52 protein-coding genes and 1 pseudogene (2 of these 53 only partly in view) are annotated in these 57,123 nt (G+C 62.7%); 31 read left to right on the top strand and 22 right to left on the bottom strand.

The window, feature by feature from the left end; genetic code table 11:
• Positions 1-419, top strand: partial view of an FAD-dependent oxidoreductase gene (locus MRBLMA1_RS10020; protein ID WP_363736510.1) — the final stretch only. It extends 1,312 nt beyond the left edge of the window; 419 of the gene's 1,731 nt are visible here — the last part of the coding sequence; the start codon falls outside the window, past its left edge; its stop codon occupies positions 417-419.
• Complete coding sequence (locus MRBLMA1_RS10015) at positions 409-2,223, top strand: FAD-binding protein (protein ID WP_363736508.1); 1,815 nt, start codon at positions 409-411, stop codon at positions 2,221-2,223. The genes MRBLMA1_RS10020 and MRBLMA1_RS10015 overlap by 11 nt, the downstream gene beginning before the upstream one ends.
• Positions 2,224-2,365: 142 nt before the next feature.
• Here MRBLMA1_RS10015 and MRBLMA1_RS10010 read toward each other — a convergent pair whose 3' ends face one another.
• The 5 genes from MRBLMA1_RS10010 to MRBLMA1_RS09990 form a co-directional block, all read right to left on the bottom strand.
• The gene (locus tag MRBLMA1_RS10010; RefSeq protein ID WP_133651476.1) at positions 2,366-2,677 is read right to left on the bottom strand and encodes a hypothetical protein; all 312 of its coding nucleotides are present in this window, start codon (positions 2,675-2,677) and stop codon (positions 2,366-2,368) included.
• A 93-nt stretch (positions 2,678-2,770) separates the two neighbouring features.
• On the bottom strand, positions 2,771-3,736 hold the full coding sequence (locus tag MRBLMA1_RS10005) for an acyl-CoA dehydrogenase family protein (RefSeq protein WP_363736507.1): 966 nt from the start codon (positions 3,734-3,736) through the stop codon (positions 2,771-2,773).
• Positions 3,733-4,878, bottom strand: coding sequence for an acyl-CoA dehydrogenase family protein (locus MRBLMA1_RS10000; protein ID WP_363736505.1), 1,146 nt, complete (start codon positions 4,876-4,878; stop codon positions 3,733-3,735). Before MRBLMA1_RS10000 ends, MRBLMA1_RS10005 begins: the two co-directional genes overlap by 4 nt.
• Before the next feature lie 3 nt (positions 4,879-4,881).
• Complete coding sequence (locus MRBLMA1_RS09995; protein WP_363736503.1) at positions 4,882-5,808, bottom strand: acyl-CoA dehydrogenase family protein; 927 nt, start codon at positions 5,806-5,808, stop codon at positions 4,882-4,884.
• Between the two features lie 4 nt (positions 5,809-5,812).
• On the bottom strand, positions 5,813-6,949 hold the full coding sequence (locus tag MRBLMA1_RS09990; RefSeq protein ID WP_133651472.1) for an acyl-CoA dehydrogenase family protein: 1,137 nt from the start codon (positions 6,947-6,949) through the stop codon (positions 5,813-5,815).
• 219 nt (positions 6,950-7,168) lie between these two features.
• On the opposite strand from MRBLMA1_RS09990, the gene MRBLMA1_RS09985 reads away from it, so the two are divergent.
• Positions 7,169-7,996 carry an enoyl-CoA hydratase/isomerase family protein gene (locus MRBLMA1_RS09985; protein ID WP_363736501.1) on the top strand — a complete coding sequence of 276 codons (828 nt, stop codon included), beginning with the start codon at positions 7,169-7,171 and terminating at the stop codon, positions 7,994-7,996.
• A 26-nt stretch (positions 7,997-8,022) separates the two neighbouring features.
• On the opposite strand, the gene MRBLMA1_RS09980 is transcribed toward MRBLMA1_RS09985, so the two are convergent.
• Entirely contained in the window at positions 8,023-8,352 is a 330-nt protein-coding gene (locus tag MRBLMA1_RS09980) for a hypothetical protein (protein ID WP_363736499.1), read from the bottom strand.
• Between MRBLMA1_RS09980 and MRBLMA1_RS09975 the strand changes: the two genes are divergently transcribed.
• The 5 genes from MRBLMA1_RS09975 to MRBLMA1_RS09955 all read left to right on the top strand — a co-directional run bounded on the left by MRBLMA1_RS09975 (position 8,351) and on the right by MRBLMA1_RS09955 (position 15,025).
• On the top strand, positions 8,351-10,903 hold the full coding sequence (locus MRBLMA1_RS09975) for a TonB-dependent receptor (protein ID WP_363736498.1): 2,553 nt from the start codon (positions 8,351-8,353) through the stop codon (positions 10,901-10,903). The two genes, MRBLMA1_RS09980 and MRBLMA1_RS09975, sit on opposite strands and share 2 nt — an antisense overlap.
• A gap of 216 nt (positions 10,904-11,119) precedes the next feature.
• A complete protein-coding gene (locus tag MRBLMA1_RS09970) occupies positions 11,120-12,043 on the top strand; it encodes an SDR family NAD(P)-dependent oxidoreductase (RefSeq protein WP_363736496.1) in 924 nt (307 codons plus the stop codon).
• 109 nt (positions 12,044-12,152) lie between these two features.
• The gene (locus MRBLMA1_RS09965; RefSeq protein ID WP_363736494.1) at positions 12,153-12,488 is read left to right on the top strand and encodes an EthD domain-containing protein; all 336 of its coding nucleotides are present in this window, start codon (positions 12,153-12,155) and stop codon (positions 12,486-12,488) included.
• Positions 12,489-12,555: 67 nt separating this feature from the next.
• Complete coding sequence (locus MRBLMA1_RS09960; protein ID WP_363736492.1) at positions 12,556-13,737, top strand: NADH:flavin oxidoreductase; 1,182 nt, start codon at positions 12,556-12,558, stop codon at positions 13,735-13,737.
• A 67-nt stretch (positions 13,738-13,804) separates the two neighbouring features.
• The gene (locus tag MRBLMA1_RS09955; RefSeq protein ID WP_363736491.1) at positions 13,805-15,025 is read left to right on the top strand and encodes a cytochrome P450; all 1,221 of its coding nucleotides are present in this window, start codon (positions 13,805-13,807) and stop codon (positions 15,023-15,025) included.
• Positions 15,026-15,073: 48 nt separating this feature from the next.
• On the opposite strand, the gene MRBLMA1_RS09950 is transcribed toward MRBLMA1_RS09955, so the two are convergent.
• Entirely contained in the window at positions 15,074-15,631 is a 558-nt protein-coding gene (locus tag MRBLMA1_RS09950; protein ID WP_363736490.1) for a VOC family protein, read from the bottom strand.
• Between the two features lie 68 nt (positions 15,632-15,699).
• Entirely contained in the window at positions 15,700-16,233 is a 534-nt protein-coding gene (locus MRBLMA1_RS09945) for a nuclear transport factor 2 family protein (RefSeq protein WP_363736489.1), read from the bottom strand.
• Positions 16,234-16,429: 196 nt separating this feature from the next.
• Between MRBLMA1_RS09945 and MRBLMA1_RS09940 the strand changes: the two genes are divergently transcribed.
• Positions 16,430-17,320, top strand: a complete 891-nt coding sequence (locus MRBLMA1_RS09940; RefSeq protein ID WP_363736487.1) for a hypothetical protein — start codon at positions 16,430-16,432, stop codon at positions 17,318-17,320.
• Between the two features lie 76 nt (positions 17,321-17,396).
• Complete coding sequence (locus MRBLMA1_RS09935; RefSeq protein WP_363736486.1) at positions 17,397-18,644, top strand: cytochrome P450; 1,248 nt, start codon at positions 17,397-17,399, stop codon at positions 18,642-18,644.
• A gap of 73 nt (positions 18,645-18,717) precedes the next feature.
• Here the strand turns inward: MRBLMA1_RS09935 and MRBLMA1_RS09930 are convergent, their stop codons facing one another.
• Complete coding sequence (locus MRBLMA1_RS09930) at positions 18,718-21,117, bottom strand: membrane-bound PQQ-dependent dehydrogenase, glucose/quinate/shikimate family (protein WP_363736485.1); 2,400 nt, start codon at positions 21,115-21,117, stop codon at positions 18,718-18,720.
• Between the two features lie 131 nt (positions 21,118-21,248).
• Between MRBLMA1_RS09930 and MRBLMA1_RS09925 the strand changes: the two genes are divergently transcribed.
• Both MRBLMA1_RS09925 and MRBLMA1_RS09920 read left to right on the top strand, forming a co-directional pair.
• Entirely contained in the window at positions 21,249-21,734 is a 486-nt protein-coding gene (locus MRBLMA1_RS09925) for a nuclear transport factor 2 family protein (protein WP_363736484.1), read from the top strand.
• Between the two features lie 67 nt (positions 21,735-21,801).
• Positions 21,802-22,747, top strand: a pseudogene (locus MRBLMA1_RS09920) (IS630 family transposase).
• Positions 22,748-22,950: 203 nt separating this feature from the next.
• On the opposite strand, the gene MRBLMA1_RS09915 reads toward MRBLMA1_RS09920, so the two are convergent.
• The gene (locus MRBLMA1_RS09915) at positions 22,951-24,405 is read right to left on the bottom strand and encodes an NAD-dependent succinate-semialdehyde dehydrogenase (RefSeq protein WP_363736483.1); all 1,455 of its coding nucleotides are present in this window, start codon (positions 24,403-24,405) and stop codon (positions 22,951-22,953) included.
• A gap of 242 nt (positions 24,406-24,647) precedes the next feature.
• Here MRBLMA1_RS09915 and MRBLMA1_RS09910 point away from each other — a divergent pair, with 242 nt between their 5' ends.
• The 9 genes from MRBLMA1_RS09910 to MRBLMA1_RS09870 all read left to right on the top strand — a co-directional run bounded on the left by MRBLMA1_RS09910 (position 24,648) and on the right by MRBLMA1_RS09870 (position 33,087).
• Positions 24,648-24,974: a 2Fe-2S iron-sulfur cluster-binding protein gene (locus MRBLMA1_RS09910; protein WP_363736482.1), complete on the top strand. Its 327-nt coding sequence runs from the start codon at positions 24,648-24,650 to the stop codon at positions 24,972-24,974.
• Position 24,975: 1 nt separating this feature from the next.
• Positions 24,976-26,205 (top strand): NAD(P)/FAD-dependent oxidoreductase, encoded by a 1,230-nt coding sequence (locus MRBLMA1_RS09905; RefSeq protein WP_363736480.1) that lies wholly within the window; start codon positions 24,976-24,978, stop codon positions 26,203-26,205.
• 158 nt (positions 26,206-26,363) lie between these two features.
• Entirely contained in the window at positions 26,364-27,563 is a 1,200-nt protein-coding gene (fdhA, locus tag MRBLMA1_RS09900; RefSeq protein ID WP_363736478.1) for a formaldehyde dehydrogenase, glutathione-independent, read from the top strand.
• A 47-nt stretch (positions 27,564-27,610) separates the two neighbouring features.
• The gene (locus MRBLMA1_RS09895; protein WP_363736476.1) at positions 27,611-28,120 is read left to right on the top strand and encodes a flavin reductase family protein; all 510 of its coding nucleotides are present in this window, start codon (positions 27,611-27,613) and stop codon (positions 28,118-28,120) included.
• Complete coding sequence (locus tag MRBLMA1_RS09890) at positions 28,117-28,899, top strand: fumarylacetoacetate hydrolase family protein (protein ID WP_363736474.1); 783 nt, start codon at positions 28,117-28,119, stop codon at positions 28,897-28,899. The genes MRBLMA1_RS09895 and MRBLMA1_RS09890 overlap by 4 nt, the downstream gene beginning before the upstream one ends.
• 10 nt (positions 28,900-28,909) lie before the next feature.
• Complete coding sequence (locus MRBLMA1_RS09885) at positions 28,910-29,881, top strand: acetaldehyde dehydrogenase (acetylating) (RefSeq protein ID WP_363736892.1); 972 nt, start codon at positions 28,910-28,912, stop codon at positions 29,879-29,881.
• A gap of 3 nt (positions 29,882-29,884) precedes the next feature.
• Complete coding sequence (gene dmpG / locus MRBLMA1_RS09880) at positions 29,885-30,922, top strand: 4-hydroxy-2-oxovalerate aldolase (RefSeq protein ID WP_133651455.1); 1,038 nt, start codon at positions 29,885-29,887, stop codon at positions 30,920-30,922.
• A 64-nt stretch (positions 30,923-30,986) separates the two neighbouring features.
• A complete protein-coding gene (locus MRBLMA1_RS09875) occupies positions 30,987-32,642 on the top strand; it encodes a thiamine pyrophosphate-binding protein (RefSeq protein WP_363736472.1) in 1,656 nt (551 codons plus the stop codon).
• A gap of 70 nt (positions 32,643-32,712) precedes the next feature.
• On the top strand, positions 32,713-33,087 hold the full coding sequence (locus MRBLMA1_RS09870; protein ID WP_363736470.1) for a hypothetical protein: 375 nt from the start codon (positions 32,713-32,715) through the stop codon (positions 33,085-33,087).
• Positions 33,088-33,175: 88 nt separating this feature from the next.
• Here MRBLMA1_RS09870 and MRBLMA1_RS09865 read toward each other — a convergent pair whose 3' ends face one another.
• On the bottom strand, positions 33,176-33,886 hold the full coding sequence (locus MRBLMA1_RS09865; RefSeq protein WP_363736469.1) for an SDR family NAD(P)-dependent oxidoreductase: 711 nt from the start codon (positions 33,884-33,886) through the stop codon (positions 33,176-33,178).
• Complete coding sequence (locus MRBLMA1_RS09860) at positions 33,883-34,827, bottom strand: alpha/beta hydrolase (protein ID WP_363736467.1); 945 nt, start codon at positions 34,825-34,827, stop codon at positions 33,883-33,885. Before MRBLMA1_RS09860 ends, MRBLMA1_RS09865 begins: the two co-directional genes overlap by 4 nt.
• Before the next feature lie 199 nt (positions 34,828-35,026).
• On the opposite strand from MRBLMA1_RS09860, the gene hcaB reads away from it, so the two are divergent.
• The gene (gene hcaB / locus MRBLMA1_RS09855) at positions 35,027-35,860 is read left to right on the top strand and encodes a 3-(cis-5,6-dihydroxycyclohexa-1,3-dien-1-yl)propanoate dehydrogenase (RefSeq protein ID WP_363736466.1); all 834 of its coding nucleotides are present in this window, start codon (positions 35,027-35,029) and stop codon (positions 35,858-35,860) included.
• A gap of 29 nt (positions 35,861-35,889) precedes the next feature.
• Here hcaB and MRBLMA1_RS09850 read toward each other — a convergent pair whose 3' ends face one another.
• Positions 35,890-36,642, bottom strand: coding sequence for an SDR family NAD(P)-dependent oxidoreductase (locus MRBLMA1_RS09850; RefSeq protein ID WP_363736464.1), 753 nt, complete (start codon positions 36,640-36,642; stop codon positions 35,890-35,892).
• A gap of 68 nt (positions 36,643-36,710) precedes the next feature.
• Entirely contained in the window at positions 36,711-37,574 is an 864-nt protein-coding gene (locus tag MRBLMA1_RS09845) for an SDR family oxidoreductase (protein ID WP_363736463.1), read from the bottom strand.
• A 179-nt stretch (positions 37,575-37,753) separates the two neighbouring features.
• On the opposite strand from MRBLMA1_RS09845, the gene MRBLMA1_RS09840 reads away from it, so the two are divergent.
• Complete coding sequence (locus tag MRBLMA1_RS09840; protein WP_363736462.1) at positions 37,754-38,614, top strand: SDR family oxidoreductase; 861 nt, start codon at positions 37,754-37,756, stop codon at positions 38,612-38,614.
• 136 nt (positions 38,615-38,750) lie between these two features.
• Positions 38,751-39,581, top strand: a complete 831-nt coding sequence (locus MRBLMA1_RS09835; RefSeq protein WP_363736460.1) for an SDR family NAD(P)-dependent oxidoreductase — start codon at positions 38,751-38,753, stop codon at positions 39,579-39,581.
• A 12-nt stretch (positions 39,582-39,593) separates the two neighbouring features.
• Here the strand turns inward: MRBLMA1_RS09835 and MRBLMA1_RS09830 are convergent, their stop codons facing one another.
• The gene (locus MRBLMA1_RS09830) at positions 39,594-41,900 is read right to left on the bottom strand and encodes an arylsulfatase (protein ID WP_363736459.1); all 2,307 of its coding nucleotides are present in this window, start codon (positions 41,898-41,900) and stop codon (positions 39,594-39,596) included.
• Positions 41,901-42,407: 507 nt separating this feature from the next.
• Between MRBLMA1_RS09830 and MRBLMA1_RS09825 the strand changes: the two genes are divergently transcribed.
• Positions 42,408-43,223, top strand: coding sequence for an enoyl-CoA hydratase-related protein (locus tag MRBLMA1_RS09825; protein ID WP_363736457.1), 816 nt, complete (start codon positions 42,408-42,410; stop codon positions 43,221-43,223).
• Between the two features lie 25 nt (positions 43,224-43,248).
• Here MRBLMA1_RS09825 and MRBLMA1_RS09820 read toward each other — a convergent pair whose 3' ends face one another.
• The 5 genes from MRBLMA1_RS09820 to MRBLMA1_RS09800 all read right to left on the bottom strand — a co-directional run bounded on the left by MRBLMA1_RS09820 (position 43,249) and on the right by MRBLMA1_RS09800 (position 49,154).
• Positions 43,249-44,679: an acyl-CoA reductase gene (locus MRBLMA1_RS09820; RefSeq protein ID WP_363736456.1), complete on the bottom strand. Its 1,431-nt coding sequence runs from the start codon at positions 44,677-44,679 to the stop codon at positions 43,249-43,251.
• A gap of 4 nt (positions 44,680-44,683) precedes the next feature.
• Complete coding sequence (locus MRBLMA1_RS09815) at positions 44,684-46,105, bottom strand: hypothetical protein (RefSeq protein WP_363736454.1); 1,422 nt, start codon at positions 46,103-46,105, stop codon at positions 44,684-44,686.
• 85 nt (positions 46,106-46,190) lie between these two features.
• On the bottom strand, positions 46,191-47,441 hold the full coding sequence (locus MRBLMA1_RS09810; RefSeq protein ID WP_363736452.1) for a sulfotransferase family protein: 1,251 nt from the start codon (positions 47,439-47,441) through the stop codon (positions 46,191-46,193).
• A gap of 26 nt (positions 47,442-47,467) precedes the next feature.
• On the bottom strand, positions 47,468-48,220 hold the full coding sequence (locus MRBLMA1_RS09805; RefSeq protein ID WP_363736450.1) for an SDR family NAD(P)-dependent oxidoreductase: 753 nt from the start codon (positions 48,218-48,220) through the stop codon (positions 47,468-47,470).
• 58 nt (positions 48,221-48,278) lie between these two features.
• On the bottom strand, positions 48,279-49,154 hold the full coding sequence (locus MRBLMA1_RS09800; RefSeq protein ID WP_363736449.1) for an AraC family transcriptional regulator: 876 nt from the start codon (positions 49,152-49,154) through the stop codon (positions 48,279-48,281).
• A gap of 341 nt (positions 49,155-49,495) precedes the next feature.
• Between MRBLMA1_RS09800 and MRBLMA1_RS09795 the strand changes: the two genes are divergently transcribed.
• Both MRBLMA1_RS09795 and MRBLMA1_RS09790 read left to right on the top strand, forming a co-directional pair.
• Complete coding sequence (locus tag MRBLMA1_RS09795; RefSeq protein WP_363736448.1) at positions 49,496-50,731, top strand: hypothetical protein; 1,236 nt, start codon at positions 49,496-49,498, stop codon at positions 50,729-50,731.
• Between the two features lie 11 nt (positions 50,732-50,742).
• Positions 50,743-51,687, top strand: a complete 945-nt coding sequence (locus MRBLMA1_RS09790; RefSeq protein WP_363736446.1) for an alpha/beta hydrolase — start codon at positions 50,743-50,745, stop codon at positions 51,685-51,687.
• 169 nt (positions 51,688-51,856) lie between these two features.
• On the opposite strand, the gene MRBLMA1_RS09785 is transcribed toward MRBLMA1_RS09790, so the two are convergent.
• Complete coding sequence (locus tag MRBLMA1_RS09785) at positions 51,857-52,234, bottom strand: hypothetical protein (protein ID WP_363736445.1); 378 nt, start codon at positions 52,232-52,234, stop codon at positions 51,857-51,859.
• 69 nt (positions 52,235-52,303) lie between these two features.
• Here MRBLMA1_RS09785 and MRBLMA1_RS09780 point away from each other — a divergent pair, with 69 nt between their 5' ends.
• Complete coding sequence (locus tag MRBLMA1_RS09780; protein WP_363736444.1) at positions 52,304-52,927, top strand: TetR/AcrR family transcriptional regulator; 624 nt, start codon at positions 52,304-52,306, stop codon at positions 52,925-52,927.
• A 27-nt stretch (positions 52,928-52,954) separates the two neighbouring features.
• Here MRBLMA1_RS09780 and MRBLMA1_RS09775 read toward each other — a convergent pair whose 3' ends face one another.
• On the bottom strand, positions 52,955-53,716 hold the full coding sequence (locus MRBLMA1_RS09775; RefSeq protein ID WP_363736443.1) for a TetR/AcrR family transcriptional regulator: 762 nt from the start codon (positions 53,714-53,716) through the stop codon (positions 52,955-52,957).
• Positions 53,717-53,925: 209 nt separating this feature from the next.
• On the opposite strand from MRBLMA1_RS09775, the gene MRBLMA1_RS09770 reads away from it, so the two are divergent.
• The 3 genes from MRBLMA1_RS09770 to MRBLMA1_RS09760 all read left to right on the top strand — a co-directional run.
• Positions 53,926-55,719, top strand: a complete 1,794-nt coding sequence (locus MRBLMA1_RS09770) for a flavin-containing monooxygenase (protein WP_363736441.1) — start codon at positions 53,926-53,928, stop codon at positions 55,717-55,719.
• A gap of 92 nt (positions 55,720-55,811) precedes the next feature.
• Positions 55,812-56,837, top strand: coding sequence for a zinc-dependent alcohol dehydrogenase (locus tag MRBLMA1_RS09765; RefSeq protein WP_363736439.1), 1,026 nt, complete (start codon positions 55,812-55,814; stop codon positions 56,835-56,837).
• Positions 56,838-56,881: 44 nt separating this feature from the next.
• Positions 56,882-57,123: the beginning of an aromatic ring-hydroxylating oxygenase subunit alpha gene (locus tag MRBLMA1_RS09760; RefSeq protein ID WP_363736438.1), read on the top strand. 919 nt of this gene lie beyond the right edge of the window; the window shows 242 of its 1,161 coding nt (coding positions 1-242); the start codon lies at positions 56,882-56,884; its stop codon lies beyond the right edge, outside the window.

Here is a 57,123-nt window from a genome sequence, read left to right as displayed (position 1 = left end):
ATCCCGCAGTCCTGCAACGCAGCGTGGAGCGCATGAACGGCTTTGCCGAAAGAGGGGTGGACGAGGAGTTCCACCGCGGCGAAAATGCCTATGACATGGTCTTTGGCGATCCCCGCAACGCACCCAATCCCTGCCTCGGCAAGATCGAGAAGGCGCCCTTCTACGCGATCCCGGTCGACCTTGGCGACATCGGTACGAAGGGCGGGTTGCGCACGGACGAGAACGCCAATGTCCTTCGGCCGGACGGCACGCCCATCGAGGGGCTTTACGCGACCGGCAATGTGTCCGGCGCGGTCACCTATGATTCCTATCCGGGCGCGGGGGGCACGATCGGGCCGGCGATGGCCTTCGGCATGGTTGCCGCAGAACATATCGCGCAACGCAACAGCAACAGCATGGGAGCTCGGCATGGCGAGTGATGCGAACAGTGCGAGCGGCGCGCGCGAATTGGTGGACATGCGCGACGCATCCTCGTCCGTCGTGGACCTTCCGCTTGACGCCCGCGCGGCTGGGCCGGTCGACGCCGTCTATGATGCGATCGTCATCGGCTTTGGCCTTGCAGGCGCCAGCGCCGCGCTGGAGGCGGCCGAACAGGGACTGAAAATATTGTTGATCGACCGCTTTCAGGGCGGCGGCGCAAGCCAGATGAGCGGTGGCATCGTCTATGCGGGCGGCGGCACGCATGTCCAGAAATCCTGCGGTGTCGAGGATAGCCCGGCCGCCATGGCCGATTATCTGCGAAAGGAGGTTGGCGGCCTCGTTTCGGATGAAGCTGTTCAGCGCTTCTGCGATGACAGCCTGGAGACGCTGGGTTTCCTGGAAAGGCATGGCGTCAATTTCAGCGGTCCCAAGGCGCCCAAGAAAACATCCCACCCCACCGACCAATATTATCTCTATTTTTCCGACAATGGCACGGTGCCCGCCTATATGGGCCAGCACGCCCCGGCCGAGCGCGGCCATCGTACCAAAAATCCCGCCAAGGTCCCCGGTGCTCCGCCGCTGCCAGGAAAGAAGCCGCATGGCGGCTTTTCGGAAGGCGCCGACATGGGCTGGTATCTGATGGCCGCGATCAAGCAGGCGGTTGCGAAGAACCCGCTGATCACCGTGTTGCCGCAGGCCCGCGCCAGGCGGCTCATCGTAGAGAACGGCGTCGTGGTTGGCGTGCAGGTGGACGCCATTCCCCAGGGTGGCCTGAGCAGCCGGGTCCATCGTTGGGCCGAACGCCTTGCGAACAAGCTGACATTCCAGGTCATGCAGGTTCATCGTCCCTTCGCGTCCCTTTTCCGCTCGATCGAAAAGCTGTCCTCGCGCCCGCGCACATTCCGCGCGCGCCATGGCGTGGTCATTGCGGCGGGCGGTTACATCCGCAACCGGGCGATGATGGCCCGCTATGCCGCGCCCTATGTCCGGACGCTGCCGATCGGCTCTTTCGGTGACGATGGCGCGGGCATCCGCCTGGGTGCCTCCGCTGGCGGGGTCGGCGATCATCTCGACCGGATATCGGCATGGCGCTTCATCAACCCGCCCTATGACTGGACGAAGGGCGTCGTTATCGGCGCCTCGGGCGATCGACTGACGAATGAGGAGCAATATGGCGCACACCTGTCGCGCGCCATCTATGAGCAGTCCGACGGTCGGGCATGGCTGGTGGTGGACGACGCGATCTGGCGCGCGGCCTTGCAGGAGGTCAATTCGGGCGACCTGTTCGAATTCCAGAAATTCCCCGTGAAGCAGGCGCAGAAGGGCGCGAAGAAGGCCGGCAGCATTGCCGAGCTGGCGGGCAAGATCGGGGTGCCGGCTGAGGCGATGGAGGCCGCCATAAGGGCCTATGGCGATGCGGCGCGGTCTGGCGCGCCCGATCCCATGGGCAAAAGCGACGCCTGTCGCCAGGCCTTTGGCCCGGGCCCCTACTATGCCATCAATCTTCGCCACGAAATGCCGATCAGCCCGATCACGGCCCTCAGCACCGGCGGGCTGCGCGTCGATGAACATTCGGGCGGCGTCCTGGATGAAAGGGGCCAGACCGTGCCCGGACTCTATGCTGCGGGACGTTCGGCCATTGGCATTCCCTCGAACAACTATGTCAGCGGTCTGTCGCTGGCCGATTGCACCTGGTCCGGCCGCCGCGCCGCCAGCGCGATAGTCAAGCGGTCCCGAGCGGACGGGCAGGGCGAAGGCAGGGATTCAGCCTTGTCGCCCGGTGCTGCGGTGGAGGCGGGATAGGGCGATTTTCCAGCGATCGGACCCGATCGTTGAAAATAGCGGGAAACAAGGAATCCGGCGCGGGATTCGATCTCATTCAATCAGATCGAAACCCGCGCCGGAGGATCGGTCTGACCTTCGTCCCGCTGTTCGGTGAACCGATCTAGTCGGTTCCCGTCCTGTCTGGCGCGATCCTTTCGGCTGGCCCCATGCGTTCCTCCCCGGAAAACAGCCGGTCAAGGCGGGCGCGAACCTCCTGCCGATATCCTTTCCTGTCGACCGGGCGAGCGGCTCCGATGATGATCTCGTCCCCGATGGCGGCCTTGATCCGGTTCAACGCGTCTTCATCCAGGATCCCCGCCCCTCGAAGTTCCACGCAGAGCTGAACCAGCCCCGCCGCCGTCGCCTGCGCTCTCAGGCCGACATTGGTCAGATCATGGTGCAGTTTCTTCTGATTACCGGCGCCGATCGACATGGCGGTTCCCGTCCTTGCAAGAGGTCAACAGCAGACCGAATGATCCATCGGGGGCATTCGATCCTGTTCGTCGTCATCTTCGCCTGATCTGGATCATTTGTGCTGCATCAGTCTCCGGCGGCTTTCGCTCAGTCCTCCGCAGGCGGCGTCGAGCAGGCGAGCGGCCTTCAGATAGAGGTGGGCGTCGCATTCCGCGCTGAAACCCATGCCGCCGTGCACCTGAATATTCGTGCCCGCATTCTCGCGCGCCGCCCGCAGGGCGAGGTTGAGCGCCGCATCGGCCTCTCGTTCCGCCTCCGCATGCCCCTCTGTGAAGGCGAGCGCGGCGAAAGTCGTCAATTCCTTGGCCGCGTGCGCCATGATCGCCATGTTGGCGCAATGATGCTTGACTGCCTGGAACGCCCCGATCGGTTGACCGAATTGTTCACGCACTTTCGCATATTCGACGCCGCGCTCGCAGCATTCGGCGGCGATCCCGGCGAGCAGCGCCGCGATCACGAGCCTGCCGCGAACGGCTGTATCCCGGCTGGCGTCGAAAAGCAGCGGTTCTTCGACGGCAGTACGCAAAACGGGGCGTCCCCAATGCACGTCGTCATCGATCTCCAGCGTCCCGTTGGCGCGGATCTCGACGCCTTCGCGGGTCATCGCGACGAGGTGGGTCGCCCCCTCCGCGTCGATCGCCCGGCCGACGCCCTGTGCATGGCCATGCAGTGCAAAGGCCGCGCGGGCTTCCCCCGCCAGCAGCGCCCCAACGGTATCGCTGTCGCCTGCCTTGTGGAAGGCATGGGCCGCGATCACCGTGGCGGGATAGTTTGTGGAGATCAACTGCCGCCCAAAATCCTGCGCGGCCAGAACTTCCTCCAGGGCGGAGAGGCCGATGCCGCCCGCCTCCTCCGGCACGCTGATGCCGAGCCAGCCCAAGTCGACAATGGATTGCCAGCGGTTCGGTTCGCCATCCGGGTCGTCGCGCAGACGCGAGACGGGCAAGACCGTCCGAACTGGCCGCGTAAAGCTGTCGACCAGCTCATGCGTATCGCCCAGGCTACGGAATATCGTCATGATTTGCCCCTCGGCAGTCCGAGAACCCGCTCGCCGATGATGTTGCGTTGAATTTCTGCCGTGCCACCCGCGATCGTCTCGGAAAACGCATCCAGATATTCGAAGGCCCAGCCATGGTCGCCGGCGAGCGCTGGCGAACCGATGCCGTACAGGTCGATCGCCGCATCGGACGCGCGCTTGGCGAGTTCGGCGAAATAGAGGCGGATCAATGATCCTTCCGAACCGGGCGTGCCCGTTTCGCTGGCAAGGGCGAAGCTGTAGGACATGGCCCGCAGCGCCGCGGCATCCGCCAGCAGATCGGCCAGTCGGGGCGCGAGCATCGGGTCGGTGCAGTCCCGCGCCAGCCTTTCGATCTTGTCGACCAGCCCGATCTGAAGCGCGAGGGACGCGGTGCCCCGTTCGAAACCGAGCGTGGCCATCGCCGTTTTCCAGCCATTGTTCAGTCCGCCGACGACGGCCTGATCGATGGGCAGACGGACCTGATCGTAGAAGACCTCGCAGAATTTGGCCGGGCCCGCCATGGTTTCGATCGGACGGACGGTGATGCCCGGCAGGTTCATCGGGCAGATGACCCAGGTGATGCCCCGGTGCCGTTCCGACCCCGGTTCTGTTCGGATCAGCAGTTCCTGATAATCGGCAATGTCCGCATAGCTGCTCCAGATCTTCTGGCCGTCGATGATGATCTCGTCGCCCTCGACGCGTCCCTGCGTGCGCAGGCTGGCAAGGTCCGACCCTGAACCAGGCTCGGAAAAGCCCTGACACCAGATCGCCTCGCCCGACAGGATCCTGGGCAGGTGAAAGGCCTTTTGCGCGTCGCTGCCGCAGGCGATGATCGTCGGCCCTGCATGGTTCACGCCGACGAAGGACGCATTATGGGTGCTGGGCGCCCCGGCGCGGGCATATTCCTCAAACCAGATGATCTGCTGCGCGACGGGGAGGCTGCGGCCGCCAAATTCGCTCGGCCATGTCAGGCCGGCCCAGCCGCCGTCATACATTTTCCGCTGCCAGTCCAGGACATAGCGGCGGGATTCAGGACCATCCAGCGGCGCGGCATGGTCGGGGATATTCGCCTCAAGCCAGGCCCGGGCCCCGGCCCGGAACGCGGCCAGCGCGTCATCTTCGGTGTTGGATGTGGTCGCCATGGGTCAGGCCGCGTCCGCCCAGCTCAGCTCGGCGGCCGCCCGTGCCTGCCCGCCGCTGCCGCCCAGTTCCCCGAGAAGCGCCTTGAGGCGGTAGGTCCAGAGATGCAGCGGAAATTCCAGCGTCAGGCCCATGGCGCCGCAGAATTGATGAAGATCATATGTGAAGAGCGGAATGGCGTCCTGCGCATAGGTGGCCGCCATCGCGCAGATGGCTTCATCGTCCGACCATGCGGCGCGCAGGGCGAGCCATTTCGTGGCATTGGCGGTGGACGCCGCCGTCGCGAGGCGATGCTGCACCGCCTGGAACGAACCCAATGCGCGGCCGAACTGCTTGCGCGTCTTCACATGCTCAAGCACGGTGTCCAGTGCCGCCTGCATCAGTCCGGCCGCTTCGACCGCGATCGACAGTCGCCAGCGGCGCAACACGGGGGCGACCATGTCGCGGCCGAAGCGCTGCACTGCAAGTCCATCGACGCTCTCCAGCCTGCCATAGGGATAGGCGAACAGGCTTTCGACCGGAACGACCCTGTCCGGGGTGAGGGAGATCAGGCTGACATTTTCATCTTCGACGACGATCAGGGAACGCGCGTGCGGCAGGAACCGCGCAGAACCGAGCGGCGAACCGCGCAGCATGGCCAGGGGGCGCTGCAGCGCGTCGATGGGGAACAGGGGGCCGACCAGCGCGGACGTCGCCACTTCGGCGCACAGCGGCAGCCGGGCGATGCGTTCGACGATCAGAGCCGCGTCAAGCGGCGAGAAGCCGTCTTCCCTGGCGATGTCCAGAAAGCCCGACGCCGCCAGTTCGGCATCCAGCGTTTCGGAAAAGGCGACAAAGGTCGCATGTTTGGGCGGCTCGATCTTCTGGGTGGTGATGAGCTGTTCCAGCCCGTCCAGAATGGCGGCCTGATTGTCGTCTGGTTCAAAGTTCACGGCTTTACTCGCTGGGAAGATCGAGGAAACGGCGGGCGGCAAGGTTGAGCTGGATCTCCGCGGCGCCGGAGGCGATGCCTGCCGCGATGGCGCGCTGGTGATGGGCCTGCTGCATGGGATCGTCGCCCAGCATGCCTTCGGGCATATATTCCAGCATGAAATCGGACACTGCATGGTCCGCCTGGACCACGGAAAAACGGGCAAGATTGCCGAATGCCGACGGCGGTGCGCCCTTGGCGCGCTCATCGACCACGCGATAGACCATCATCCGCGCCGCTTCGCATTTCGCCAGCACGCGGCCCGCCCGGTCCTTGATGACGGGGTCATCGAACCGGCCGTCGGCCTTCAGCTTGGCAATCGCCCGGTCCAGAATGCGTCGCGCGAAGGCGTAACGCGGAATGCCGATGCGTTCGTTCTGAAGCGCGTAGTTGATGATTTCCCACGCCTGCCCCTCGGCGCCGAGCCTGTTTTCCTCCGGCACGAAAACGTCGTCGAAGAAGAGTTCGTGAATGTCGCCCTCCCCGATCAGCGCGTCGATTTCCTTGACCTGGATACCCTTGCTGGTCATCGGGACCAGAAGGATCACGATGCCGGCCTTGCCGGTCCCCGTGCGGGCAAGCAGGAAACAATGATCCGCCAGCCCGGCATAGGAGGTCCAGACCTTCGCGCCGTTGACGACATATCCGCCGTCCACCTTTTCGGCGCGGGTCTGGAGCGAGGCGAGGTCGGATCCGGCCGACGGTTCGGAAAAGCCCTGGCACCAGATCACATCGCCTGCGACGATATCGGGCAGATAGCGCTGCTGCTGCTCCGGCGTGGCATAGCGCATCATCACCGGGCCGATCCAGTTGACGTTCATATATTGGGGGCCTCTGGGTTCGCCCGCCGCCCAGATTTCTTCCCCCAGGATGAAATGGTCCCACGACTTTCCGTCTTCGCCGCCGAACGCGCTCGGCCAATGGGGGATCAGCATGCCTTCCCCGGCCAATGTCTTGCAGAAGGACTTGGAGAATTCCGTCTGCTGCCGCGACCCCGGACCGTGCACGGCGATCTCGTTCCAGTCGGATGGAAGGCTTTCGTCCAGAAGCTTTCGGACCCGGTCCCTGTAACGGACCTCGTCCTCATTCCATCCAAACTCCATTCCAACTCTCCAGTTTCTCGATCACGGGGAAAAAGCGGCACCTGGAGAAGCGGTTGGCACCGAAAGGTTCGGGGCACCACGTCTTATAGGACTATGACGGGTGGGCGGGCTGGTTTTACCGCTTGCTTCCGGACGTTCGCCTCGTGCCACGGGGTGCCGGCGCAACCCGCACCGCGGCGATCGACCACCTTGCCCCCGTCAGAACAAAAGGGACCGTTGATGTCCGCAGATCTTTCTTCCTATGCGCATTTCGAGGGGCTGGCCTTCGAACGTCCCGCCCCCCATGTGCTGCGGATCACGATAGACAATCCAGCGCAAATGAACGCGCTCAATCAGCCCCTGCTGAAATCCATTCACGGAGTCTGGGGCGTGCTGGACAGCGATCCGCTCACCCGCGTCGCAATCATCACCGGCGCGGGGCGATCATTTTGCGCGGGGGGCGCCTTTGATGCCATGCCCGATGGTGCGCAGGAAAAGGGCGTTCAGTTCAATCATGATTTCGCCGAGGCGCGTGTCCTCGTCAACAACATCGTCAATTGCCGCAAACCCGTCGTTTCGGCGATCAACGGCCCGGCTGTGGGCGCCGGCCTCGCCATCGCATTGCTGGCGGATATTTCGGTCGCTGGCAGCACCGCCAAGCTTTTCGACGGGCATCTGCGGATCGGCGTGGCGCCCGGCGACCATGCGCTGCTCATCTGGCCGCTGCTGTGCGGCCTTGCCAAGGCGAAATATCATCTGATGACCAACCGTCCGGTCACGGGGGAGATGGCAGAGGCCATGAACCTGGTGTCCCTTTCCGTTCCGGACGAAGAATTGCAACAGGCGGCGCTGGCCATTGCGGTGGACCTTGCCGCCACCGCGCCGACGGCGTTGCGCATGACCAAATATCTGCTGAATTCCTTCCTGCGCAAAAATCAGGATGTTTTCGATCTTTCGGCAGCGTTCGAGATGATCAATTTCGGCAGCGCCGAAAATCAGGAAGCGATGCGGGCCTATCGGAATCGTGTGGCGCCGGAGTTTGACGATCGGGGTAGCGGCTTCTGGTGAAGTCGTGGAGAAGAACTTTCCGATTTTCAGCATGCTCGCCCGCTGATGCGGGACATTTTTGCAACGGAGCGGGAAAAATTGCCGTAATGCCCGTGAGTACCCGCGAAGTAGTCCGATCGGACGAAAGAAGAATCAGAAAGAAAACTAATCGGCGCAGAATATCCAAGGAATTCCGTTTCCGTTTCAGGGCCATGCTGAAACGGCAGGGTGATGTTCGCCACGGAATTTCGAGGAAGTGGCAAGGCGACGGAACTTGTCGCTGAAATTTCAAATTCTAGGAGTTGGAATGTGAGGAAGGTCGTATTTTTATCGTCTACCGCGATTTTGTCCCTGGCGGCTTTCGCGAATCCGGCCATGGCGCAGGAGCCGGCTGCAGCCGCGTCCGCCCAGTCCGAAGCAGGCCAGAACGACACGAACCAGCTTGAATCGATTGTCGTTACGGCTCGCCGGGTCGAGGAAAACCAGCAGAAGGTGCCCGTGGCCGTCACCACGCTGACCGCCAGCGCGCTGCGCGAGCGGAATGTGAGTTCGGTCAGCGATCTGCAATATAACGTCCCCAATCTTCAGATCAAACCGAGCACGCTTTATCCCTCGCAGGTCGAGTTCATCCTACGCGGCCAGCGCCAGGTGCTGTACACGGATGAAAATGTGGTGACATATGTCAACGGCGTACCGCAGGGCACGCGCGGACTCATCCTCTACGATATGGAAAATGTCCAGTCGCTCAAGGGCCCGCAAGGCACCCTGTTCGGCAAGAATTCCATGGGCGGCGCCATGGTCTTCACCACGACAAAGCCGAAATATGATTTCGGCGCAGAGGGCACGTTCGATTACGGCAACTACAACCTGATGCGGTTCAATGGCGTCGTCAACGTGCCGTTGGTTGACAATGTCGCAGCGCTGCGTATCGCCGGCCAGGTCGAACGACGCGACGGCGTCTACAAGAACAGCTATCCGGGGATGCACGATCTGGGCGATCGTGACAATGACAGCCTTCGGGCCACCCTATTGCTGCAACCCAGTTCCCGGTTCGAGAATCTCCTGACCGTGGACTACCAGCGCCGGAACGAAATTCCCTATCCTGCCATCATCGAGGCCGCTCCGCTCAACGCGACCGGCTTTGCTGCGCTGGTCTCCAACCTCACGCAGCAGGTCGTCACCCAGCAGAGCGCGCTGGGCGGTGGCACGGCGCAGGTGCAGGGCAATCTGCTGGTGCGGACCGGAAGCCCGTTTAACGTCAACATGCTGACGGGCATCAATCGGGTCATTCCCGGAATCGGGCCGATTGCGCCTGGCGCCACGCCCATCACCCCCGTCAACGGTTTCGGATCGAAGGTGAGAACCTGGGGTGTTTCGAACAGTTCTACCTATGAACTGAGCGATGTCATCACGCTGAAGAACATCTTCGGATACCGTGAAGAGCGAGCAAGCGACCATTCCGATCCGGCCGGCATATCCGGTACGACAGTCGACACCTCGCTCTTCCTCAACTGCGTGTTCGATCCCACCGGCGCATGCAACGGCGGGGTGCCGTCGCCGTTCCCCGGTCAGTTTTCGAACAACAACACCAACATGTTCAATAACATAAAAACACTGACGGAAGAATTCCAGGTCATTGGCAAGACCGACAGTCTGAACTTCATCGCAGGTGGTTTTTACAGCCATAATAGTCTGCTTTATACCGTCAATTCCTACTTCTCGGTCGGCCCGCTTTCGCTTTATCCCTTGCAGACGCGCCATGCCACGGCGACGACCAAAAGCGATTCCTATGCCGTGTTCGCGCAGGGCACCTACGATTTCTCGAATTTGGGACTGGAGGGCGTTCGCCTGACCGCCGGCGCGCGCTACACCTGGGACAAGCGTGATTATTTCAGTGAAAATTTCTTCTCTGCAAGCAACGCGGCGCAACAGCAATTCGCTTCCTCCCCCGGCGCGATCTGTAATGAGCTGAACGGCAGCGCTGACGGTGTGACAGGGGTCAATGACGGCACGAATTGTTCGATTTCGGGCAATCGTACGTACAGGGCCCTCACATGGACCGCGTCTCTGGAATATCAGGTCACGCCGCAGACCCTGGTCTATTTCGCCAACCGCCGCGGGTTCAAGGCCGGCAGCCCCAATCCGACGACCCGCTCTCCGCAATTCGCCTTCTTCAATCCGGAGCGGATCACGGATTACGAACTGGGCTTCAAGCATCAGGGGCGCCTGGGTTCCGTTCCCTATAGGCTCAATGTCGCGGGCTTCATCGGCAAGTATAAGGATATCCAGACCCAGAATATCCTGACTTTCTGCAGCGACAGCATCAATTGTAGCTCCGCTCAGGGCACCTATACCGATCTCATCGTGTTCAATGTCGGGCAGGCGACGATCAAGGGCGTGGAAGTGGAAGCGTCGGTCAAGCCCTTCCCCGACCTTACCCTGGATGTCGGTTATTCCTATCAGGTGGGGCGTTACGGGAAAGGCTCCATCCTGCCGCAGCCCACCGACGCCACGAAGCCGATCTTCAACGGCAACCCGATCGACTATACCGGTGGCACCGATCTCAACGGTCGGGAATTTGCCGGCGTGCCGCGCACGACTTTAAACGTGGCGGCGACCTATCATGCCAGCTTCATCCCGGAGAGCTTCGCGAAAGTCTCGCTGAGCGGCAATTACTCCTATCGCGGCAATACCAAGGGGTTGAGCGTCCAGGGCATCTACCAGACGCCCGCCTTCGGTATTTTCGGCGGCCGACTGTCGTTCAACGAATTGTTCGAAACGCCGATGTCGCTGTCCTTCTGGGCGCAGAATCTGACGAACAAGGACCACAAGCTGTACTGCGCCGACAACCTCTACAGCATCGGCTATGCCTCCTGCCGTTGGGGTGAGCCCCGGACCTATGGCGCCACGCTCGGCTTCAAGTTCTGATCGATTGGATCTCCGCCCGGCATGGTTTCGGGCGGAGATCTTCCCTTATGGGACATAGCCCGTAGCGGCTTGTGAAGCAGAGCTGCCCTCTAGAGCGATTTCCAGCGATCGGAACCGATCGCTGATCGAAACCCGCTCTAGTCTGCCCGGACGAAGGGATGATGTCGGGTCAGGGATAGTCTGTGTCGCCAGAGGATAGGATGGCTGGGAACGGACATGGCGCTGCCAGGTGATATCGATCGGTTCATTCGCGATTATGTCCGCGCCTTCAACGCGCGCGATCTGGACAGCGTGGCATTGCTCTATGCGGAAGATGCGACCCTGGAGGACCCGGTCGGCAGCACGGTCGTGCGCGGCAGGTCGGCCATACGCGCCTTCTACGAGCAATATAAGGACCAGCCATCCTATCTCCATTATTCCGGTGATTGTCGTGTCGCGCAATCGGCCATCGCCTTCTCCTTCGTCGCCTGCATCGGCACTGGAGCCGACCTCCACGTCGTTCGGATCTTCGACAGTTTCCGGTTCGACGATGCGGGCAAGATCAACGAAATGCGCGCCTTCTGGGGTGAACCCGACCTCGGCGGCATTGTCGAGGACCAGGCGCCGGGCGCTCCCTTGCTGTTGCCGCTGGCCGGGCGTGTGGCACTGGTCGCGACTGGCGGCACATCGATCGGTCATGCCTGCGCGCGCCTTTTGGCGCTTGCCGGCGCACGCGTGGTCGTAAGCGGGGACTCCGAATCCGCCCGCGAACGCCTGGTTGAAGAGCTTCTTTCTGTCGGCGGACAGGCGATCGCGATCTCCGGTCCTGCGCAAGATGCACCGTCCCGCGCGATCGATCTGATGGGGCGGCTGGATCATGTGGTGAATGTCGCTACAGAAAAGGATGCGACTGTCCGGTGGAACGGCGCGTCGCAAATCGCCGCCAGTGGGCGATCAGGCGCTATCGTGGATATCATGTATTCGGACCCCGTGACGATCGCGCGGCGGCCGGCGGGCAACGGCATTAGGAGCAATGCCCTGATCGTCGATGGCGGACATGCAGTGTCGGAAGAGGCCGCGGCGCGCGTGGCGAATGCCGCCCTGATGCTGTTTCTCCCCCAGGCGGCAGCGATCGACGGCCAGACTCTGCGCGTCATCTGATCCAGGAACGGCGCCTCCGCGTCACCTGCCTTAGTCTCTACGGACCATGCAGCAAGGCGTCCCCAACTCTAACCAGTTCCGAAGACAAAAAGGCGAACGGGAGACGTTGATGCCGGTAAAGATGATGGCATTTCTGAAGGCCAGGGAAGGCATGTCGCGGGCAGCCTTCATTGCCCATTACGAAACTCGTCACGTGCCGCTGGTCCTCAGCATCATGCCCGGGATTGTCGATTACCGGCGCAACTTTCTTCCTGAGTCCGTGGGCGGCTTCGACGTGGTGACGGAAATCTGGTTTGCCGATCAGGCGGCCTTCGACAAGGCGATGGCGCTTGCCAGTCAGCCCCCCGGCGGCGACCTGATCGCGGAAGATGAGGAAAAGCTGTTCGACCGCTCTCGAACGCTCGTCCGCGTGGTCGAGGAACGAGGCGGGCCGATCGCGGACTGATGGCGGAACAGGGCCGGTCTGGGGCATCGCTCTTCGGGGAGCGACAGAAGAAGGAAAGTGGACGGCGATGGCTGCGCATGGATTGGATGAGCCGGACATGGAACTCAGTCCCTTGTTCGATCCCTTTGAAATCCGTGGGCTCAGGCTGAACAACCGCATCGTCATGCCCGCCATGGGACGCCATTTCAATGACGATGGCGTGCCGAGCGAAGCCTATGTCGATTATTTCCGCCGCCGCGCCGCCGCTGGCACGGGCCTGCTGATCACTGAAGTGGCCTCCGTCGAACATCCCGTTTCGCAGGCGCATCCGGGTTACGCGCGTCTGCATGGCGAGGATGCGCTGGAATCCTATGGCCGCATCGTGGAGGCGGTACATGGGGCAGGAGGACGGATCATCCCTCAACTGGTGCATTGCGGCACCGTCCGCGAAGTCGGAGCGTCGCCCAATCCCGATCTGGCGCCGCTCAGTCCGTCGGGCCTGTATCTGCCCTTTGAATCCTTTGGCGACAAGCCGGCGGTCAGGCAGGTGGCCGAGCCGGCGTCCGTCAAGGATATCGACGCAGCCATTGATGGTTTCGCCCGCAGCGCGCGCTACGCCAGGGCCCTGGGTTTCGATGGTGTGCAACTGCATGGCGCCCACGGTTATCTGATCGACCAGTTCTTTTGGGACAAGATGAACCGGCGCCAGGATGCTTATGGCGGCAGCCTGGTCGATCGCACCCGCTTTGCAACCGAGGTCATACGGGCAGTGCGTGAGGCCGTCGGCGAGGATTACCCCGTCTTCTTTCGCTGGTCCCAATGGAAACAGCAAGATTATTGGGCGAAGCTGTGCCAGACGCCCGCTGAACTGGAAGACTTCCTGACTCCATTGTCGGAGGCGGGCGTTGACATATTCGACTGTTCGACCCGCCGCGTATGGGAACCCGAATTCGATGGCAGCCCGCTGAATGTGGCCGGGTGGACCAGGCGGATCACCGGCAAGCCCACCGTGACCGTCGGCTCGATCTCGCTGGATCATGATCCGCTGCCGAGCAAGGAAGTGGGTGACAGGCCGGCCGAGCGGCAATTGCATGGCCGTTGCCCGCGCAGCATCCGGCATGTCGTGGGCATGCTTGGGCGGGGTGAATGTGACCTTGTCGCTGTCGGGCGAGCTATGATCACCAATCCGGACTGGACCCGCGATCTGCGCGACCGGCGGTGGGACAAGCTGGGCAATTATTCCGCGGACGCCCTGGCGAGATTGCACTGATGCGGTTCAAAACCCGGCCGTCTCGCCGACAGGGAAGCACGCACGGACAGGATATTGGAGGATGACCATGGCAGAAGAGACAGTGCAGCCCGTTCGGCCCGATCATGTGCCAGCCGATCGCGTTTACGAATATGACCTGTATGAAGCGCCCCGCGAGGTTACGAGCGATTATCAGATCGACATCGTCCGCCGCCTCCACCGGGAGGCGCCCGATATCTTCTGGACGCCCAAAAATGGGGGGCATTGGGTCGTCACCCGCGCGCGTGAGATTGACATGTGCCAGCGCGATGGAGAACTGTTTTCCATGCAGGACGTCGTGCTGCCGGCCGGCGCGAAGCCGTTCATCAATATTCCGCTGGAAACCGATGGGCCTGCGCATTCGGCCTATCGCAACGTCCTGCAGCCTGCATTCACGCCCGCTCGGATCATGCAACTGGAACGGGATATCCGCGCCCTGGCGATCGAGCTGATCGAAGGGTTCGTCGACAGGGGCGAGTGCGAATTCGTCGGCGAATTTTCCGCCATCCTGCCCATCGAGATCTTCATGCAGCTTGCCGATCTGCCCAAATCCGACAAGGCGGATCTCATGAGGTGGGCGGATGCCTCGGTCCACCCACGGACGCTGGAGGAACGCATCTGGGGCTATGGCCAGATGTCCGCCTATATCGAGGCGTTGATGGCCGAGCGGGCGGACGGTGCGCGTGAGGACGTCATTTCCATGATCATGCGCGGGCAGGTGTTCGACCGGGAAATGACCCATGAGGAACGGCACAGCATGATCCTGAACGTGTTGCTGGGCGGGTTGGATACCGTGATGGCGACCATGGGCGTCATCGCGCGCTTCCTTGCCACGCATCCTGACCATCGCCGGCAACTCAGGGAAGATCATGCCCTCATACCGCGGGCGATCGACGAACTGATGCGCTTTTACGGGGCGACCGGAACCGCGCGCGTGGTCACCCGCGATATCGAACATGATGGCATCCTGTTCCGGAAGGATGATCGGATCCTGATCCAGACCATGTTCCATGGCCAGGATGAGCGGCGCTTTGACAATCCGGACATCGTCGATTTCAACCGCAAGGATGTCCGCCACGCAACCTTCGGGCAGGGCAAGCATCGTTGCATCGGCGCCATGCTCGCCCGGCTTGAAATGCGCATCTTCATCGAGGAATGGCTTCAGCGGATTCCGGAATTCGACGTCGCCGCCGATGAATGCGCGATATTGGAGCGCGGGATGGTCAATTCCATGCGGAAACTGAAGCTGGTGTGGCCCCGTCTCGGCTGAAGGGCCGCCCTGGAGGGCCGCCTGACCCCTTTGGAGTCATCCGGGGCGTCAGGCGGCGGGTTCGTTGACCAAGGCCCAGAAATCGCGGCGGGGATCGGAACCATCCCAATGGTTCGCAATGTCGACGATCGCGCGATAGACCGGGTCGAGCGGGCTGGGCAGCGCGAGCTGCAAAAGAACAGCGTCTGGATTTTCCTGCGGCTCATAATAGGATTCGAAGGCGTTTCCGGCTTCATCGACATATTCCATGTGCGGCTTCAGGTGCAGGCCGCGTGCCGCCGCGTCCCCGACCGTGGCTTCGAAATCATTGCTGAAATAGGCCACATGGTGCAGGCCGCCCGAGGGGTGGCGGTCAAGGAACTCGGTGAAGGTCGAGCGCCTGTCGTCGTCCTGGCTCACCAGTTCCGTCAATTGTCCGGCAATGACGACGAAGGCGGCCGAAACATGGATGCGGATCAATTCCCCCCGGAAGCGCGCCGCCATTTCCGTACCGCGGATGAAATGCGCAGGGCCGATCCCCGATGCCAGCAGCCTGTCCACGGCCGCGTCGATGTCGGGAACGACATAGGCGACATGATAGGGTTTGGCGTCGATATATATGCTCATGCCATGATTTCCCGTGCATGTCCCGGCTTCTGCCGGGAGGGCGTCATCCTGTCCGGCGGTCCCGCCTTCTATCGCTCGATCCGGGCACGGCCCGCGACCAGATTCAGTACTTCATAGGCGGGATCCTTGACCGAGCGGGAACCCTGGATGAAGAGATCGCCCCGCAGGAAATCCTCGCCGATGGGGGCGCTGGAGGACCATTCGGAAACGCAGCGCCGATCCTTGATCGCCCAGGCGCCGTCGCGTCTTTCCATGACATCGACATAGCGGCCGACCATCATGTCGAGCATTTCCGTTCCGTCGGCGTCACGGGTCAGCGAAGCGAAGAAGGTCGTTTCCGCACCCGCCCTGTCGCCGTCCACCCTGATCCGGGACTGGCCGAGCAGATGGGTCGCATTCTTCCAGACCGAACTCAGCGAGTCCGTGACCGCGTCGGCGAACTGGGGGCCGGTCATCTTCATCGGACCATGATCGTCCCAACTGTCGGGATGATAGACATCCTCCACCGCGTCGCGATCGCATCGGTCGCAGGCATGGACATAGGCCTCGATAACCTCGCGAATCTCGAAATGATCGACGAGGCGCTGCACTTTGGGGTCCATTTCGCTCTCCCATTTTTATCGCGATCCGACCCGCATGATGCACCAATGCCGCATTGGCATCGTCCGATCGAACGTGGTGCCGGCGCGAAACGCATGCTGCTGTGTCGCTCGACGGCCGGAAATGCGACCTTTTGTCGCGATCTGCGCGCTGATTTTAAACGGACGCCGGCAGAGGCGCCGGAAATTGGAGAGAGCCATGACCGACAGTGTAAAGGCCGGAAAAGCGGGCGCTTCCGCGGTGCTGGATCAAGGCCCAGCCGCACCTCCTCCGCGTCAGGCGCTTTCGTCCATCTTCATCGTCATGACGGAAGCTTTCGAAGGTCAGGAGGATGAATTCAACGACTGGTACACCAATATCCACTGCCATGACACGATGCGCCTGCAGGGCAGCGTGGCGGTGCAACGGTGGAAACTATCACCCTATCAGCTCCGCTATAATGCCGGGCACTTCGGGCCTGAACAACGCTGGCTGTGCATCTATGAACTGAACGACACGCAACAGAATATCGACGATCATATCGAGCAATGCTTCAGCGATCGCATGCCGATAACCTCGGCGCAGCGCATCGACAAGGCGGAAGACTTCTATTATGTCCCCGCGCTATCGGGAAAGACAGCGGTCGAATCCTATGACTCGCGCAATGGCGACGTCCTGCTCATCCGCATGAATGTGAAGAAGGGCAAGGAAGGCGAGTTCATAAAATGGTATCGTGAGGACTATCTGCCGCGGACCTTGCGGCTTACGGGATTTATCGCCGGAGACCTCTACAAGGCGGCCGATATCCAGTTGATCGATGCCGTGCCCCGTTATGAGTTTTCCGCCGTCTACCATATTGCCGATCCCATGGTCGCGGTCGAAAGCCTGGACAGCCATCTGGCGCAGGCGAGTACGATACTCGACTGTCCCTTCGTCGAGCCCGACAGCATCGGCATCGCCTGCTACACGGCGATCACCAACCGTTTCACGGCCGAACAGGCCCATAACCTGCCGCCGGCCCAGAAGGCGCTGGAGGATGCGTTCAGGGCCAATATGGGCAATCGTCGCCACATGGCGGAGTCGCCCGACGGACTGAAGATCAAGCGCTGAAAAGGACGAAACCGGGCAGGACGTGGGCAGCCGTGCCCTGCCGTTCAGTCGCAGCAGGTCTGAAGGATCAAGCAAGATGGCGGACGACGGAGAGAGCAGGGTAGCGGCCCTGCGTCGGGATTTGCAGCGCGCGATGAGCGACCAGGTCGGCTTCGGCCGGCCCGACAGCCTCTATGCCGAACTTCGGGAGATCGACCCGGTGTCGGAGGCCAATGGCATACGCGTGGCGACCCGCTTCGAGGATGTCCTGACCGGATATCGCGACCAGTGCTTCAGTCGCCACAGGCAGGCGGTGGCCGAAGCCCTGGCCCATGGGGCAGGCAACGCGCGGGACGAGACGCTGAAACTGGCCTGGGAAGCATCGACCGCGATGTTGATCAACGCGGATGGGCCCGACCACAAGCGGCTGCGCCAGATATTGGAAGTCGCGTTCAAGCCGACCCAGATACGGAAATGGACGGAACGCATCCAGTCGATTACCGACGAACTGATAGCCAATGTAAGCGGCAGGAGAGAGTTCGACTTTCTGCGCGAACTGGCCTTTCTCCTGCCGGAGCGGGTGATCTGCGAACTGATGGGCGTTCCGCTGGAAGATCACGGTCTGTGGGGCAAATGGACCGCGGATATCGTCGCCGCCGCCCGGACGCATGAACCGAGCCCCGCCACGATGAAGGCGGTCGAGGATGCGCATCGCAATTTCTTCCTCTATTTTCGTGACCTTGTCCGGCAAAGGCGCGCGAACATGGGGGATGACCTGGTTTCCCTCCTGATCCGCGCCGAAAGCGAGGGCGATCGGCTGAGCGAGGTCGAACTGCTGGGCACGTTGCAGATGCTGATAGAGGCGGGCCATGAAACGACAGGCAATCTGATCGCCAATGGCATGTACGAATTGCTGCGGCATCCCGACCAATATGCGCTGCTGCGCGACCAGCCCGAACTGACCGACGGCGCGGTCGAGGAAATGCTGCGTTATTGCAGCCCCGCCCAATGGTCGCTTCCGCGCGAGCCGGTCGTTGATGTCGAATTGGGTGGCGTTCCGGTTCAGGCGGGCACGCCTGTCCTGCTGTCGCTGCTCGCCGCCAATCGGGATCCCTCCCTGTTCGACAAGCCCGACAGCTTCGATATTCAGCGCAATCCGAACCGGCATCTGGCCTTTGCGGGCGGGCCGCATTTCTGTCTCGGCAACCAGCTCGCGCGCACGGAAGCGCGCATCATGTTCCGTGGTATCATGACGAGATTGCCGGTGCTTGAACTCGCCGAGGAACCAAGGCTTCGCGACGCATTTGTGCGGGGCTATGAAAGCCTCCGCGTCCGCTTGGCTTAAGTTTTGGAGCAGCCTTCGGCGTTCTGCAAGGAAAGGGGGCGGGCCTGATCGGTCCGCCCCATTTTTTCAGGGATCAGGGGAGGCGATAGGCGATGACATAGTCGCCCACCTGGGTTCCCATGCCGGCATGTCCCCCGGCCGCGACCACCACATACTGTCTTTTGCTGGCGGGCGAATAATAGGTCATCGGGGTAGCCTGTCCGCCGGCCGGAAGGCGGCTGCGCCATAGCTCGCGGCCGGTCGCGCTTTCATAGGCCCTCAGGTAACGGTCCTGCGCGGCGGCGATGAAGAAGATCCCGCTGGAGAGCGCAACCGATCCGCCGGTATTGAACACGCCGATCGGAAGCGGCAGTCCCACTTTCATGCCGAGTGGCCCGGTATCGCTGGATGTCCCGAAGGGATGCTGCCAGAGGATCTTGCGGGTCTTGAGGTCAATCGCGCTGATCCGGCCCCATGGCGGCTGGATGCAGGGGACGAACAGGGGGGACAGGAAGGGAACGGCCTGCGCGGCATAGGGAGTCCCTACTTGCGGCAGCCCGGCCTCCGCGCCGCTCTTCGTTTCCGGCGATCCACGGCTGGCCTGGCCAGCTCCGGTCGAATTGGGTGCCCGGCTAAGGCCCATGGCGTTCGCCTTGGCGCGGGGAATGAGGGTCGTCTTGAATGGCGTGTGGCTGGTGTTCACGATAAGAATGCCGCGTTGCCGGTCGATGGTGACGCCGCCCCAACTGACTACGCCGGCACTTCCGGGATAGGATATGGTTCCTTGCAGCGATGGCGGCGTGAGCGGGCCTTCATAGCGTAGCTGGCGATATTTGATCCGGCAGACGAGCTGGTCGATCGGCGTCATCCCCCATGCCGACGCTTCGGTCAGTCGTGGCCCGACGAGGCTTGGCATGCCCACGGAATAGGGCTGCGTCGGCGCCGTGAAATCTCCCGGTACGGCGCCGCCGGGTGCTGGACGTTCCTCGACGCGGGTCAGCGGCTTGCCCGTCAAACGGTCCAGCACGAACAATTCCCCCCGTTTCGTCGGTTGGACGAGCGCCGGGACAGTGACGCTGCCCATCGGGAAATCGACCAGGCTGGGTTGTGCGGGCAGATCCTGATCCCACAGATCGTGGTGAATGGTCTGGAACCTCCAGCGCAACTGGCCAGTCCGCGTATCCAGCGCCACCAGGGCGCTGCCGAACTGTTCCATCACCGGCTTGCGTCCTCCGCCGAAAAAGTCCGGCGTGGGATTGCCCAGGGGCACGAACAGCAGGTTGTTTTGCGCATCCGCCGTCAGTGGCGCCCAGGAATTGGGCGTGCCGCGCGCATAATCGCCCGCCTGGGGATCCGCGCCATTGATTGCGGCGCGATCGCCAGCGCCCAGATCCCATGCCCAGGCGAGCTTTCCGCTGACGGCATCGAACGCCCTGATCACGCCGGATGGTTCGCCCACCTCTGCCCCGTCCATGACGTTGGCGCCGACGATCACCTTGTCGCCGACGACCAGTGGCGCAGAGGTGGTGAAATAATAGCCCGGACGAACGCGGCCGAGGCCTTTTTTGAGATCGACGCGTCCCCCCTCACCAAAGCCGGAACAGGGACGGCCGCTCACGGCGTCCAGCGCCTGCAGGCCGCCGTCGACGACCGGGGAGAAGATGCGCTGCCGGCATTCGCCGCTGCCCGCTTGATTGTCGGCGGTGGCATAATAGGCGACGCCACGGCATGCCTTCAGCGGAGACCAGCCATAGCTGACCTTGGGGTCGTACATCCACAATCGCCGGCCGGTCGTCGCATCGATGGCGTGAACCTGCGTATGCGCGGTGCACAGGAACAGGCGGTTGCCGACCTGCAGCGGCGTCGTTTCAAAGGTCCAGGCGGTCTGCGCATCATTGCGGCCGGGCAGGTCGCCTGTTCGGTAGACCCAGGCCCGCTCCAGCCTGCCCACATTGGCGCCGTCGATCTGGCCGAGCGTTGAAAAGCGGCTTGCGCCGAGATCGCCGCCATAGGTCGCCCAGTCCGATGCCGCCTGTGCGACAGGCGGCACCGAGCCGTCGTCCGGATTGGGCAGGCGCATCGTGACGGTCCAGGTCATGGCGCCAAGCAGCAGGACCAGAACGGTTCCAACAGCAAGCCGGCGCGCGCCGAACCGGCGCCACAGCCATGGCAGCGCCATGCCGGCGGCAAGGAAAAGGGGTGCACCCAACCGAGCGAATAGCGGCCAGAAGGCAGGGCCCGCTTCCACCCAAGCCCATATCGCGGTTCCAGCGAGAAAAACCGCATAGAGCAGATAGCCGGAGGGCCGTCGGCGGAACAGCATCACTGCGCTGGCCAGCAGCGGAAGGCTCGACACCGCATAATAAGGCGATCCGCCCAGTTGCAGCAGCCTCAGTCCCCCGATGAGGAAGAACAACCCTGTCAGAAGCAGGATCGTGGCTGACGCATAGGGCCGGTAGGGGATGCGGTGATTGGGCGCCGGCTTTTCCGACATCGTCTCTCTCCTGTTGGCGACACCGCCAATTGGGTCTGTGGGATGACGGGAGCCCGCATCACATCGTCCATTGGGACGTCGCGCCATCCGCAAGTTCGGGCACCGCTGACGGTCGACAAGGAGAGGAGACGATGATGTCCACCACTGTCCCGATGACGGAAAGAAACCTGGCGCATGCCGAAGCGATCCGGATGCTGAAGGCGCGCTATTTCAGGAATATGGACCAGCGGGATTGGGAAGCCATGATCGACGTTTTTGTCGATGACGCCGTCATGGACATGCGATCGGAAATGGCGGCGCTGGCGCATGCGGGATTGGCGGTGGACCCGCAAGCTGGGCTCATCGAAGGGCAACCGGCGATCCTGCAGGCGATGTCGAGCGCGCTTGTGGGAACGATCACCGTCCATCATGGGCATATGGGCGAGATCGATATTCTGTCAGATAACGAGGCAGGGGGAATATGGCCGATGCGGGACGTCATCCTGATGCCGGAGGGCAGTCCGGTGCGGCAGCTGCGCGGTTATGGGCATTATCATGAACGCTATCGGCGTGTGGCGGAGGGGGAATGGCGGATCGCCCATCTGAGGCTCAGCCGCCTGTTGATCGAATGGATTTAGAGCATTTTCGGGTTGCGCCGAGTCATATGTTTTGATTCGAAGGTGTCGGTTAATCGGCGAGGCTGAGATGACGGCACCCTTATCCCAGGATTTGCGCAAACGGCTTATTGCGGCTGTAGCGGAAGGCAGTTCTGCCCGCGCGGCAGCGGCCCGGTTTCAGGTGAGCCCGGCAGCGGCGGTGAGCATCGTGCGCCGAGCACGGGAGACCGGTAGTACAGAGCCTGCCCGGATCGGCGGTTATCGTCGGCCGCTTCTGGCGGATCATGAGGCCTTGTTGCGTGAACTGATGTCCACCCGGAAGGGCATCACGCTGGCCGAGATCAAGGCGGAACTGGTCGAACGAGGTATCCAGCCGGGTTCGCTCTCGACGATCTGGTCAACCCTCAAGCGGTTTGGCCTGTCCCATAAAAAAAGTCGCTGAGGGCCGCCGAGCAGGATCGGCCTGACGTTGCCGATCATCGTCAGCGCTGGCGGGTGTGGCAGCGCTTCATGGACCCAGCCGCGCTTGTGTTCCTGGATGAAACCGGCGCGACCACCAATATGGCTCGACGCTATGGCTGGAGTCCCAAGGGCGAGCGCCTGATCGACGCTGCCCATTCGGTCATTGGCGAACGACGACATTCATCGCGGGCCTGCGTTCGACCGGAATCATCGCTCCGATGGTCCTCGATGGCCCCATGACAGGCGAAACCTTCCGCGCCTATGTCGAACAGTTTCTGGCACCGACGCTGTCGCCGGGCGACGTGGTCGTCCTCGACAACCTGCCGGCTCATAAGGTCGCCGGCATTCGTGAGGCCCTCACCGCCGTTGGCGCCAGCATCCTGTACCTTCCGCCCTACAGTCCGGACCTGAACCCGATTGAGCAATTGTTCGCCAAACTCAAGACGCTTCTGCGAAAGGCGGCGGCTCGCACCCGCGACGCCCTGTGGGATACCATTGGTCGTTTGCTCCCCGCCTTCAGCCCTACAGAATGCCGCAACTACATCGAAAACTCAGGATATGCCTTCGACTAAACCAAAAATACTCTAAGACGGATCGACATTCAGCCCTGACGGCCTGCAAATGGCGACTTTCCGTGCTTCCGGTGCTCACGTACTGGAAGTAGGCTGCGCGCCGGGTCACGAAAAATCACCATTTTCGGCTCGTCATCATCTGAATGTCGATCCGTCTTAGGCAGGCGACCGCATCGCCCCGCCATTCCCCCCGAGATCGGGTTTCAGATGCCGCCCATGCAGATATATTTGATCTCCAGATAATCCTCGATCCCATATTTCGACCCTTCACGGCCCAGCCCGCTTTCCTTGACACCGCCAAAAGGGGCGACTTCGGTCGAGATGAGGCCCGTGTTCACGCCGACGATGCCATATTCGAGCGCCTCTGCCACGCGCCACACCTTGCCCAGATCGCGGGCAAAGAAATAGGCGGCCAGGCCGAAACAGGTGTCGTTCGCCATGCGCACGACCTCCGCTTCGTCGCGGAACCGGAAAACCGGAGCCAATGGTGCGAAAGTCTCGTCCTTCGCCACCAGCATGTCGCTGGTCATACCCGTCATGATCGTGGGTTCGAAGAAGCTGCCGCCAAGGTCAGACCGGCCTCCCCCCGCTACCAGAGTGGCCCCCTTCGCCAGTGCGTCGCCGATATGGCTTTCGATCTTCGCCACGGCGCCCTCGTTGATGAGGGGGCCGATCGTGACCCCCTCGTCAAACCCGTTGCCCATCCTGAGGCCGCCCACCGCCTTGGCCAGCCGCTCGACAAAGGCGTCGTGGATGCCGTCCTGCACGTAAAGCCGGTTGGCGCACACGCAGGTCTGGCCCGCGTTGCGGAACTTGGACTGCATCGCGCCGGCAACCGCGGCATCCAGATCGGCATCGTCGAACACGATGAAGGGGGCATTGCCGCCCAGTTCCAGGCTGAGCTTGGTGATATGCTGCGCTGCGTTGGCCATGAGGTCGCGACCGATTTCTGTCGACCCGGTAAAGCTGATCTTCCGCACCAGGGGGTTCGAACAGAATGTGTCGCTGATTTCCCCGGCATTGCCGGTGATGCAGGACAGGATGCCGGGGGGAATCCCTGCTTCCTCCGCCAGACGGCAGAGCGCAAAGGCGGTCAGCGGCGTGGCGCTGGCCGGCTTGATGATGATCGGGCATCCCGCCGCGAGGGCCGGTCCCGCCTTGCGCGTGATCATGGCCGCCGGGAAGTTCCACGGCGTGATCGCAGCCGTCACGCCGATCGGTTGCTTGACGACCAGCAGGCGCATCCCCTTGTCATGCGCGGGGATCACGTCGCCATAGGCGCGCTTTCCTTCTTCCGCGAACCATTCGATGAAGCTGGCCGCATAGACCACCTCGCCGCGCGCCTCCGCCATCGGTTTGCCCTGTTCGGCAGTCATGATCGCCGCAAGGTCTTCGGTATTGGCGATGATGAGGTCGAACCAGCGGCGCAGGATCGCGGCACGGTCCTTGGCGGTTCGGGCTGCCCAGGCGGGCATGGCCTGTGCGGCGGCCTCTATGGCGCGCGTGGTTTCGGCATGGCCAAAACGCGGCACGTTCGCAATCACCTCCCCGGTCGCGGGATTGCGCACGGCGATCTTTGCCTCGCTGTCCATCCATTGCCCTCCGATCAGGCAGCGTTCTTCCAGCAATTGCGGGCGCTTTAAATTGTAAATGGCCATGAGGCGGTCCTTCTGCGGGAGTCGGATGGAGCGAGGCGTCAGCTTTGCCCTATTCCGGGGAACCCTCGCTTATCCATCGTCCGGTTGGACCATGTTCTCCACGGTCCCTGCGGCTAGAGCCGGGGAAAGGCAGTCAGCGGCCTTTGGCGGGTTCTGTCATCGAAGTACCCGCCGGCCAGGTTGGGCCTGAAGGATAATGGGGCGTGCGCCGGATGGTCCGGTGGGTTTAGTACAGGAAGATCATGATGCCAAAAGTGACGTTCAAGAGCCATCAGGGGGACGTGCGGGAGGTGGACGTCGCTGCTGGGCGCTCGCTGATGCTGGCCGCGACGATCAACGGTGTTCCGGGCATCGATGCGGATTGCGGCGGCACGCTTTCCTGCGCGACCTGCCATGTCTATGTCGATCCGCAGTGGATCGACCGGCTGCCGGCCATGGATGACGTCGAGAACGATCTGCTGGAGAACACCGCCTGCGAAAGGACCGGAAACAGTCGCCTGTCCTGCCAGATCATCGTGACCGATGAACTGGAAGGGCTGAGCGTCGAGGTTCCGGAACGTCAGTTCTGACATGAGCGGGCTGCTTATTGTCGGCGGCTCCTATGCCGGGCTGAACATCGCGGCATCGGCGCGGCAGCATGGCTTCGACGGCGCGATCACAATGCTGACCGAAGAGGCGTTTCTGCCCTACCACCGGCCGCCGCTTTCGAAGGGATATCTGACCGGCGCGGTCGACGCCGAAAGCCTGCCGCTGCGCGGAGAGGTCTTTTATCGCGACAATCAGGTGGACGTCGTCTTCGGCGCGCGTGCCGAGCATGTCGAGCCGGAAGGCCGTGTCGTCACGACCAAGGGGACGTTCGGGTTCGACAAGCTGGCCTTCGCCACAGGAACGCAGGCGCGCCGCATACCGCTGGCCGGAGCCGATCTGGACGGTGTCGTGACGCTGCGCTCGCTCGCTGACGCCAACCATATTCGCGAGAAGCTGGAGCAGACGTCGTCGGTCGTGATCATCGGCGGCGGTTTCATCGGGCTGGAGCTCGCCGCGTCGCTCGCCAAGGCGGGAAAGCCCGTGACGGTACTGGAAGGGTTGCCACGGGTGATGGCGCGGGTGACCGGGCCCGTGATCTCGAATTTCGTCGAGCGCAGGTTCGCGGCTGAAGGCGTCCGCATATTGACCGCGACAGGCGTGGAGCGGATCGAAGGGGACCAGGGCAAGGTCACGGGAGTGCGGGACAGCCATGATGTGGTCCATGCTGCAGATCTCGTCGTGATGGCGGTGGGCGCGGTGCCCAATACGGGGCTGGCAGAGCCGCTTGGCCTCGCCAGCGGGCAGGGGATCCATGTCGACAGCTGCGGTCGGACGGCCAATGCCGCGATGTTCGCGGCGGGCGACTGCGCATTCGGCATGAACCTGTTCGCGGGGCGCGACATGCGCCTGGAATCGGTGCAGAATGCGACCGACCTTGGCAAGGCTGCCGGCGCGGCCATCGCCGGCAGGACCATGCCCAACTTGTCCGTGCCCTGGTTCTGGTCGGATCAGTTCGACATGAAATTGCAGATGGTCGGCTTTTCCCAGGATGCGCAGCAGGAGGTTGTGCGCGGGTCGCTGGAAGACGGAAAATTCTCCGTTTTCTACCTGCGCGACGAGCGCGTCGTCGCGATCGAATCCGTCAATGCTGTGAGCGATCATGTGCTCGGTCGAAAGCTGCTGGCGGTCGACCATCGTGTGAGTGCGGCGATGCTAGCTGATCCGGCCTTCAACCCGCGGGATCTGATCGCGTCGAAGGTCGCCACAACCTGAAGCACGGGCATAGTCCGGTGGGACGTATGTCGCAGCCCCGGCAGGATTAAGATGATGGCGATCGGCGCCCTCCCTCAATCAGCGCCGGCCGGCCAGCCGGCCTCAGCGAGGGCGAGAGCCTGTCCCAATTGGTAATAAAAAAGAGCAGGAGCGAAGTCATGGCGGGCAATCGTGGTGTCGTTTATCTCGGACCGAACAATGTGGAAGTGATGGATATCGGCGATCCCAGAATGGAAACGCCGCAGGGACGCAAGATCGATCACGGCGTCATCCTGAAGGTCGTGTCCACCAACATCTGCGGATCCGATCAGCACATGGTGCGCGGACGTACGACGGCGCCGACCGGGCTGGTCCTGGGGCATGAAATCACCGGGGAAGTCGCAGAAGTCGGCAGCGGTGTCGAGTTCCTCAAAAAGGGCGACATCGTCTCCGTCCCGTTCAACGTGGCATGCGGCCGTTGCCGCACATGCAAGGAACAGGCGACGGGTGTCTGCCTGAACACCAATCCGGATCGCGCCGGCGCGGCTTATGGCTATGTCGACATGGGCGGATGGATCGGCGGGCAGGCCAATTATGTCATGGTGCCTTACGCCGACTTCAACCTGCTGAAATTTCCCGATCGTGACCAGGCGCTTGAGAAGATACGCGACCTGACCTGCCTGTCTGATATCCTGCCGACCGGGTTCCACGGCGCCGTCAATGCGGGCGTTGGTCCGGGTTCCACCGTCTATGTCGCGGGAGCGGGGCCGGTCGGGATGGCGGCTGCGGCGTCCTGCAATCTCCTTGGCGCCGCCTGCACCATCGTGGGCGACATGAACAAGGAGCGCCTGAAGCATGCCCGCGCCATGGGCTTCCAGACGGTCGACCTTTCCGAACATGCCGATCTGGGCGAACAGATTGCGCAGATCCTGGGCGTTCCTGAAGTGGATTGTGCCATCGACGCGGTCGGGTTCGAGGCAAGGGGGCATGGCGCCGATTCCGGTCATGAGGCGCCCGCCACGGTGTTGAACGCGCTGATGCAGGTGACCCGCGCGTCGGGACGGATCGGCATTCCCGGCCTTTATGTCACTGGTGATCCGGGCGGCGTCGACGAAGCGGCCAAGATCGGCAGCCTGTCGATCCGCTTCGGGCTGGGCTGGGCGAAGAGCCACGCCTTCTTCACCGGGCAGACGCCGGTGGTGAAATATAATCGCCAGCTCATGCAGGCGATCCTGTGGGACCGCCTGCCAATTGCCGACATCGTCAATGTCGAAGTGATCGGTCTGGATGAAGCACCGCGCGGCTATGAAGTATTTGACCATGGCGCGGCCAAAAAGTTCGTGATCGATCCCAATGGAATGGTGCCGAAGGCCGCCTGAAGGCGACCTTGACGGCTTATGGTTAGGCGTTTGCCGGAGGCATGTGAATGAACAGGGTAATCGATGTCGATGCCTCCGTCGCGGCCGTCGATGCGATTGGCGATCTTTTTCGCCAATCGATGCGGCGACTGGCCTCGGCAGTATCGATCGTGGCGTGCGAAAGCGACGGGGAGTGGTTCGGCCTCAGCGCGACATCGGTAACGTCCCTGTCGATGGAACCGCCGTCATTGCTGGTCTGCCTCAACCGGTCGGCGTCGCTGACGCCGATGCTGCACCAGGACAAGCCGTTTTCGGTGAATCTCCTCGACCGCCGGCATCAGAATGTGTCCAATGCCTTCGGCAGTTCCAGCTTGCGGGCAGAGCGTTTTCGCGACGGGGGCTGGCAACTTTCGGAGCGGGGCGTGCCCGTGATGGCGGAAGCGATCGCGTCGATCGAATGCGACGTAGGGAAGCTGGTCGAATATGGGTCGCACATCATCGTCATCGGCGAAGTGCGTCATGTCCGGATTGGGGAGGGCGTGGACCCTCTGATCTACTGCAACGGAAAATATCAATGACCTCAACCAACAACGCTGCGTTCAGCGACGCCCTCTATGACGCGCTTCGCGGACGGCATACGATCAGCCCTCTTGTCGAGCAGCAGGCATCACTGACGATTGACGATGCCTATGCGATCAGCCTGGGATTTCTGCAGCGTCGTACGGCCGATGGCGAGCGTGTCGTGGGCAAGAAGATCGGTGTTACATCGAAGGCGGTGCAGGATATGCTGGGCGTGCACCAGCCTGACTTCGGCTTCCTGACGGACTGGATGCATGTGGAGGGGGATATCGATGTCGACGCCAAGGCGTTGATAGCGCCGCGCGCGGAAGCGGAAATCGCCTTCATACTGAAGGACAGGCTGAACGGCCCCGGCGTCACCCCCGCCGACGTGATCGCCGCGACGGAGGCGATAGCACCGTGTTTCGAGATCGTCGACAGCCGCATCAGGGACTGGAAGATCAGCATCGTCGACACGGTGGCGGACAATGCCAGTTGCGGCGTCTTCGTGCTGGGCGAGGCGCGGGCTGACCCGCGCGCCCATGATCTGCCCAACCTCCACGTCACCGTGACCAAGAATGGTGCGCCGCTTTCGGAAGGCTATGGCCATGCCGTGCAGGGCGATCCGGCCATGGCGGTGGCCTGGCTCGCCAATACGCTGGGCACCTATGGCGTGACGCTGGAGGCTGGCGACGTGATCCTGTCGGGATCCGTCGTGCCGCTGGAGCCGGCGGCGAAGGGCGATCGTTTCGAAATGACGTTGCACGGCATCGGCACGTGCACAGCCAATTTCATCTGAAGGAAACATGATGGGCAAGGTCAAGGCGGCCATTATCGGATCGGGCAATATCGGCACCGACCTGATGATGAAGATGATCAAATATCCGCAGAATATGGAGCTGGCGGTCGTGGTCGGCATTGACGAGGCGTCGGAAGGCCTCGCCATGGCCCGCGAGCGCGGCGTTGCGACCACTCATGAAGGGCTGGAAGGCCTCAAGGCGATGGACGTCTATCCCGAGATCGGGATCGTCTTCGACGCGACTTCGGCCTATGCGCACAAGGTCCATGATGCGGCCCTGCGCGCCGACGGCAAGCAGGTGGTGGACCTCACCCCGGCTGCCATCGGTCCCTACACCATCCCGACAGTCAATGGCGAAGCCAATCTCGACGCGGGCAATGTGAACATGGTGACCTGCGGCGGACAGGCGACCATCCCGATGGTGGCCGCCGTCAGCCAGGTCGCGACCGTCCACTATGCCGAGATCGTGGCGTCCGTATCCTCGCGTTCGGCGGGCCCCGGCACGCGCGCCAATATCGACGAGTTCACCCGCACGACCGCGGGTGCGATCGAGAAGGTCGGCGGCGCTGCCCAGGGCAAGGCGATCATCATCCTCAATCCGGCCGAACCGCCGATGATCATGCGCGACACCGTCTTCACTCTGTCCGAGGGTGCCGACGAGGAAACCATCCGCGCCTCTGTCGAGGCCATGGTCAAGAAGGTCCAGGCCTATGTGCCCGGCTATCGCCTCAAGCAGGAGGTGCAGTTCGAGCGCTTTGGCGACAACAACAAGCTCAAGATCCCGGGGCGCGGCGAGTTCACCGGCATCAAGACGATGATCCTGCTCGAGGTCGAAGGAGCAGGTGATTATCTTCCCAGCTATTCGGGCAATCTCGACATCATGACCGCCGCCGCTAAGGCGACCGGCGAGCTGCTGGCGCAGCGCATTGCTGAAGGCAAGAAGGCGGCGGCCACCGGGTCGCTCGCCGAGACGGAGAATTAAGAGATGAGCGCGAAATTCAACGTCGAAGCGGGCGAGAAGCTGTACATTCAGGACGTCACCCTTCGCGATGGCATGCACGCGATCAGGCATATGTACGGCATCGATCATGTCAAGGCGATTGCCAAGGCGCTTGACGATGCCGGCGTGGACGCGATCGAGGTCGCCCATGGCGATGGCCTGAATGGCGCCAGCTTCAACTATGGCTTTGGCGCGCATACTGACTGGGAGTGGCTGGAGGCCGTCGCATCGGTGCTGAACAGGTCCGTCCTCACCACGCTGATCCTGCCGGGCGTCGGCACGGTTGATGAACTGCGCCGCGCCTATGATATCGGCGTGCGATCGGTGCGGGTCGCCACCCATTGCACGGAGGCCGACGTCAGCAAGCAGCATATCGGCATCGCGCGCGATCTGGGCATGGACGTCTCGGGCTTCCTGATGATGAGCCACATGATCGATCCGGAAAAGCTGGCGGCGCAGGCAGTACTGATGGAAAGCTATGGCGCCCAGTGCGTCTACGTCACCGACAGCGGCGGCGCGCTCGACATGGATGGCGTCAAGGCGCGGCTGGAGGCCTATGACCGGGTATTGAAGCCCGAAACCCAGCGCGGCATCCACGCCCATCACAATCTCTCGTTGGGCGTGGCCAATTCGATCGTGGCCGCGCAATGCGGGGCGGTCCGCATCGACGCGTCGCTGACCGGCATGGGTGCGGGCGCTGGCAATGCGCCGCTCGAAGTGTTCGTCGCCGCGGCTGACCGCAAGGGCTGGAACCATGGCTGTGACGTCAACGCACTCATGGATGCGGCGGAAGATCTGGTTCGTCCCTTGCAGGACCGGCCAGTACGCGTCGATCGCGAAACGCTCGCGCTGGGCTATGCAGGGGTCTATTCCAGCTTCCTGCGCCACGCGGAAAAGGCGGCCGAAACCTATGGCCTGGACACCCGCACGATCCTGGTCGAACTCGGCCGTCGCAAGATGGTGGGTGGACAGGAGGACATGATCGTCGACGTTGCGCTGGACATGCTAAAGGAAAAGGCCTGATCCAGGGCGGGGCGGGGAGAGTCCCGCCCACCTGCAAGACGAAAAAATCCCCGGGAGAGGAAGTGTGGGTCTGGAGCAGGAGAGGAAGGAACTGGGAGCCCGTGAGGTTGTCCGTTTCCTGAAAGAGAGCGGATTCCGTCACATTTTCGGTCTTCCGGGAAGTTCGCTCGTATCGCTTTTGCAGGAACTGGCGGATTCTCCCGTCAAAGTGGTTCCGACGATCCATGAATCAGTGACGATCGCGGCGGCTGACGGCTATGCGCGGGTGACCGGGGCCGGGGCGGCCTATATCTACATGGTGCCCGGCACGGCCAATGCTCTTGCCAATCTGTACAATGCCTGGCGCGACGAAAGTCCCATTCTGGTGCTGGCGTCCCAGCAGGCGGCCTGGGCCCGCACGCGTGAAGGCACGATCGGTGAGGGGGATCTTGTTCCCCTGGTCGCGCCCTTCTGCCGCCATGCCCGCGAACTCGCGCCGGGCATGCCGGTCTATCATCATCTGGCGGCCGCCAGTCGTGCGGCAAGAGGCGTACCGACAGGGCCGGCATTCGTCTCCCTGCCGGAAGATGTGCTGGAGGCTGATGGACCCGTCGTTTCTGTCCCCCGGACGGTCCGCCTGCCGTCAGGCGCGCCTGACATAAGCCTGCTTGCAGAGAAGCTGGCAAAGGCTCGCCGGCCCCTGATCGTCGCGGGCGGCCAGGTGCGGCGCCATGGCGGTGCGGATGGGCTGGCCGCGCTTGCCGAGCGCCATCAAATCGCGGTCGCGGCGGAGCCGGGCTTCAATGACAGGCTCGCCATATCGCCTGGCCATCCGAATTTCCTGGGAGGAATGACCGGACTCTACGGCAGCGTCGCAGAGGCGCGGGCGGATTTCGTGCTGGTGGTCGGGGGACGTTTCATTCCGGAGGGGCATCCGCGACCAAACCCCTATTTTCCAGGGGCCGAATTCGTCGCCCACGTCAATGCCGATCATGCGAAGCTTGAGGAGACAAGAGTCGCCCACTGGTCCTGCGCCTGCGATCCTTCGGCCTTGCTGGCCGCTCTGCTCCAGGCGGTGTCCGATGCCGATGATGCGCTGATGCGGCAGAGGCGCGCCTTCATCGACGAGGCGAAGGCGGCCCGATTGCCGCCCGGTAATCCCTTTGCCGAGACATTGGCATCCTATGGAACCGCACTTGGCGCGCTTCACGACGCGCTGGATCACGGCTGGGTGGTCGACGAAGCCGTCATGGGATCGGTTGCCCTTCTGGGAGCGCTGCGATCGGGCGATGGCGGACGATATATCGGGGCGACGGGGGGTTCGCTGGGCTGGGGAACCGGCGCGGCCGTGGGGGCTGCGCTGGGTTCGGGCGGGCCGGTTACCTGCGTGCTGGGGGACGGCGCGTTACGCTTTGGTCTCCACGGCCTCTGGACCGCCGTGGCGGAAAGATTGCCGATTACATTCGTGATCCTGGATAATGGCGGCTATGGGTCGACCCGCTATTTTTCCCGGGCTTATGCGGAACGCGCAAAGCCGGGTGGGGGACGCAACGCGCCCAGCTATGCCGGCATGGACTTTCGCGAAACCGGCGGTTCCCTGGCCGACCTGATCCGCGGCTTTGGCCTGCCATGCACCGGGCCGGTGGCTCCGCAGGACGCGCGCGAAGCATTGGAGGCGGCATGGCGTTCGGCGAAAGAAGGGCCAAACGCGATCATTATCAGCTTGCCGTTCGGTGATTAGGCCTGCATTCAGGCAGAGGTAAGGTCACCGCCATGGTGCGACGCAGAAGTGATCGGATGCTATGAGGATATTGGAAGGCTTTTACAGCATAGATTTTGACCCTGAGCTGAATATTGTCCGTCTTTCGTCTTATGGTTTCTGGACGCTTGAGGTCGTCGATCAATTTGCCCGGGACGTGAAGCACGTTCGGTCCATTGTCGGCGCTCACCGTGATTGCCTGATGGACGGTTCCCTATGCGAAGTGCGCACGCCTGAGGTCGCCGATGCCTTGGCCCGTCTGGCGCAGAAGGAGGATCACGTGTTTCTGGGGCGAACGGCCATGGTCATGAGCTCCACCCTGCTCAAGATGCAGAACCGCCGTTTCCTGAAGGACGACCGCTTCGAATATTTCGATAATGAGGAGGCGGCCCTGCAATGGCTCGCTACGGGCGGGCCGGCCACCTGATCCGCCCCCTTCCAACGACCAGAACAGCGATCTGATTAAATCAGATCGCTGTTCTGCATTTCTTGTTTTCCGCGATTTTCGGATCGCTTTATCCGCTGCAGCTGTAGCCGCCGTCGACCGTCAGCAGCACCCCGTTGACATAGCGCGCCGCGTCCGAACACAGGAAAAGGATCGGATCGGCCAGATCTCCAGGTTCGCCGAAACGCTTCATCGGCAATCGCGCGAGCAGCATGGCGGCCCATTGCTTGTTCTCGAACACCGGCTTTGCCATGCCCGTCTGGATCCAGCCGGGCGCGACCGCATTCACGCGGATGTCCGGCGCCCATGCCACGGCAAGCGATTTCGTCAGCTGGACTATGCCGCCCTTGCTGGCGGAATAGGCAGGCGTCCCGGCGCTGCCGAACGTGGAATAGAGCGAACCGACATTCACGATCGCACCCTTGGCCGCCGCGAGCAGATCGCGCGCCGCAAGACAGCAGCGCTGCGTGCCGGTCAGATTGATGTCAAGGATGCGGGCGAAACCTTCGGGCGTGAATTCGCTGCTGGGATCGGCCGCCCCTGCGCAGTTGACGAGCGCGTCGATCCGATCGAACTCGGAGAAGAAGGCCTTGACCGCGTCATCGTTGCGGACGTCCAGCACCTTGGCGCTGATGCCCGCATGGCTCGCCGCGCCGCTGACCTCCTGATCGGAAACGCCCGTTACGACGACTTCATATCCCGCGTCTGCCAATGCCAGCGCGGCGGCCCAACCAATGCCGTCAGGGCGCGCACCCCCGGTGATAACTGCTTGTCTGGTCATGAAACTCTCAACTCCTCGTCGAAAACGCTCTTCAGGCTGGCGGCCATCTCGTCCAGCGCGCCGGCTGCGGCGGGCGATATCTGATAAAAGGTCATGAAGCCGTGGGGCAGATCGCGATAATGGTGGACGGTTACCGCAACATCCGCTGACGCCAGTTTTCGGCCATAGGCAAGTCCCTCGTCCCGAAGCGGATCGAATTCCGCTATGATCAGCACCGCCGGAGGCAGTTGGCGAAGATCCTCGGTCAGAAGAACCGACATCCTGGGATCGTTCCTGTCCATGCCCTCCGGCGCATAATGATTCCAGAACCATATCATGTCGGCTGCGGTGAGCAGGCCGCCGGTCCCTCTTTCGGTGTAGGACGGGCTATCCTGACCACCGCTGGTCGCGGGATAGATCAGCAGTTGCGCCGCCAGTGCGGGGCCCTTCTGGTCGCGCGCCATGACAGCGACGGCGGCTGCCAGGTTGCCACCGGCGCTGTCGCCCGCGACGGCCAGCGGGATGTCGCCCAAGCCCAGTTCGCCCTTGTGCCGGTCCGCCCATTGCAGCGCCGCGTAGCAATCCTCCAGACCAGCGGGGAAGACATGTTCGGGCGCAAGGCGATAATCGACCGCCAGAACGGCGCATTGCGAGCGATTTGCCAAGGCGCGCACGGCCTTGTCGTGGCTCTCGAGGTTGCCTACCACCCATCCACCGCCATGATAGAAGAGGATCAACCCGCGCGGATCGCCTAACGGGCGATAGAAGCGGGCGGCGATCGGTCCTGCCGCGCCGTCGACTTGCAGGTCGCGCACTTCTGCAAGTGCTTCATCCTCGCCGAAATTGAACTGTTCGAACATGGCCCGCACGGCTTCGACCGGGAGCGTCGGAATGGGAGGTGTCTGGGCAAGTCCTTGCAGGACAGGGCCGAATTCCGGCGCAAGGCTCGGTTCTTGGCTCATGATGGAGGCCTCTGGAACAGTGACAGGAAAGACAATCATGTAGGAAAAGGATGCCAGGCGGGGCGACGTCTGACCAGACTAGGTCAAGGGCCGCTCGTCCTGCTACTTCCCCACTGCATAATCGGTATTGCTCCGGACGCCGTCAGGCGCGGCGAGGCCGGCGCGCCAAGCGAAACTTGCGTTGAACGGGAGAAGGTCGATGGGTTGGCTTCAAGGCGATGTGGCGCTGATCACGGGTGGCGGCTCCGGACTGGGGCGGGCTCTGGTCGAACGTTTCCTGGAGGAAGGCGCGCGCGTCGTCGTCCTTGAATATTCCCCTGACAAGGCCAGCGCGCTCGAAAAGGATTTCGGCGATAAGGTCGCCACCGTCGTCGGCGACGTGCGCTCGATCGCCGACAACAAGAAGGCGGTGGCGCTCGCCGTCGAGAAATTCGGGAAGCTCGATATATTGGTAGGCAATGCCGGCATCATGGATTTGCCCGCCATGCTCCTCGACCTGCCGGAGGACAAGTTGGACGCCGCGTTCGACGAGGTGATGGGCGTCAATGTCAAAGGCTATATACTGGCCGCCTACGCAGCCGCGCCAGAACTCAGGAAGACCAAGGGCAGCATGGTCTTCACGGCGTCCTCCGCATCCTTCATTCCCGGCGGCGGCGGCATTTTCTATACGGCCTCGAAGCATGCCGTCGTCGGCCTGGTCCGCGAACTGGCCTATCAGCTCGCGCCTGAGGTCCGGGTGAACGCCGTCGGCCCCGGCCCAATGCGGACCGACCTGCGCGGCAGCAAGGCATTGGCGCCACAGGATTATGTATTTTCGCCGCAGACGCAGGAAGTCGCCGATATGGTGTTTCAGGCTTTTCCGCTCAAATGCGACGACCCGGCGGATTATACCGGTCTTTTCGTAACCCTTGCGTCCCGCCGCAATGCGGCGACGACTACTGGCGAAGTCATCAATGCTGCGGACGGCCTTGGGATACGCGGCACGACCTTCCTGACCGGAGCGCATTTCAAGAAGGGCTATGTCCACACCTGACCCGGATATGGGGTTCCGCGGCAGGCTGTTCAGATGGTCCGCCCTCCATCGGCGACGATGATGGCGCCCGTCACATAGCTGGCAAGATCGGATGCCAGGAACAGGACCACATGGGCGATCTCCTCCGGCGTGCCCAGCCTTCCCATGGGGATCGTCCGCATGAAATCCGGGTCAAGGGGCGCCCCGTCGATCAGCGGCGTCTGGATGACCCCCGGACAGACGGCGTTGCAGCGGATGCCCGTGGCAGCATATTCGACCGCGACGGCGCGCGTCAGCTGCGACAATGCCGCCTTGGCCACCGCATAGGCGCCGATGCGCGGTTCGGCGTGAAAAGCCGCGATAGAGGATGTGTTCACGATCGAACCGCCCCCTTGGGCCGTCATGACGGGAATGGCACGCCGAACGGCGCGAAAGGCCGATGTGACGCCAAGGTCCATGGCATGCTGCCATTGGCCGTCGGATATGTCGGCCGCCAGCGCACCGGCATCCTCGCCCCTCCACGGGGCATAGCCGTTATTGTGCAGGAAATCGATCCGGCCATGGCGCGCCAGCGCTGTGTCGATCATCCCGTCTATCATCGCCGCATCGCCAAGGTTGCAGGGAACGAAGTCGGCCTTGCCACCCGCCGCCTGGATGTCCTGGACGATGCCCTGTCCTCGTGTCCCGTCCAGATCGGCGATCACGGCCGTTCCGCCATGGGCTGCGAAGAGCCGAGCGACCGCAGCGCCAATACCCGAAGCGCCGCCTGTGATGACGGCCACCCTGCCGTCGAAGCGGATCATCGCCTAACTTCCGGCGCGTTGGTGCCATGCGTTCGGGGCAGAGGTAATGTGGCGCGGAACACGCGGCATCATCCTGCCGTCTCAAGCGAGGAAAGGCGCGCGCTGATGTCCCAGAGCCGCTTGGCCCCTTCCTCGCTCTGCGCCGCTGGCGATGGTTCGACGCGTTTGCGCTCATGGAAATAGCCGCCGGATGGCAGGGCGCGATCGCGGTCCATCGCCAGCCAGACGATCGTGTCCGCGCCCTGCGCCGATGTCAGCGCCTCCCCGCTCTTTTCCGCCGCCGCATAATAGGTCCGGGTCTCTACGCCCGCGCTTTCGGGAAAGCGTGAGGCGACAAGTCCCGGATGGACGGCGCTGGCGACGATGCCGTCTGCCGCATGGCGTGCCGCCAGTTCGCGCGTGAACAGGATGTTCGCAAGTTTGCTCTGCGCATAGGCGGTGATCGGGAGGAAAGAGATTTCCATTTGCAGATCGTCCCAATGCAGATCGTCGATCATGCTGTGGCCGATCGAGGATACCGTGATGACATGGGGAACGGACGAACGCTTCAGTTGGGGAAGCAGATCGAGCGTGAGGATATATGGCGCCAGATGGTTCACCTGGAACATCGTTTCCAGCCCGTCGGCTGTCACATGCCTTGTGTCGAGCAGGCCCCCGGCATTGTTGACCAATATGTCGATCCGGTCGACAATTTCCGCGATGCGGGCGGCCGCGGCATGGGTCTGGGCGATGGATGAGAGATCGGCATTCACCCATTGCGCGGTCAGGCCCTCGGCTTCGAATTCTTTCGCCGCGCTGGTGATCCGTGCCTCATCCCTGCCCAGCGCAATGACCCGCATCCCCTCCCGCGCCAGCGCGCGCGCCGTTTCCAGCCCGATGCCCGATGTCGCTCCCGTCACTACCGCAACCGGCTTGTCGCCTGATCCTGTCATATATGCCGTCCATCCATAGGCTGTTTTCAGCCCATGATAGAAGGCAGCCTGCCTGTGATCATCGTCTGGTTGGACAACCGGCCTCATTGCGGGCCTGTCGTCCGAACGGCTGATGCCGCCGGTCCGGCGGTTGCTAGGCGAAATGCTGCAAGGCGGATATTTTCAAAGAGAGATGGCGAATGACTGATGTGGCTGTGGTCGTGGGCGTTCGGGGTTTTGGCGTTGCATGTGCTCGCCGGCTTGGCGCGGGCCGGCATCTGCTGGTCGCGGACGTCAGCGCCGACGTGCTGGAGCAGGTGACGGGCGATCTGCAACGCGAAGGCTATCGCGTGACGCCCACGCTCGTGGACGTGGCCGATCCCGCGTCGATCGACGCGCTGGTGGCGGAAGCGACGCGGATCGGGCGACTGCATGCGATGGTGCACACCGCGGGCGTATCCCCGCGCATGGCGACGCCGGAGAAGATTTACGCCGTCAATCTGCTGGGCACGATCAACGTCATCAACGCGTTCCTGCCCATCGCAGTGGAGGGAAGCGTGGGTGTCGTCATGTCGAGCAACGCGGCCTATTATGCGCCGGTGCCGCCGGAGGTGGAGCGGATATTGGCCCTGGGATCGGCCGAGGAGATGCTGGCGAGCGTGCGCACCGTTCCTGGCTGGGACACGGGCCTGGGCGCCTATTGGCTTGCCAAGCGTTCGAACCAGCTGCGCGTGCAGGCCGCCGCTGCCGAATGGGGCCGAAAGGGCGCAAGGATCCTGTCCGTCAGCCCCGGCATCATCTCCACCCCCATGATCCATTTCGAGCGGGACGCCGGAGCGCCCGTGGATAAAACGGTGTCCAATGTGCCCGTCGGCCGGATCGGCGTGTCGGAGGATATTGCGGCGGCCGTCGCCTGGCTTTGCGGTCCCGAAGCGAGTTTCGTGACGGGCACCGACCTGCTGGTCGACGGCGGCATGATGGGCGCGCTCAAATGGTCCGGTATGACGACCGAAGATCCGCAAAGCGCGGCCGGGCAGGTGCCCGGTCCCAGGGAGAGCTGACGACCGGTATGGCGTCCGCTGGGTCTGAACGAGCCGTCGGCGGGCGCTTTCCATCGGCGATGTCTGAATGGACGAGCGCCGGACACGCATGGCGGCCTATTGTCCCGATCGTTGGAGAGACCGAAGGAGATCATGAATGGGCGTCGCCAAATCATCGCGCGTCGGCGGAAAGGTGGCCATCGTCACCGGCGCTGGATTGAACGAACGCGGTCTCAACATCGGCGGCGCTACAGCGCGGTTGCTGGCCAGTGAAGGGGCGCGGGTCCTGGTCGCCACGCGGACGGGCCGCGACGGCGACGCCCTGGCGGACCTCATCCGTTCAGAAGGCGGGGAGGTGGTGGCCTGCACGTTCGACCAGGGTGACGAGGCATCCATTCGGGCGGTGATCGACGCGGCGCTGTCGGCCTTTGGCGGGATCGACATTCTGGTGAACAATGCCGTCGCCGTCCTGCCCGACGATACGGATCTTCTCGGCACGAGCGTCGAAACCTGGGAACGGGTTTTCGATGTCAACGCGCGGGGCGTTTTCCTGTGCACGCGAATGGCGCTGCCCCATATGCTGGAACGCGGCGGCGGGTCGATCGTCAACATCTCGTCCGGTTCGGGCGTGAAGGGGGACGTGACGCGCATTGCCTATGGTCCCTCAAAGGCTGCGATCAACAGCTTTACCCAATATGTCGCGACCATGTACGGCAAGCAGAATATACGCTGCAACGCCATCACGCCCGGTCTTGTCCTGTCGTCCAAGGCCAGGCGCGACGTCACGCCGGAAGCGCTGGAAATCTTCGAAAAACATACGCTGACGCCCTATCTTGGCGAACCTGAACATATTGGCTGGCTTGCGCTGTTTCTCGCATCGGCCGAGGCTGCCTTCATCACCGGCGCCATCATTCCTGCCGATGGCGGCTTGCTGGCGCATCAGACCTACAGCGCGGATCTGGGGGCGGTGATGCAGGCAGGCGCATGATCCGGTCGATCCCTATTGCCGCCGCGCGCCCGGCGGTCCGGGCGTCACTTCCAGCCTGCGGATTTCGCCCGTGAAGCGATCCGGCGCTCCAGCCGCTTCATTGACCGGGCCGCCGCTGTCCAGGCCAATGTCGAATGTCTCGCCCGGTGCCTCCTGCACGACAAGAGAGCGTTCCAGCCGCCGTTCTGCGACCGGCGCGCCATTGACGGCGATGCGAACCAATCCACCCTTGCCATATCCGCCGCCGTCATAGTCGAAGTCGAAGGAGAGGCGAACCGTCGATCCCGGCTGAAGGACGGTGGGCGCCGCGAGGCGGAATAGATCTTCCGGCAAAGGGGTCAGCGCATGGCGGACCACAGGATGGCCGTCCTCGATGCCGAAGCTCCACCCGCCCATAAAGCTGCCCAGCGCGGCGATCACGCCATTTCCCGCTATGACATCCGCTGTCAGCGTGAAGGCGCGTCCGGTGATCGGTGGCGCGACGTCGGAGGGCAGGCTGATATCCTTGCCCCAGAATATATAGCTGCTCCGCGGTTTGACATAGGCGCGCGCCGAAAGGCCCGATCGCGCGGCGTCCGTACGGTCGTTGATCGGAAAGACCTTGTAGCGCGCGGCCTCAACATCAAACGCCTTGCGCATCCGGGCCAGGATGGCCGGTTGCGAGGCCGCCAGATCCCGTGTCTGGTTGAAGTCGGCGGCGAGGTCGTAAAGTTCCCAGCGGTAGCCAGGGGCGAGGTTCACGTTGGCGTCGGCGCCAAAACCCATTTCCCACGGTTTGCGTTCGGGACGGGTATTGGCCAGCCAGCCATGATCATAGAGGGCCCGGTTGCCCAGCATCTCATAATATTGCGTCGTGCGGCGATCCGGCGCTTGAGGGTCGGCGAAGCTGTAGGTCATGTCGATGCCGTCGACCGGCTGCTGCGCGACGCCGTCGACGATGTCGGGCGCCTTTATCCCGGCGGCATGGAGAATGGTCGGAAAGACATCGATCACATGGTGATACTGGCTGCGCATGCCGCGATCGGTAATCCGTGAAGGCCAGGAGAAAACGGCGCCGTTGCGCGTCCCGCCCAGATGGGAGGCGATCTGCTTGTAATAGGGGAAGGGCGTGCTCATCGCGAGCGCCCAGCCCGTGGAGTAATTGCTGTGGCTTCGGGGGCCGCCAAGCTGGTCGATCTGCCGTCCATGCTCTGCCAGCCCCAGTCGCCGGTTCGCTATCTCCGTTGCTTCGCCGATCGCGCCGGCAGGGGAAGCGGCGCTGTCCGGTCCATTGTCACCTTCGATGAAGATGACGAGCGTATTGTCGTTCAGGCCCATGCGCCGCAACTCATCGACGATCCGGCCGAACTGCGCGTCCTGAAAGGCAAGCTGGGCCGCGAACACTTCCATCTGCCGCTGCTGGAACGCTCGCTCCTCCATCGACAGGTTTTGCCATGCCGGTATATAATCGGGCCTGCGGGGCAGTGATGTCCGCGCCGGGACAAGGCCCATCGCCTTTTGCCGCTCAAGGGTCTCTGAGCGGAGCTTGTCCCAGCCTTGCGCGAATTGTCCGTGGAAACGTTCGATCCAGTCGGCGGGCGCCTGATGTGGAGTATGGGCGGACCCCGGCGCGAAATAGATGAAGAACGGCTTGTCCGGCGCCGCCGCTTTCTGCTGATGAATCCAGTCTATGGCCTCGTCGGCGAGCCGTTGGTCAAGGATTCGGCTCGGCGGTTTTTCGTCGATGACGCGGCTTGTGTCGCGATAGAGCGTCGGGCGCCATTGATCCGTGTCCGATCCTATGAAGCCGAAGAAGTGATCGAACCCCAGCTTCGTGGGGAAATAGTCATAAGGCCCTGACGAACTGAACGGTCCCTTCGGTATGTTGTGATGTTTGCCGAAAAAGGCCGTGTTATACCCATTGTCCTGCAGGAGACGGGCAATAGTGGCGGCGCTTCGCGGTATCATTGCATCATAGCCGGGCGCGCCGAGGGCAAAGTCGGTCAGGGTCCCGGTGCCCACGGCATGGTGGTTGCGGCCGGTCAGCAATGCGGCCCGCGTCGGGGAACACATGGCGGTGGTGTGGAAGCGGTTGTACCGCAATCCATTCTGGGCCAGCCGCTCCAGATTGGGGGTTGGAACCGGGCCGCCAAAGGCCGAGGCCGCACCAAAGCCGACATCATCGGTGAGGACGAGGAGAATATTGGGGGCGCCCACGGGTGCGGTCGGGATCGCCGGAAAGGCGTTGGGAAGCGGTGCGGAAGCCATTCCAGCATCGGTAGATGGCAGCACCGTGCCGCCCAAAGCCGGGACCGCATGCACAATCAGCGCGAGGAGCATGCAGCGCCTTCTCACTCGACCAAATCGGCTCGCCATCTTTCCTCTCCTCATTTTCGTTGTAGTTTTCAGGGCGGCGGCGCACGTCAAACCCATGAACGGACTAGGAAAGCGGGAAGGAGCATCGGACTATGATCCGCGCCTACTGTGGTGGATGTGAAATACGCCTTATTATAGCGGTCAGGTGGGGAGCGTATTTCAAATCAAAAAACACACTAGAATCCTATATCTGCTAGTGACCTCGATGAGTCTGTAGTTCGTTCAACGCCTACGCAGCAGTGGACGAACTTCAGATTCGGGCCACTAGTCGCAAACGACGATGTGGCGCGCTGGCCCGTTCGTCAGGATCGCCGGCAATGGAAATAGGGTGGTGCAAATGACGACGGCTTCGCGGGCAGGCGGTGTGATCTCTTCCGGACAGATTCGGAGGCAATTTTCAGATTGCGCGCCAGCAGCCCCCATCGCATCTGTGGAACGGCTATGGCGATCGGCCGGTGGACGGAGCATCCTGTGACATCTTCCTCTGACCCGATCCATGGCGAGCATATGGATGCAGGGCCCATAAAGGTCGAGCGGCTGGGCCGCGTCACCCGCATCACAATGGATCGGCAGGCGCGGCGCAATGCGCTGGACCGGGCGGCGCAATCCGCCCTTTCCGATGCGCTCGACGCTTTTGCCGCCGATGACGAGCAATGGGTGGCCATCCTGACGGGCGCCGGCGACGCGGCCTTCTCCGCCGGCTTCGACCTGAAGACACCGCCGCCCAAGGGCAGGGATGAACTCCTTCCCGGGGGGTTCGGCGGGCTTACCGCGCGGTTCGACATGGACAAGCCGATCATCGCGGCCGTCAACGGGCTCGCGTTCGGGGGCGGGTTCGAAATGGCGTTGGCCTGCGATATCATCGTCGCGGCGGAGCATGCCTCTTTCGCGCTACCGGAAGTGAAGGTCGGGATGGCGGCGCTGGGCGGGGGCGTTCTGCGTCTGTCGCGGCAGATCCCCTATCACCGTGCCATGGGCCTGATCCTCACGGGAAAGCCCGTGTCCGCGATCGAAGCGCGCGAGATGGGTTTCGTCACCGACGTCGCACCGGCCAGCGAGCTGGCTGACCGGGCGATGCGGTGGGCGCAGGATATCGTTGCCGCCGCGCCTCTTGCGGTACGGGCCTCCAAGCGGGTGGCGCTGGATTGCGCAGCCCTGCCTCTGGAGGATGCGGAACGGCGGCAATGGTCGCTGCCCGCCACAAGGATCCTCGCCGGATCGGAGGACGGAAGCGAAGGACCACGCGCATTTGTCGAGAAGCGCGCGCCGATCTGGAAAGGCTGCTGATCTGCGGCCCAGCGGGAGCGCCCGCTCAGGCCGCTGTCGCTTCCTCCTCCACGATCCAGCGGCACATGCGCCGCCATGGCTCGATCGCGTCCTGGATGCCGTGGTTGGGCATGCCAACGGCGTTGCCAAGGGTCACGAGGCGTTGCGCGCCGTGAATCGCAAGCTGGTCGCGCAGCCGGCGCTTCAGGCTCTCGGGCCATATACCGATGGTCTGGGTATAGCTGGTGACGGCCTGCACGGGGGTCTCGACGTCGTCCACCGGCACCAGATTGAGCACGCGGTTGGCGAGCAGCGGCGCGAAATCCACCGGTTCTTCCATCTGCGACATGATGACCGCACCCTCGACGCCGCCGCCAATGACCTTGTACCAGTCATCGCCGCCCACACGCAGCGCGCTCACCTCATCCGCCAGGGCCGGGTCCATGCGCACGGCGGGGCCTGAAATCTGCGGGGGCAATGCCTGGATTGCGTCATATACAAGTTGCCCGAGGCGATTGAGCCGCTCCAGTCCCGCCTTGTCGGTGCCGCTTTCGACCCAGACGACGCGCGCATTCACGCAGCCTTCCTGGTTGAGGCCGCCGCCGTCCAGCGCGAGCGCCCCTGCCACCCGCGTCAATGTTTCCTCGTCGGCGAAGGCCTCGCGCCCGATGATCGTCGAGCTCAGCTTGGGGTCCAGCGCGACCAGCTCTATGCCTGGCTGCACATATTTGGCGATATGCTTGATCGACGCCATGCCGCCCCACGCGATGATCTTCTCGATATTGCCGGACGTGTAGAGCTTTGCCTCCACGCGCTCGTCGCCGCCCTTCCAATAGGCGACGCTGAGGTGGCGCGTCAGCGGATGATCGGGCGCCATGTCGATCATCGTCCGGGCGATCGCCGCCGCGGTCAGCGGATCATTGCTCGGCGTCTTGATGATCGCGTCGCTCCGCGTGATGGCGTTGCGGGCGACAGTCAGAAGCGACGTGCCCGGCGCGTTGCCCGCCACGATATGGACTGCGCGCGCGCCGAAGGCGCGGATCCGTGCCGTCACCGGCCCCTCCAGCGGCATTTCGACCCAGTTCTCAAGATAATCGATGCCGATGGAATTTTCGGCTGCCTCGCGCAAGGCGGCGGGATCGAGCATCCTGTCCATATTATCGTACATGGCGCGCAGGATGTCGGCGCCCAGCCCCGATGTATGGCAGGATATCCGGAATGCCTCCTCCATCCATGGATTGCGGGAGGGAGGCAGACGGCTTCCCAGTTCGCCCAGATAGTCGAAAATCTCCTCCATCCTCAGGGAGTGGAGGTCGCTCATGCTGCTGGGCGTGGACAGGGCAAGCTTGCCCAGATGGGCCGCCACATCGGGTGCGGTAAAGCTGATGCCCCCGCCGCGCCCGCCATGCGACACGCCATCCTCTTCGATTACTTCGCCCCGGATGACCAGCGGCACGCGAAAACCATGATCCGTCATTTTGTCAGTCCATTTCCGCGAGGAAAGCGAGCGCATTGTCGTGCGCCTGCGGGGCGCCGGCGCATGTGATCTTGTCGTCGCCGCCTTCCTTCTCGCTATAGCGGCGAATGTCGGAGTCGAGGAACGGACCGTCCAGTCCGCATGCGCATCGGCCAAAGGTCATCGTCACTTCGTCTCCGCTGACAATGCCGCCCCAGCGCGTCTCGATCGACAGGTCGATGACGCCGAAACGTCCCGTATGCGTCCCGCTGCGCGGAGCGGGCTGGCCGGTTTCCGGATCGAGCAGGAACAGCAGCATCCAGGGAAGGGCATGATATTTGCCCTCGCTGCATTTCGGCATGAGCGCTGTCATCTCGCTCATGCCGTACAGTTCATTGAGCATGGATATGCCGAGAAACGCCGGAATGGTCTCCCTGTACCCGTCCGGAAGGGTCGCGCCCTTGGTGCCGCCCGCGCACAGGAACAGGCTGTCCGGCGCGAAGATGCCGCCTACGCCGCGCTGCCCGCCCGCTTCGGCCATTTCATGATACATGGACCAGTTGCCGGACATCATGACCCGCTTGCCCGCCAGTCGATCGAATATCTCGTCGAAGAAGCGGGCGCGGCGTGCCGGCCCTTCCTTCTGGGCAGCAACGAAGTCGTCCAGGCGGTTCAAGATCGCGGGCGAGACCTGCGAACGGCCCAGTTCGCCGCGATTGCCCGCGGCGGCAAGGCGGCCCGCCAGCGACAGGACATCGGCGCTCAGCCGGCCGGGATTCATGGCGACGATCATCGCGTCGTCACCCTGGTAGAGATCGTGCAGCAGCGCTTCGACCATGGCGCCATAGCCATTGTACATGATGCGGTTGCCCAGGACGATGGTGGGAACCTGGTCCAGTCCGGTCGGTTCGGGCTGGCCAATTGCCTGCTGCGAGAGGCGTCCGGAACGAAGCTGGCGGCTCGCCTCCGCCGGGCCGCGCGGCAGGAAGGACAATTTTCCGCTGGTGCCGGTGGTGTGGATGATCCGCACGCCCGCATCGCGATTGACCGCGTCCAGCCAGTCGTCGATCGATTCGACGCCGCTCGTCTGGACATCGGAAAGGTCGACCGTGGTCAGATTGGAGAGCCACTGGGTCAGCCGGTCGTAACGGTTCTTTTCGATCAGCGAGACCGGATAGGATTTGTAGACGGAATGTTTGAACAGCAGCGCGGCGGCGTCGTTCAGGGTCGCGATTTGGGTAATGCCCTGTTCCGCGGCGAGGTTGCGCAGGGCCGGAAGATGCTCCCGCAGTTCCTCAAACCGCTTGCGCACGGCCTGAAGCTGGATGCGCGACACCTCTTCCGCTGGCATGGAGAGGCTGGCGTCCAGGGGTTGCCAGAACATCTCCTCGGGATGCTCGTCGAACGACGCGGCGTTCACCACGCGTGATATGCCGGCTTCTGCCAAGATTCGATCCTCTCTCCTGTGCCTCAAAGGGCAAGAACTCCTGTCTCCCCCACTCGCGGTCATCCGCCCATGGCGCATCGTCTGTTCAGAGTATGCTTGGGGAAAGGGGACCGGTGGAAAGCGAATTGGGGGCCGTCACGAACCGATCGCTGTAGAACCGGAATCTTTCGGCAAGGGCCGTTGGTTCCAGACCAAAATCCTCTTTCAACCGATATTCCAACTGTCCGTGACGGTCGCGGGAATGATCGGCGATGTAGCTCTGCATCACCTGTTCCGCCTGCCCGGTCAGCGCGAGTCCGGCCATGGCGTAGATCCGGCGCACCGTGCCGATCTGATCCGACATGAAATCGCGGAAACGGACGTCGACCGCGCGGTCAGGCGGCAACAGGTCGCGATCGCGCACGCAGGCGCGCAACAGCCGCTCGATCCGGTCCACCCAGTAATTGGCGACTTCCCCCGGATTGACCTTCAGCCGCCGCAAGCGGTCGATATAGCAGTTCATCGTCAGGCAGGAGGCGACGACGTCGACCGGGTCGCGATGGGTCATGACGATGGTCGCGTCGGGAAAGGCCGTCATCAGCGGCCCGAGCTGTTCCAGATGTCCCGGCGATTTCAAGATCCAGCGTTCCGGGCCGCGCAGCCAGGTCAGCACCTGAAGCACCTTGCGCAGGTAGAGGTAGCTCGAAGTCTGGTCGTGGGAGAGATAATGGTCCCGCCAGCGATAGGGCCGGGAGATCCATTCGATCATGTAGGAGGAAAAGTCGAGCATCTGCAGCTCGATCTCTTCATGGATATGGGTCGGGCTGAGTTCGTGAACATTCTTCTGGAACGGCAGCAAGGCGTCGAGGCCCGCCCAGGACGCCTCGGTATCGGCGAGCCGGGTGTCAGGGACACCCTCGGCGGGGACCGGCATCAGCGATTCCCAATAGGGCATGGATCGCAGCCTGTCGTCCGACGCCATCAGGTTGACGAGATGCGTCGTGCCTGTGCGCGGCATGCCCAGAATGATGATCGGCCGGTCAATCCTGACATCCAGTATTTCCGGATGCCGGGCGATCATATGCTCGACACGAAGCCGGTTGGCCGCATAGCGGACCATGTCGTTGAAGAATAATGTGCGGCCAAAGGCGTTGAGACCGTCCTCGTCGGCGCTGCGCAGCATGATGTCGAGTCGAGGGAGAAAATCCTCGCGGCCGAAATCGGAAAGGCCGGTCATCCTGCGCGCCGCGTCCAGCACGGCGTCCCGCGTCAAGATGACGGGCTGGCCCTCGGCAGCCTGAAGCGCGGCGAGTGCGGCCGGCGTCTGCCGGGGCGAAGCGAGATCATCGATATACAAATGGACCTCCGTATCGAATGGCGCGGTCAGGCGATGGAAAAGCCACCACACACGGGGATGGTCTGGCCGGTCATGAAGCTCGCGGCAGGACTGGTGAGGAACAGGACCGGTCCCGCAATTTCCTCCGGCCGGCCAAAGCGCCGCATCGGGGTGCGGGCTATCAATGGCTCCATCACCTCGGGCACATCCTTCACATGGTCGAATATCCGGGTCTGGACATTGCCGGGCGCAATCGCATTGACGCGAATATTGTCGGCGGCCCAGGCGATGGCCAGTGTCTTGGTCAATTGCACGATCGCTGCCTTGGCCGCGCCATAGCCGGGCACGGCGTCCATCCCGAAATAGGAGGACAGGGAGGCGAGGTTCACGACGCTTGCGCCGCCGGGCATGGCGCTTCTGGCGAGGACGGCGTGCAGCGCGTGCGCCAGCCGATAGGGCCCAAAAAGGATGATGGAGACGGCATCCTCGAAGATGTCGGGTTCATAGCGCCTTTCGAACCCGCCCGGATGGGATTCCCCTGCATTGTTCACCAATATGTCCAGCGCGGGCAGGCCGGCCGCGATCGCGGCACAGGCGACCGGATCGTTGGCGATCATGGGGAAATAGCCAAGGCCGCTGATTTCGTCACCATAATCGGCCGATCGGGACCTGCGCCCAGTCACGAACACGCTGGCGCCGGCATCGCGATAGGCGCGGGCAATGGCGAGGCCGATGCCGGCCGTCCCGCCGGTCACCAGGACCGTCCGTCCGGAATAATCGAATCTGCAAATCTCAGCCATGCTCATGTCACTCTCCCCGGATCGTCTTCTATCAGCATGGGCGCGGGAAGGGTGGCGATCAGTCCATTCCTTCGGCCATTATGTCGCGGATCGGACTCGAACATCCTGCCCGGCGCTGAAAATCGCGGGGCGTCATTCCGGTTTTACGGCGGAAAGCCGCGGAAAAGGCGCTTGTGGAGGCGAAACCGCACAGGCCCGCCACCTGCTTGATCGGCATGGAGCACGCCGATAGCAATGCGCAGGCCCGGTCCAGACGGATCTGGGCGATATGGGAAAGGACGGAAGAGCCCATGCTCGTTCTGAATGCCCGAAGCAGATGCCGTGGCGATATGTCAACAAGCCGGGCCAGGGCAGACACGCTGGGCGGGGGGCCATCGGTTTCGCGCACCGCTTCCTCGATGCGCCTGATCTGCCACGGCGCGAGGCCGCCGCGAGCCCTGGCCTGGCGAGGCGGCTGCGTGCGCTGGCTGCGCGTGAAATCGACCAGCAGGGTCGCAATCAGCGCTTCGATGAGCGCAGGCGCGGCGAAGCCCGGCGTGACGACTTCATGGGCAAGCCTGTGCATCGTCCGCGCGAGGGCCGGTTCGCGAAGGTCCAGTGCGGGCGGCAGATGTGCGACCGGGAGCCGCATGCCTTCGCCAGTCCAGTCGTCCGGCATGGAACACATCAGTAGCCTTTGTCGTCCTCCCGCATTGCGGCAGCGCATTTCCGACCCGGCCGGGCGGAACAGCATTCGTCCCACGGGCCGGAAATCCGGCCCGCCGCCCTCGCCATGGAAGCGCGCGACCGATCCATCGGGAACGCGGGAAAGAGACAGCCCGAAAACCGCCGCGTCAGCGCCCAGAACATCGTCGAGGGGAGTGGGCCAATGATAGTTGCGTATCTCCACCATCCCGGCCGGGGACGAAAAACGGGCTTCGGTCGTAAAGGACATGGCGGCATCTCCCTTTGCCAGCGGCGGCCGCTCCTGCCGAATCGCGCCAGCGTCATCTTGCCTCCCGCAGAGAACATATTGCGGGCAGCGACGGGAGCCGCAGCCGATCGGACTAGTGTGGTGGATTTGAAATACGCCTCATTCCAGCGGCTCGGTGGGGAGCGTATTTCAAATCCAAAAACCACAATAGAATCCTATATTTGCTAGTGACCCTGATGAATCAGAAGTTCGTTCAACGCCTACCCAGCAATGTGACGAACTTCTGATTCGGGTCACTAGGCGGGAATAGAGCCAGTGCGGCCAGACTGAGCGGCCGGCACCGGATGCAGGGAGGACATGGCATGGAAGCAGGACTGGAGAGAAGGGCTGGCGAACGGCTGCTGACGGGGGACGCCTGGAACGACCTGTGCGATGTTCTGAAACAGGCGGGACGTGTGATCGACCAGTTCGGCGACGAGGTGAATGAACTCGACCGGACGGAATGGTACAGGTTCCTGTCCCGCCTGGTCCGGCATGGTTTCCATCGCTATGTGGAAAATTCCGAACCGGAAAGACCCCGGCTGCTGGACACACCATGGCGCCAGGGGATCAACTTTCAGTCCCCTGATCAGGACCATCTGATCGCCGAATTTTTCGACGGCGCGCACGACTATCGCGTCGCCGGCAATCGCGGCACGATTCCCTATTTCGTCATGGCCGCGTGGGAGGGTGCCTTTCCGGCCGATCACGGTGCGCGCAACTGGGCGGAGGAGGGTGTTGACGGATTGAAGATGTTCGATCCCGCCGTGATGCGAGCGACGGCCTTCATCGCGAGCGACCAGATCCAATTCGATGAAGCCGGTAATTTCGAAGTCATCGTCAGCAGGGAGAAGCCGCCGGGCGGCGGCGCCTGGCTTCCGATCACCGGCTCCTCCGTGGGGATATTGGTGCGGACGCTCTATCATCTGCGCGAGGAAACGATCTCGCCCTCCTTGCGGATCGAACGGCTGGACGGCGGCATGCCTCGCCCGCTTCGCCCCGCGGAGCTGAGCGCCGGGCTGGCGAGGGCCGGGCAGATCACCCTGGGATATGCCGAGCTGGTCCGCCGCTGGTGGCAGGACAATTTCGACGGCCAGCCGAACCGCCTGTTGTTCGACCTGACCCTTTATCTTGCCAATGGCGGCGTGGCAGACCGACACCATGGGTTCGGCACGTGGGAATGCGGCGCGGATGAAGCGCTGGTTGTCGAGTTCATACCGACGCCCTGTGACTACTGGATCCTCCAGCTGTGCAACATGTGGCAGGAAAATCTCGACAATTATGAGGATGGCGGCGGATATTTGCAGAAATACCGGGCACATTGTGAAGCGGACGGATCGGTTCGCGTCGTCATCGCGCATCGCGATCCCGGGATCGGCGGAAACTGGATCGATCCGTTCGGACATGTGCATGGCGGCTGGAGCCTGCGCCTGATCCGGACGTCGGGCAGCCCGCCGGGGGTTCTCGTCAGGCGCGTCGCGCTTGCCGATTTGCAGGCGGTTGGCCTTGCCTGCCTGGATGGGATTGAGCCAATAGTCAGCGGCGGCCTGGCCGTCTGAGGGAGGGACAGATGTCTGAGACGAAGCTGGACACAGCCTTTGAACCCATTCTGGCGATGCTGGCGGCCGCGCCTCCGGTATCCAGCCTGGCGCCGGAAGAGGCCAGGGCATTGTGGGCCGATGCGGACATGGGCGAGAAGGAAGCGGTCTGGCGCGTACGCGATATGGATGTGCCCGGCGCGAGCGGCGCCATAGCCGCGCGCTTCTATTGTCCTGCGCGTCCCACTGCGTTCATCCTGTATCTGCATGGCGGCGGCTGGGTGCTGGGCGATCTGGCGCAGCATGATCCCGCCATTCGCGCTTTCGCCAACAGGACCGGGGCGGCGATCCTCTCGATCAACTACAGGCTGGCGCCCGAACATCCCTTCCCGGCTGGCCTGGACGATGGCTATGCTGCGTTGAAATGGTGCCACGCCCATCGGGACGAGCTTGTGGGCGCCGCAGCCCCGCTTCTGGTGGCGGGAGACAGCGCCGGGGGCAATCTGGCCGCGGTCCTGGCCCTGGAGGCGCGCAACCGGGGCGGACCCCCGGTCCACGGGCAACTGCTGATCTATCCCGCGATCGATGGCCGTTGCGATACGCCTTCCTGGCGGGAGAACGCCCACTGCCCGCTGCTCACCAGCAGGGACATGGCATGGTACTGGAATCAGTATGCCGGGCAGGGGGATCGGCGCGATCCCCGTCTTTCGCCCTGTGAGGCACGCGATCATGCGGGTCTGCCCCCCGCTGTCCTGGCCATTGCCGGGATCGATCCCCTGCGCGATGAAGGCTTGAATTATGCCGACCAGCTTGCCCGCGCCGGAAACGAGGTGACCGTCCTTCGCTATGCCAGCTTGCCGCACGGATTTTTCAACTTCGCGCATGTCTCCGACCGCGCGGCCATGGCCTTCGACGAAATAGCGGCGGCGACGCGCCGATTGATCGCGGCCACGCCGGACTCAACGGCGGAGGGGTAGGCGGGGCATGCTCTATTCAGGGCCGTCATCAGTTGTATGACGCGGACTGCACCGAATATAGCATGGATATCAGGACGTCTTGCCGGCGATCGAACCGATCGCCGGCAAGACGTCGCTGCAAACAAAACTACTGGATCGACGATCTCATCCAATCGGATCGAAATCGGCTCTAAAACTGATCGATCTCCTTGCGCGTCAGCGAGCTGACCAGCCCCTTGTCGCTGGCGGCCAGCTTGTCGAGGGGAATGCGGATCAGATGTCCGTTATAGATGATCGCGGCCGTGCCGTCGGCGACGTCATCTACGCGGCCGATCCGGCGGCCATCGGCCGAAAAGACCCAGGCGCCGCTCTTCACCGATTGACCCGTTTCCGGAGTCTGGGCGGAAACAAACGCCGGGCTGGCAAGGACGACCAGTGCGGTGGCAAGCGCGAAACGAAAATGCATATCGATCACCATCTTGATTGGGGGGCAAAAGCGCGTTGATTGGCTGCTTTGCGCAACGACTAAAGCGCCGCAGAAAAATTGTCGAGTCTGATTCGAAAACATTTGCGATCTGTATTCGGTAATGTTCCATGATAACGGTTTCCAAGGTGAAATATAAAGGATGATGACCAAGTGAAGAGGCAGGCGCGAAGGCATTCGGCGGAAAGGCGCTCCTCGGGCCGTCCCAAGACGCTTTCGCGGGATGCGATCGTCGACGCTGCCTGCGCCATCGGACTGGAACGGCTGGAAATGGCGTGCGTGGCCGAACGCCTAAATACAGGCGTGGCGACGCTATATGGCTATGTGAAAGGGCGAGAGCATTTGCTTCAACTCGTCGCCGATCGGCTGGCGATGAAGGCTCTTGCGGTTGAGGCGGGCACAGACTGGCGTGTCGTGCTGCGGCAGCATGCGGAAATGTGCTATTCGACCTTCCGGTCCGATCCGGCGCTGATCTGCAATCTGATCGAAGGACGCGGGGACGACGAGGAGATCGTCTATGGCCGCAAGCTCGTGGCACTGCTCGAAGCCGGGGGCCTGAAACGGCCGTCGGCGGTTGCAGCCTATATAGAGGCGAACCAGGTCATTATCGGCGCAGCCGTGATGTTGGCGCGCCGCCATGTTCTTGCCCGCCACTCCCTGGATGAAGAGGGCAATCCGGTCCCGCTGCCGTCAATATTAGGCGATTATCGGCCGGCGCTCGAAAGGATCGTCAAATCCGTTGCGGAGCATGGCGCGTCATCGGCCGCGCCGGATTGACGCCGTCGGTCGGCCTTCTGTCCGCCATCAGCGTCGCGCGTGCACCCCGTAAAGGAATGTCTTGACCGCGGCGGCCACCCATTGGCGCTGCTCTTCCAGCGTATGTCCGCTGTCGCCAAAGAGATAGTCGATGCTGCTGGTCGTCAGATGAAGAAATTGCTGGGCCGCGCGGGCATGGTCTTCGACGGTGATGACTCCTTCCAGGGCCTGGCGCTCCAGATAGTTTACCAGTGGCTCCAGCGCATATTGCCGGAACGAAAGGCCCTGGCGGGCCAGCGCAGGCATGCGTTCTGCTTCCATGACGAGCAGCCTGGAAATGGTGCGCGAGTCAGCGCCCATGGCATCATTGTAAAAGCACATGCCAACGCCATAGAGCGTGTCCCAGATGGGCTCTTCGTTTTCTATTACCTCAGCCAGCAGCGTTCTGAGCCGCGTACATGTATGTTTGGCCAGAACTTCCAGTAGTTGTTCCTTGGTCTGGAACTGGTTGTACACGGTCCGGCGCGAAACTTCCGCCCGCGCGGCAATGCTGGCTACGGAACTGGCGTGAAATCCCCGTTCGGTAAATTCGGTCATCGCTGCGCGAAGAATGACATCCTTGATTTCCGCCGCCCTGGCGCGCGTAGGTCTGCCAGCACCCCGGCTACGTTCTGCAGCACGATGCAAAACTTTCTGTTCCCCCGTCTGACGGTCAATATTCGACGTTAACATCCGACAAAAGCCCCGACAATCACGAAATACCACCCTATTTTGCAGACGGACGTCTGCCGAATGGGCAATATTGGTCAATATCGGGCCATAGCGGGTTTCGATTGGATCGTCCTAGCGCGATCGGACGATATCCGCCAAAAGCCTTCTCCGGATTGCGCCCCACTGCCTGCCCGCCACCATTTGTATCCCCTGTCCGCACGGACGATGCCGGGGCCGCGATCGCCGAATAAGCGGGGCTGGGAGAATGTCGGGCGCGCTGCCTGCAACTTGACTGAGAGATGAGGAAAATGGCGGATAATACCGGTGGCTTTACCTTCGATCCTGACGCCCTGCTCAAGAAATACAGGGAAGAACGCGACCGGCGCCTGCGCTCCGACGGCACCGCGCAATATGTGAAGATGGAAGGCGCGCTGGCGCATTATCTGGACGATCCCTATGCCGAGCGCATCGAGCGCGCGCCCATTGAGGAGGAGCTGGAGGTTGTCATCCTGGGCGGGGGCTTTGGCGGGCTGCTCGCGGGTGCCCGGCTGAAGCAGAATGGCGTTTCCGACGTCCGCATCGTGGAAAAGGGCGGCGATTTCGGCGGCACCTGGTACTGGAACCGCTATCCTGGGGCGGCCTGTGACGTGGAATCGTTCATCTATCTGCCGCTGCTTGAGGAAACGGGCTATATGCCCACCGAGAAATATGCGCGCGCGCCGGAGATTTTCGAGCATTCCAAGCGGATCGGCCGGAAATTCGATCTGTATGACAAGGCCCTTTTCCACACCCAGATCATGGAGGCGCGCTGGAACGAGGAACGCGGGCGCTGGCTGATCAGCACGGATCGGGGTGACCGCCTCTGGGCGCGGTCCTTCATCATGGCATCCGGCCCTCTTCAGACGCCCAAGCTGCCGGGCGTGCCAGGCATAGAGACCTTCAAGGGCCACAGCTTTCACACCAGCCGCTGGGACTATGACTATACCGGCGGCGACGCGCTGGGTGGCCTCGACAAGCTGAAGGACAAGAATGTCGCGATCATCGGCACGGGCGCGACCGCCGTGCAGTGCGTGCCCCATCTCGGCGCGGCGGCGAACGAACTTTATGTCTTCCAGCGCACGCCCTCATCGATCGGGTACAGGAACGATCATCCAACCGACCAGGCATGGTTCAAATCGTTGACGCCCGGCTGGCAACAGCGCCGGATGGACAATTATACGGCGGTGGTCATGGGCATTCCCTGTCCCGAGGATCAGGTCGACGACGGCTGGACGAAGATGATCCACGCCGTCATGAGCAAAGCCACGCCCGACATGACGCCCCAGCAACTGGGCCAGATGTTCCAGATGGCCGATTTCGCCTATATGGAATCGGTACGAAAGCGGATCGACGATGTCGTGAAGGACAGGGACACGGCTGAGGCCCTCAAGCCCTGGTACAATCGGCTTTGCAAGCGGCCCTGCTTCCACGATGATTATCTGGACAGCTTCAACCGCCCCAATGTGCACCTGATCGACACGGCGGGGCATGGCGTGGAACGGATCACCGAAGATGCGCTGATCGTCCAGGGCAGGGAATATAAGGTCGATTGTCTCGTCTATGCGACGGGCTTCGAACTGGCCGCCTATAATAATGACGCGGTCATGCCCGTCATCGGCCGGAACGGGTTGACGCTGGGCCAGAAATGGCACGACGGCGCGACGACGCTGCACGGCATGCTCGTCAACGGCTTCCCCAATCTCTTCATCCTGAGCACCACCCAGACCCCTTGGGGGCCGAATTTCCCCCACATGATGAACGAACAGGCGCGCCATATCGCTTATATCATTGCGGAGATGGGCGCGCGCGACCTGAAGACGGTCGAAGTCGCGGAAGATGTGGAGCGCGCGTGGGTACAGTTCCACGAGGACAATGCTGCCGCTGTCATCGAACAATGGGCGGAATGCACGCCCAGCTTCTGGAATGACGAAGGCAAACCGTCCCGCAAACTTGTCCGAAACGGGTCTTTCGGCGGCGGCCTGTTCGCTTTCGTGAAGATATTGGAGGATTGGCGGGCTGCCGGCGCCTTGGAGGGGCTGGTCGCGGACCGCGAGATCGCGTGAAGCGCGGCAGGCGCTACCTTTCGCCTGGCCGGGTTACCCGGCCGGGCATCCGCCGTCCGCGTCGCCAGCCGATCGCCGAATGAAAGGTTCCTATGCGCGCAGTCCTTTTCAGACAGGTCGGCCAGCCGCTTGCGGTCGATGAAGTTGCCGATCCGGCACCGGCGGCAAATCAGGTTCTTGTGAAAGTCGCCCGTTGCGGCATTTGCGGGTCCGATCTGCACATGGCGGAGGGGCATGGCTATGTGCCGCCCCCCGGCACGATATTCGGCCATGAAATCAGTGGCGAGGTTGTCGAGGTCGGACGGAGCGTCGAGGGGGTCGTGGCGGGTGACAAGATTGCCGTCATGCCGATCTTCGGCTGCGGCCATTGTACCGCATGCAGCCAGGGCATGCCGGCCCGCTGTGCATTGATGCAGTTCACGTCAGGCGGCTATGCCGAATATGTCGCGGTCGATCCGACTTCCGCCATTCGATTGCCATCCACGGTGTCCCTCGACGATGCCGCACTGGCTGAGCCTCTGGCGGTCGCGCTTCATGGCATCGTCGCCGCGCGGATCATGCCGGGCGATGTGGTGACGATCGTGGGCGCGGGGCCGATCGGCCTTGCCGCTCTCTTCTGGGCCCGCCATTTTGGTGCCGCCCGGACCTATGTGATCGAAAAAGTCCCTGAACGTCGGGCGATCGCCGAAAGGATGGGGGCGACCGGCGTCTTCCTGCCCCAGGCGCCCTCCGGCGGCGACGGCTTTGCCCGCCATTATGGCGAATTGCCCATGGGGGAAGCGGCCGATGTGGTGGTCGAATGCGTCGGCCGCCCCGGCCTGCTCATGGCGTCGGCGGCCTATGCGCGGCATGGCGGACGGCTGGTTTCCCTTGGCTATTGTTTTGGCGATGACCCCATCGTTCCGGCTGGCCTTGGCATGCGCGAATTGCAGCTCCATTTCCCGCAGCTCTATACGCGCGGTGAGTTTGAAATGTCGGTCAATGTGCTGGACGCGGGAGCTGTCGAGCCGCGCCACATGGTGACCGATACGGTGGGGCTGGATGCCGTGCCGGAAATGTTCGAGGCTCTGCGCACGTCGCCGCGACAGTGCAAGGTGTTGATCACGCCATTCCCATGATGCGGACGGCCAGCCCGGACCGCCGCAACATACAGGAGGAGGATATGGACAAGGCGATACAGATCGGCCTGGCCAAACGACTTCTCGCCCATGCTGAGGCGAAGACGACGGATGCCGCCGAAAGCCAGATGCGCGTTCCGGTCACCGATTATTTCGACCGGCGGATCTGGACGAGCGAGGTCGAGAAAATCTACAGGCAGCAGCCTCTTGCGGTCGCGCTCTCCTGCGAATTGCCGGACGCCGGGTCGTTTCTGTCCCTGACGATCCTGGACACGGCCGTTCTCAT

The organism is Sphingobium sp. LMA1-1-1.1, from assembly GCF_040676365.1.
Lineage (GTDB): Bacteria > Pseudomonadota > Alphaproteobacteria > Sphingomonadales > Sphingomonadaceae > Sphingobium.
This window is presented reverse-complemented; position numbering and strand designations above follow the sequence as displayed.

Coding starts and splice junctions, on each gene's coding strand:
- MRBLMA1_RS10015 (WP_363736508.1), top strand. CDS start 409: ATGGCGAGTGATGCGAACAGTGCGAGCGGCGCGCGCGAATTGGTGGAC.
- MRBLMA1_RS10010 (WP_133651476.1), bottom strand. CDS start 2,677: ATGTCGATCGGCGCCGGTAATCAGAAGAAACTGCACCATGATCTGACC.
- MRBLMA1_RS10005 (WP_363736507.1), bottom strand. CDS start 3,736: ATGACGATATTCCGTAGCCTGGGCGATACGCATGAGCTGGTCGACAGC.
- MRBLMA1_RS10000 (WP_363736505.1), bottom strand. CDS start 4,878: ATGGCGACCACATCCAACACCGAAGATGACGCGCTGGCCGCGTTCCGG.
- MRBLMA1_RS09990 (WP_133651472.1), bottom strand. CDS start 6,949: ATGGAGTTTGGATGGAATGAGGACGAGGTCCGTTACAGGGACCGGGTC.
- MRBLMA1_RS09985 (WP_363736501.1), top strand. CDS start 7,169: ATGTCCGCAGATCTTTCTTCCTATGCGCATTTCGAGGGGCTGGCCTTC.
- MRBLMA1_RS09975 (WP_363736498.1), top strand. CDS start 8,351: ATGGCGCAGGAGCCGGCTGCAGCCGCGTCCGCCCAGTCCGAAGCAGGC.
- MRBLMA1_RS09980 (WP_363736499.1), bottom strand. CDS start 8,352: ATGGCCGGATTCGCGAAAGCCGCCAGGGACAAAATCGCGGTAGACGAT.
- MRBLMA1_RS09970 (WP_363736496.1), top strand. CDS start 11,120: ATGGCGCTGCCAGGTGATATCGATCGGTTCATTCGCGATTATGTCCGC.
- MRBLMA1_RS09965 (WP_363736494.1), top strand. CDS start 12,153: ATGCCGGTAAAGATGATGGCATTTCTGAAGGCCAGGGAAGGCATGTCG.
- MRBLMA1_RS09960 (WP_363736492.1), top strand. CDS start 12,556: ATGGCTGCGCATGGATTGGATGAGCCGGACATGGAACTCAGTCCCTTG.
- MRBLMA1_RS09955 (WP_363736491.1), top strand. CDS start 13,805: ATGGCAGAAGAGACAGTGCAGCCCGTTCGGCCCGATCATGTGCCAGCC.
- MRBLMA1_RS09950 (WP_363736490.1), bottom strand. CDS start 15,631: ATGAGCATATATATCGACGCCAAACCCTATCATGTCGCCTATGTCGTT.
- MRBLMA1_RS09945 (WP_363736489.1), bottom strand. CDS start 16,233: ATGGACCCCAAAGTGCAGCGCCTCGTCGATCATTTCGAGATTCGCGAG.
- MRBLMA1_RS09940 (WP_363736487.1), top strand. CDS start 16,430: ATGACCGACAGTGTAAAGGCCGGAAAAGCGGGCGCTTCCGCGGTGCTG.
- MRBLMA1_RS09935 (WP_363736486.1), top strand. CDS start 17,397: ATGGCGGACGACGGAGAGAGCAGGGTAGCGGCCCTGCGTCGGGATTTG.
- MRBLMA1_RS09930 (WP_363736485.1), bottom strand. CDS start 21,117: ATGTCGGAAAAGCCGGCGCCCAATCACCGCATCCCCTACCGGCCCTAT.
- MRBLMA1_RS09925 (WP_363736484.1), top strand. CDS start 21,249: ATGATGTCCACCACTGTCCCGATGACGGAAAGAAACCTGGCGCATGCC.
- MRBLMA1_RS09915 (WP_363736483.1), bottom strand. CDS start 24,405: ATGGCCATTTACAATTTAAAGCGCCCGCAATTGCTGGAAGAACGCTGC.
- MRBLMA1_RS09910 (WP_363736482.1), top strand. CDS start 24,648: ATGATGCCAAAAGTGACGTTCAAGAGCCATCAGGGGGACGTGCGGGAG.
- MRBLMA1_RS09905 (WP_363736480.1), top strand. CDS start 24,976: ATGAGCGGGCTGCTTATTGTCGGCGGCTCCTATGCCGGGCTGAACATC.
- fdhA (WP_363736478.1), top strand. CDS start 26,364: ATGGCGGGCAATCGTGGTGTCGTTTATCTCGGACCGAACAATGTGGAA.
- MRBLMA1_RS09895 (WP_363736476.1), top strand. CDS start 27,611: ATGAACAGGGTAATCGATGTCGATGCCTCCGTCGCGGCCGTCGATGCG.
- MRBLMA1_RS09890 (WP_363736474.1), top strand. CDS start 28,117: ATGACCTCAACCAACAACGCTGCGTTCAGCGACGCCCTCTATGACGCG.
- MRBLMA1_RS09885 (WP_363736892.1), top strand. CDS start 28,910: ATGGGCAAGGTCAAGGCGGCCATTATCGGATCGGGCAATATCGGCACC.
- dmpG (WP_133651455.1), top strand. CDS start 29,885: ATGAGCGCGAAATTCAACGTCGAAGCGGGCGAGAAGCTGTACATTCAG.
- MRBLMA1_RS09865 (WP_363736469.1), bottom strand. CDS start 33,886: ATGACCAGACAAGCAGTTATCACCGGGGGTGCGCGCCCTGACGGCATT.
- MRBLMA1_RS09860 (WP_363736467.1), bottom strand. CDS start 34,827: ATGAGCCAAGAACCGAGCCTTGCGCCGGAATTCGGCCCTGTCCTGCAA.
- hcaB (WP_363736466.1), top strand. CDS start 35,027: ATGGGTTGGCTTCAAGGCGATGTGGCGCTGATCACGGGTGGCGGCTCC.
- MRBLMA1_RS09850 (WP_363736464.1), bottom strand. CDS start 36,642: ATGATCCGCTTCGACGGCAGGGTGGCCGTCATCACAGGCGGCGCTTCG.
- MRBLMA1_RS09845 (WP_363736463.1), bottom strand. CDS start 37,574: ATGACAGGATCAGGCGACAAGCCGGTTGCGGTAGTGACGGGAGCGACA.
- MRBLMA1_RS09840 (WP_363736462.1), top strand. CDS start 37,754: ATGACTGATGTGGCTGTGGTCGTGGGCGTTCGGGGTTTTGGCGTTGCA.
- MRBLMA1_RS09835 (WP_363736460.1), top strand. CDS start 38,751: ATGGGCGTCGCCAAATCATCGCGCGTCGGCGGAAAGGTGGCCATCGTC.
- MRBLMA1_RS09830 (WP_363736459.1), bottom strand. CDS start 41,900: ATGCTCCTCGCGCTGATTGTGCATGCGGTCCCGGCTTTGGGCGGCACG.
- MRBLMA1_RS09820 (WP_363736456.1), bottom strand. CDS start 44,679: ATGACGGATCATGGTTTTCGCGTGCCGCTGGTCATCCGGGGCGAAGTA.
- MRBLMA1_RS09805 (WP_363736450.1), bottom strand. CDS start 48,220: ATGGCTGAGATTTGCAGATTCGATTATTCCGGACGGACGGTCCTGGTG.
- MRBLMA1_RS09800 (WP_363736449.1), bottom strand. CDS start 49,154: ATGTCCTTTACGACCGAAGCCCGTTTTTCGTCCCCGGCCGGGATGGTG.
- MRBLMA1_RS09795 (WP_363736448.1), top strand. CDS start 49,496: ATGGAAGCAGGACTGGAGAGAAGGGCTGGCGAACGGCTGCTGACGGGG.
- MRBLMA1_RS09790 (WP_363736446.1), top strand. CDS start 50,743: ATGTCTGAGACGAAGCTGGACACAGCCTTTGAACCCATTCTGGCGATG.
- MRBLMA1_RS09785 (WP_363736445.1), bottom strand. CDS start 52,234: ATGTTTTCGAATCAGACTCGACAATTTTTCTGCGGCGCTTTAGTCGTT.
- MRBLMA1_RS09770 (WP_363736441.1), top strand. CDS start 53,926: ATGGCGGATAATACCGGTGGCTTTACCTTCGATCCTGACGCCCTGCTC.
- MRBLMA1_RS09765 (WP_363736439.1), top strand. CDS start 55,812: ATGCGCGCAGTCCTTTTCAGACAGGTCGGCCAGCCGCTTGCGGTCGAT.